The organism is Micromonospora sp. CPCC 206060, from assembly GCF_036906895.1.
Classification (GTDB): Bacteria; Actinomycetota; Actinomycetes; order Mycobacteriales; family Micromonosporaceae; genus Micromonospora.
The window spans coordinates 1-57,671 of record NZ_JBAKHU010000017.1 but is presented as its reverse complement, the minus strand read 5'-3'; the positions used below and the strand labels follow the sequence as shown (position 1 = coordinate 57,671).

Annotated in this window: 47 protein-coding genes, 1 tRNA gene and 1 other RNA gene (1 of these 49 running past the window's edge); 16 read left to right on the top strand and 33 right to left on the bottom strand. The window is 70.4% G+C overall.

Annotated features, from left to right (window positions below; genetic code table 11):
* Positions 1-947, top strand: the 3' portion of a protein-coding gene (locus tag V6U90_RS14025) for a DUF1998 domain-containing protein (RefSeq protein ID WP_334435494.1). 898 nt of this gene lie to the left of the window's left edge; the window shows 947 of its 1,845 coding nt (coding positions 899-1,845); the start codon falls outside the window, past its left edge; its stop codon occupies positions 945-947.
* Between the two features lie 5 nt (positions 948-952).
* Positions 953-1,816 carry a DISARM system phospholipase D-like protein DrmC gene (drmC, locus tag V6U90_RS14020; protein ID WP_334435491.1) on the top strand — a complete coding sequence of 288 codons (864 nt, stop codon included), beginning with the start codon at positions 953-955 and terminating at the stop codon, positions 1,814-1,816.
* Between the two features lie 31 nt (positions 1,817-1,847).
* On the opposite strand, the gene V6U90_RS14015 is transcribed toward drmC, so the two are convergent.
* From V6U90_RS14015 to V6U90_RS13990, 6 genes are all read right to left on the bottom strand, one after another.
* The gene (locus V6U90_RS14015) at positions 1,848-2,876 is read right to left on the bottom strand and encodes a ParA family protein (RefSeq protein WP_334435488.1); all 1,029 of its coding nucleotides are present in this window, start codon (positions 2,874-2,876) and stop codon (positions 1,848-1,850) included.
* Positions 2,873-4,051 (bottom strand): ATP-binding protein, encoded by a 1,179-nt coding sequence (locus V6U90_RS14010; protein WP_334435485.1) that lies wholly within the window; start codon positions 4,049-4,051, stop codon positions 2,873-2,875. Before V6U90_RS14010 ends, V6U90_RS14015 begins: the two co-directional genes overlap by 4 nt.
* Positions 4,052-4,270: 219 nt before the next feature.
* A complete protein-coding gene (locus tag V6U90_RS14005; RefSeq protein WP_334435482.1) occupies positions 4,271-7,873 on the bottom strand; it encodes an AAA domain-containing protein in 3,603 nt (1,200 codons plus the stop codon).
* Positions 7,873-8,250 (bottom strand): hypothetical protein, encoded by a 378-nt coding sequence (locus V6U90_RS14000; RefSeq protein ID WP_334435479.1) that lies wholly within the window; start codon positions 8,248-8,250, stop codon positions 7,873-7,875. The genes V6U90_RS14005 and V6U90_RS14000 overlap by 1 nt, the downstream gene beginning before the upstream one ends.
* Before the next feature lie 233 nt (positions 8,251-8,483).
* A tRNA-Ala gene (locus V6U90_RS13995) sits at positions 8,484-8,559 on the bottom strand.
* A gap of 95 nt (positions 8,560-8,654) precedes the next feature.
* Positions 8,655-9,254, bottom strand: coding sequence for a YqgE/AlgH family protein (locus tag V6U90_RS13990; RefSeq protein WP_334435476.1), 600 nt, complete (start codon positions 9,252-9,254; stop codon positions 8,655-8,657).
* A 327-nt stretch (positions 9,255-9,581) separates the two neighbouring features.
* Here V6U90_RS13990 and mdlC point away from each other — a divergent pair, with 327 nt between their 5' ends.
* Entirely contained in the window at positions 9,582-11,177 is a 1,596-nt protein-coding gene (mdlC, locus tag V6U90_RS13985) for a benzoylformate decarboxylase (RefSeq protein ID WP_334435475.1), read from the top strand.
* Positions 11,178-11,209: 32 nt separating this feature from the next.
* Here mdlC and V6U90_RS13980 read toward each other — a convergent pair whose 3' ends face one another.
* The 9 genes from V6U90_RS13980 to pruA form a co-directional block, all read right to left on the bottom strand.
* Complete coding sequence (locus tag V6U90_RS13980; protein WP_334435473.1) at positions 11,210-12,166, bottom strand: hypothetical protein; 957 nt, start codon at positions 12,164-12,166, stop codon at positions 11,210-11,212.
* Between the two features lie 54 nt (positions 12,167-12,220).
* On the bottom strand, positions 12,221-12,655 hold the full coding sequence (locus V6U90_RS13975; protein WP_334435471.1) for a hypothetical protein: 435 nt from the start codon (positions 12,653-12,655) through the stop codon (positions 12,221-12,223).
* Between the two features lie 167 nt (positions 12,656-12,822).
* Positions 12,823-13,198: a transfer-messenger RNA gene (gene ssrA / locus V6U90_RS13970) on the bottom strand.
* 104 nt (positions 13,199-13,302) lie between these two features.
* Positions 13,303-13,782 (bottom strand): SsrA-binding protein SmpB, encoded by a 480-nt coding sequence (gene smpB / locus V6U90_RS13965; protein ID WP_334435604.1) that lies wholly within the window; start codon positions 13,780-13,782, stop codon positions 13,303-13,305.
* Between the two features lie 117 nt (positions 13,783-13,899).
* Positions 13,900-14,775, bottom strand: coding sequence for a permease-like cell division protein FtsX (ftsX, locus tag V6U90_RS13960; RefSeq protein WP_334435468.1), 876 nt, complete (start codon positions 14,773-14,775; stop codon positions 13,900-13,902).
* A 74-nt stretch (positions 14,776-14,849) separates the two neighbouring features.
* Complete coding sequence (gene ftsE / locus V6U90_RS13955; protein ID WP_208816365.1) at positions 14,850-15,530, bottom strand: cell division ATP-binding protein FtsE; 681 nt, start codon at positions 15,528-15,530, stop codon at positions 14,850-14,852.
* Between the two features lie 119 nt (positions 15,531-15,649).
* Positions 15,650-16,771 (bottom strand): peptide chain release factor 2, encoded by a 1,122-nt coding sequence (gene prfB, locus V6U90_RS13950; RefSeq protein WP_334435462.1) that lies wholly within the window; start codon positions 16,769-16,771, stop codon positions 15,650-15,652.
* Positions 16,772-16,902: 131 nt separating this feature from the next.
* Positions 16,903-17,427 (bottom strand): PadR family transcriptional regulator, encoded by a 525-nt coding sequence (locus V6U90_RS13945; protein ID WP_334435460.1) that lies wholly within the window; start codon positions 17,425-17,427, stop codon positions 16,903-16,905.
* Positions 17,428-17,751: 324 nt separating this feature from the next.
* On the bottom strand, positions 17,752-19,380 hold the full coding sequence (pruA, locus tag V6U90_RS13940; protein ID WP_334435457.1) for an L-glutamate gamma-semialdehyde dehydrogenase: 1,629 nt from the start codon (positions 19,378-19,380) through the stop codon (positions 17,752-17,754).
* 296 nt (positions 19,381-19,676) lie between these two features.
* On the opposite strand from pruA, the gene V6U90_RS13935 reads away from it, so the two are divergent.
* The gene (locus V6U90_RS13935) at positions 19,677-20,732 is read left to right on the top strand and encodes a hypothetical protein (RefSeq protein WP_334435454.1); all 1,056 of its coding nucleotides are present in this window, start codon (positions 19,677-19,679) and stop codon (positions 20,730-20,732) included.
* On the opposite strand, the gene V6U90_RS13930 is transcribed toward V6U90_RS13935, so the two are convergent.
* Positions 20,729-21,241: a DUF6912 family protein gene (locus V6U90_RS13930; RefSeq protein ID WP_334435451.1), complete on the bottom strand. Its 513-nt coding sequence runs from the start codon at positions 21,239-21,241 to the stop codon at positions 20,729-20,731. The genes V6U90_RS13935 and V6U90_RS13930 overlap by 4 nt on opposite strands.
* Before the next feature lie 266 nt (positions 21,242-21,507).
* Here V6U90_RS13930 and V6U90_RS13925 point away from each other — a divergent pair, with 266 nt between their 5' ends.
* Together V6U90_RS13925 and V6U90_RS13920 are read left to right on the top strand one after the other, a co-directional pair.
* Entirely contained in the window at positions 21,508-21,735 is a 228-nt protein-coding gene (locus V6U90_RS13925) for a helix-turn-helix transcriptional regulator (protein ID WP_334435449.1), read from the top strand.
* Between the two features lie 102 nt (positions 21,736-21,837).
* Entirely contained in the window at positions 21,838-22,473 is a 636-nt protein-coding gene (locus V6U90_RS13920) for an Rv3235 family protein (protein ID WP_334435446.1), read from the top strand.
* A 185-nt stretch (positions 22,474-22,658) separates the two neighbouring features.
* Here V6U90_RS13920 and secA read toward each other — a convergent pair whose 3' ends face one another.
* On the bottom strand, positions 22,659-25,502 hold the full coding sequence (secA, locus tag V6U90_RS13915) for a preprotein translocase subunit SecA (RefSeq protein ID WP_334435443.1): 2,844 nt from the start codon (positions 25,500-25,502) through the stop codon (positions 22,659-22,661).
* Positions 25,503-25,671: 169 nt separating this feature from the next.
* Between secA and V6U90_RS13910 the strand changes: the two genes are divergently transcribed.
* Positions 25,672-26,856, top strand: coding sequence for a GNAT family N-acetyltransferase (locus tag V6U90_RS13910; RefSeq protein ID WP_334435441.1), 1,185 nt, complete (start codon positions 25,672-25,674; stop codon positions 26,854-26,856).
* Between the two features lie 37 nt (positions 26,857-26,893).
* Positions 26,894-28,006 (top strand): GNAT family N-acetyltransferase, encoded by a 1,113-nt coding sequence (locus V6U90_RS13905; protein WP_334435438.1) that lies wholly within the window; start codon positions 26,894-26,896, stop codon positions 28,004-28,006.
* A 104-nt stretch (positions 28,007-28,110) separates the two neighbouring features.
* Here V6U90_RS13905 and hpf read toward each other — a convergent pair whose 3' ends face one another.
* The 5 genes from hpf to mtrA all read right to left on the bottom strand — a co-directional run bounded on the left by hpf (position 28,111) and on the right by mtrA (position 34,034).
* Positions 28,111-28,770: a ribosome hibernation-promoting factor, HPF/YfiA family gene (gene hpf, locus V6U90_RS13900; RefSeq protein WP_334435436.1), complete on the bottom strand. Its 660-nt coding sequence runs from the start codon at positions 28,768-28,770 to the stop codon at positions 28,111-28,113.
* Positions 28,771-29,054: 284 nt separating this feature from the next.
* Positions 29,055-29,768 carry a ComF family protein gene (locus tag V6U90_RS13895; RefSeq protein ID WP_334435433.1) on the bottom strand — a complete coding sequence of 238 codons (714 nt, stop codon included), beginning with the start codon at positions 29,766-29,768 and terminating at the stop codon, positions 29,055-29,057.
* A 5-nt stretch (positions 29,769-29,773) separates the two neighbouring features.
* Entirely contained in the window at positions 29,774-31,564 is a 1,791-nt protein-coding gene (locus V6U90_RS13890) for an LpqB family beta-propeller domain-containing protein (protein WP_334435430.1), read from the bottom strand.
* Positions 31,564-33,303 carry an MtrAB system histidine kinase MtrB gene (gene mtrB, locus V6U90_RS13885; RefSeq protein ID WP_334435601.1) on the bottom strand — a complete coding sequence of 580 codons (1,740 nt, stop codon included), beginning with the start codon at positions 33,301-33,303 and terminating at the stop codon, positions 31,564-31,566. The genes V6U90_RS13890 and mtrB overlap by 1 nt, the downstream gene beginning before the upstream one ends.
* Before the next feature lie 41 nt (positions 33,304-33,344).
* Complete coding sequence (mtrA, locus tag V6U90_RS13880; RefSeq protein ID WP_334435427.1) at positions 33,345-34,034, bottom strand: MtrAB system response regulator MtrA; 690 nt, start codon at positions 34,032-34,034, stop codon at positions 33,345-33,347.
* A 253-nt stretch (positions 34,035-34,287) separates the two neighbouring features.
* Between mtrA and V6U90_RS13875 the strand changes: the two genes are divergently transcribed.
* Genes V6U90_RS13875 through V6U90_RS13865 form a run of 3 tightly spaced genes read left to right on the top strand, consistent with a single transcriptional unit; the run spans position 34,288 to position 35,761 of the window.
* The gene (locus tag V6U90_RS13875) at positions 34,288-34,734 is read left to right on the top strand and encodes a hypothetical protein (RefSeq protein ID WP_334435424.1); all 447 of its coding nucleotides are present in this window, start codon (positions 34,288-34,290) and stop codon (positions 34,732-34,734) included.
* Positions 34,722-35,606, top strand: coding sequence for a tetratricopeptide repeat protein (locus V6U90_RS13870; RefSeq protein WP_334435421.1), 885 nt, complete (start codon positions 34,722-34,724; stop codon positions 35,604-35,606). Before V6U90_RS13875 ends, V6U90_RS13870 begins: the two co-directional genes overlap by 13 nt.
* A complete protein-coding gene (locus V6U90_RS13865; protein WP_334435419.1) occupies positions 35,603-35,761 on the top strand; it encodes a hypothetical protein in 159 nt (52 codons plus the stop codon). The genes V6U90_RS13870 and V6U90_RS13865 overlap by 4 nt, the downstream gene beginning before the upstream one ends.
* Positions 35,762-35,902: 141 nt before the next feature.
* Here V6U90_RS13865 and ahcY read toward each other — a convergent pair whose 3' ends face one another.
* From ahcY to nfi, 8 genes are all read right to left on the bottom strand, one after another.
* Positions 35,903-37,402: an adenosylhomocysteinase gene (gene ahcY / locus V6U90_RS13860; protein WP_334435418.1), complete on the bottom strand. Its 1,500-nt coding sequence runs from the start codon at positions 37,400-37,402 to the stop codon at positions 35,903-35,905.
* A gap of 359 nt (positions 37,403-37,761) precedes the next feature.
* Positions 37,762-38,934, bottom strand: coding sequence for a mannose-6-phosphate isomerase, class I (gene manA / locus V6U90_RS13855; RefSeq protein WP_334435415.1), 1,173 nt, complete (start codon positions 38,932-38,934; stop codon positions 37,762-37,764).
* 2 nt (positions 38,935-38,936) lie between these two features.
* A complete protein-coding gene (locus V6U90_RS13850) occupies positions 38,937-39,950 on the bottom strand; it encodes a cation diffusion facilitator family transporter (protein WP_334435413.1) in 1,014 nt (337 codons plus the stop codon).
* A 70-nt stretch (positions 39,951-40,020) separates the two neighbouring features.
* Complete coding sequence (locus tag V6U90_RS13845) at positions 40,021-41,214, bottom strand: SIS domain-containing protein (protein WP_442933585.1); 1,194 nt, start codon at positions 41,212-41,214, stop codon at positions 40,021-40,023.
* Positions 41,214-41,399 (bottom strand): Trm112 family protein, encoded by a 186-nt coding sequence (locus V6U90_RS13840; protein ID WP_334435408.1) that lies wholly within the window; start codon positions 41,397-41,399, stop codon positions 41,214-41,216. Before V6U90_RS13840 ends, V6U90_RS13845 begins: the two co-directional genes overlap by 1 nt.
* A 60-nt stretch (positions 41,400-41,459) precedes the next feature.
* Complete coding sequence (locus V6U90_RS13835; protein WP_334435405.1) at positions 41,460-42,845, bottom strand: phosphomannomutase/phosphoglucomutase; 1,386 nt, start codon at positions 42,843-42,845, stop codon at positions 41,460-41,462.
* A gap of 160 nt (positions 42,846-43,005) precedes the next feature.
* A complete protein-coding gene (locus V6U90_RS13830; RefSeq protein WP_334435403.1) occupies positions 43,006-43,947 on the bottom strand; it encodes a hypothetical protein in 942 nt (313 codons plus the stop codon).
* 271 nt (positions 43,948-44,218) lie between these two features.
* Positions 44,219-44,866, bottom strand: coding sequence for a deoxyribonuclease V (nfi, locus tag V6U90_RS13825; protein ID WP_334435401.1), 648 nt, complete (start codon positions 44,864-44,866; stop codon positions 44,219-44,221).
* A 220-nt stretch (positions 44,867-45,086) separates the two neighbouring features.
* Between nfi and V6U90_RS13820 the strand changes: the two genes are divergently transcribed.
* On the top strand, positions 45,087-45,887 hold the full coding sequence (locus V6U90_RS13820) for a S1 family peptidase (protein WP_334435399.1): 801 nt from the start codon (positions 45,087-45,089) through the stop codon (positions 45,885-45,887).
* A gap of 328 nt (positions 45,888-46,215) precedes the next feature.
* Here the strand turns inward: V6U90_RS13820 and V6U90_RS13815 are convergent, their stop codons facing one another.
* Together V6U90_RS13815 and V6U90_RS13810 are read right to left on the bottom strand one after the other, a co-directional pair.
* A complete protein-coding gene (locus tag V6U90_RS13815) occupies positions 46,216-49,269 on the bottom strand; it encodes a toxin glutamine deamidase domain-containing protein (RefSeq protein WP_334435397.1) in 3,054 nt (1,017 codons plus the stop codon).
* A gap of 339 nt (positions 49,270-49,608) precedes the next feature.
* The gene (locus V6U90_RS13810; protein ID WP_334435394.1) at positions 49,609-50,046 is read right to left on the bottom strand and encodes a YbaB/EbfC family nucleoid-associated protein; all 438 of its coding nucleotides are present in this window, start codon (positions 50,044-50,046) and stop codon (positions 49,609-49,611) included.
* Positions 50,047-50,128: 82 nt separating this feature from the next.
* On the opposite strand from V6U90_RS13810, the gene V6U90_RS13805 reads away from it, so the two are divergent.
* Complete coding sequence (locus V6U90_RS13805; protein WP_334435392.1) at positions 50,129-51,355, top strand: SUKH-3 domain-containing protein; 1,227 nt, start codon at positions 50,129-50,131, stop codon at positions 51,353-51,355.
* Between the two features lie 62 nt (positions 51,356-51,417).
* Here V6U90_RS13805 and V6U90_RS13800 read toward each other — a convergent pair whose 3' ends face one another.
* Positions 51,418-52,857: an aldehyde dehydrogenase family protein gene (locus tag V6U90_RS13800; protein ID WP_334435390.1), complete on the bottom strand. Its 1,440-nt coding sequence runs from the start codon at positions 52,855-52,857 to the stop codon at positions 51,418-51,420.
* Between the two features lie 140 nt (positions 52,858-52,997).
* Here V6U90_RS13800 and V6U90_RS13795 point away from each other — a divergent pair, with 140 nt between their 5' ends.
* The 3 genes from V6U90_RS13795 to V6U90_RS13785 form a co-directional block, all read left to right on the top strand.
* Positions 52,998-54,434: a gamma-aminobutyraldehyde dehydrogenase gene (locus V6U90_RS13795; RefSeq protein ID WP_334435388.1), complete on the top strand. Its 1,437-nt coding sequence runs from the start codon at positions 52,998-53,000 to the stop codon at positions 54,432-54,434.
* A 60-nt stretch (positions 54,435-54,494) separates the two neighbouring features.
* On the top strand, positions 54,495-55,769 hold the full coding sequence (gene gabT / locus V6U90_RS13790; protein ID WP_334435385.1) for a 4-aminobutyrate--2-oxoglutarate transaminase: 1,275 nt from the start codon (positions 54,495-54,497) through the stop codon (positions 55,767-55,769).
* 132 nt (positions 55,770-55,901) lie between these two features.
* The coding region (locus V6U90_RS13785) for a S8 family peptidase (protein WP_334435382.1) at positions 55,902-57,671 on the top strand (1,770 nt) is incomplete at its 3' end.

Sequence of the window (57,671 nt, the reverse complement as noted above, 5' to 3'; positions counted from 1 at the left end):
GCTGGCCGGACCTGGAGCCGTACGGGGTGGAGCGGGTCTGGGCGGCCATCCAACGCCATGCAACGGCAGACGCCCCCGGCAAGGACACCGAGGAGGAGCAGGACGACCTGCTCACCCCGGAGTGGCGGGCGTTCACCGCCGGTACCCGGCTGGACCTGCCCGACTTCACCACCCGGCCCGAACCGGCCCCGGCACCGCACCGCGACTGGCTCCGGCAGGTCGTGCTGGTCCCCCGGCTGCGGGAGGTCGCCGCGCTCTACGGCTTCACCCGGATCGACGCGCCAGAATGGAATGTCCTCGACACTCCCGACCAGCGGCGCGCGCCGCTCGCCAGCAACGACCCGGACTGGGTGCCGTGCGCGGAAATGCGGGGCGAGGGCATCTTCCTGCGCTTCGACGAGGCCCGGCTCACCGCCTGGGAGCACCAGCCGGAGGTGAAGCAGCGCGAGCAGCTCCTCATCCGGGCCCACGAGATGTGGCGGGCCCAGCGCAGAATGCCACCGGACGGGTGGCCGGGCCTGCGCTACCTGCTGCTGCACACCTTCGCCCACGTGCTCATCAGGGAATTCGCCCTGGAGTGCGGATACAGTGCCGCCGGCATCGGGGAACGGATCTACGCCAGCACCGGGGAAGAGCCCACTGCTGGCGTGCTGCTCTACACGGCCGCCCCGGACAGTGAGGGCACCCTCGGCGGGTTGGTGTCGCTGGGCCGTGCCGACCGGCTGGGCTCCCTCATCGACCGGGCTCTGGAGGCCGCCCGGCTGTGCAGCTCGGATCCGCTCTGCGCCGAGCACGACCCGACCGTGCACGCCCGGCTCTCCGCCGCTGCCTGCCACGCCTGCCTCTTCGCTGCGGAAACCTCCTGTCATCGGGGTAACCACTACCTGGACCGGGCGCTGCTGGTGGACACGCTCAACGACAGCGGCTGCGGTTTCTTCCCCGGATGAGCCGGATGAGTCAGGACGGATTCTCAGCGACCGGCCGGGGCGGATCTGCGGCAGCGGGTCGGGACAGCTTCGCGGCAGCGGTCGCCGCCACCGTCGCGGAGCTGCCCGCCGGACATGTGGCCGCCTGGGCGAACCGGTTGATGCGGGTGGCGACGCCGGACGGCTCTGTGGAGGCGGCCCTGATCAACGCCCGACCCGGGCACCTGGTGGCCGCACCCGCCCGGCGGCTGGTCCGCGCGTGGTCGGCCGAGGCACCGGAGTTGACCGGGCCGGCGGTCGCGCTGGCCCTGCGCAGTGCCGCAGTGCTGCACCAGCAGTCCGCCGGGCACCGTACCGAGCTGGTCGTCAGCGGGCCGACCAGTCCCTCGGTACCGGTACGGCTCACCAGCTCGGTGGTCGTGGAGCTGGTCCGGGCGGCCCGGCATTCGCTGCTCGTGGTGAGTTTCGCCGCGTACGGCGTGGCCGAGGTGGTGCGTGAACTGGTCGCCGCGAGCAGTCGGGGGGTACGGATCGATCTCGTCCTGGAGGACTCGGTCGACGCGGGCGGGTCACTGCGCGGCCCTCTCGGGGCATCCGCCGCGTTCGCGGAGCTCCGTGACCGGGCCACGTTTTGGCACTGGCCCGCCCGGCGGCGGCCCGGCACCAGCACCGGCACCTCACGGGTCTCGTTGCACGCGAAGATCATCGCAGCGGACACCCGGGCGGCGCTGGTGAGCAGCGCCAACCTGACCGATCGGGCCCTGTCGAACAACCTCGAAGTCGGCGTCGTGCTCCACGACCCGGAGGTGGTACGCCGGATCGTGGCGCACTTCGCCGCACTCATGGACCCAGAAACGGGGCCACTGCAACCGCTGGCCCGATCCGGGTAGCCGGTTCGAGCTCCTGCCGGATCCAGTGGTGCTAAATCTCGTCCAAGCGGCGCAACAACTCCTCACTCAACACCTTGAAATCCTGATGGCACCGCTGGACCAACGTCTGGGTACTGCCCAACGCGCCATCCGCCGAGCGCAGATCGAACATTGGCTTGCGGGCATCATGAGCCAACGGCATGAGACTCTGATAGTTCCGCAGAGTGGCAATCTCGAACTTGTGCCCGATCTCGATATCAGCCTGGTCCAGCACGGCTGTGGCGAAAACGGTCGGAATCCGCTCCAGCCATCGCTGGTAGGCGCGGACCGGCCGGTCGAGACGCATCGTCGGCTGCATAATCACGTATCCCAACGGCGACATCGCTCCCGGCGGCGCGGCGATTGTCGGTGGGATCCTGGGAAGTACGGTGTTCCGCCAGATCGATCGCCACTCGCGCAGCGTCGGGCCCAGGTTCTTCAAGCCACGTAGTGAGAACAGATCGGCTGCCAACGGCATAAGCACCGCGTCGGCCGCCAGCAGGGCTGCCCGGTTGATCGCACCGAGGTTCGGGCCGACGTCGATGAGGATGATCTGGGCGTCGACCACCGTAGCGGCCCGCTGGATGATCCGATGGAACGCTGTCGTGACACGAAGCGCTGCCTGGTCATTCCCGGTGAAGCCGCGAGGCCACGCATCCGACAGCCTATCCTCGAACCTGCTCAGGTCCAGATCGCCCGGCAGCAGCCAGAGATCCTGCGTGATCGTGACCGGCTGCACGTCCTCGATGTCGCCGACGCCATTCATTATCGGCTGGATCGCCGTCACCACAGTGCCTGTCCCTCGGTCCGCCGGTGACCACAGGCGCGACTGGTGCGGCCCTCCCCAAGCCGGCGTCGCGGTCTCGTTCCAGAGCGCCCCGAGCGCATCCTCGTCGAGGAAGGCCGCAGTCAGATTGGACTGCGGATCGAGATCGACAGCGAGCACCCGATGGCCGAGGCGCTGGAGCATGTGCGCCAGGTGATAGGTGAGAGTCGTCTTACCAACGCCGCCCTTGTTGTTGAACATGGCAACAGAGATCACGCCGTGCTCCTCATCGTCACCGTCCAGGAAGAGTCGTCAATGATGAACTCGGGCTCAGGATTGCCGTTTCGACTCAGGGAGCTCACGATCCGGCCGATTCCCCGGCCGAACCGGTTGACGTAGCCCAGCGACTTCATCGCTGCGGCAAGTGACGGGTTCCGATAGTCGTTGACCCGATCGAAGTTGTCCCGCCGGACCTGTCCGAACGGTCCACCGGGGTTGGTCACCTCGATTCGGTCTTCGAACCACGCGATCCGCACCGGCGCGTTCGACGACTCGTAGTTCCGGTGCATGATGGCGTTCATACACACCTCGCGCAGGGCGTCGAACGGATAGCTCGGCCGATGCTCTTCACGGAATCCGCTGACCTGCACCAGCCGCGTGTGCAGGTGCCCCTTGAGGACCGTCTCCAGGCGTTCGGCGGTGCTGATGACATTCGACCGGATGTCCTGCTCATCCAGGATCGCTCCCCCGACGTCAACGCCTTCGTAGCGCACGAACTGCACGTACGCCCCAGGCAGGCGAGTGGTCGGGTTGAGACCGACGAGGAGGAGGCCAAGCACGGTCGGCGTACCGTCAACATCCGCGAGTCGGAGGGACGCGAGTTGCTGCTCGATCGGCCGATGGTTCTCCTCGATCACCGACTGGTCGACCGCCTGCCGTAGGTACTCCGACCGAAAGAGTCCGAGGTCCAGATCCCCTAGCTCGGCATCAGGAACCACGCGGACATCGAAGGGCGTATCAAAGGAACGCCGGCGTTCGGACAGTACCCGCTCGTCGTCACGTGTCGCCCGCCGCGTCGACGGTCCCGTGCGGACGTAGACCACGTTGTCGTACCGAACCGGAGGCGTCGCTGAGGCGTGAACCGTCACCAGGATCACGTCAAAGCCCTGAAACTTCTCAGCCGTGACGAACATCGAGGGCCGATCGAGGATCAGCCCTTGGTCTCGGTACTCGGTGATCTTCAGCAGCGCGGCGTCGGAGGTATCCACACCTCCGGCTGGCCGCCCCTTGTCGTCCACACCGATGACGAGGTGCCCCACACCAGCGCCAGGCAGATCATTCGCAAGCGCACAGATCGCCTTACGGATGGCGTCGCGTCCCGTCGCGTCCCGCTTGAACTCCAAGCTGGCGGTCTCCTGGGTGCCTAGGCGGAGGGCAAGGTCTGTGCTCATGGCCTGATTCTTCCCCACTGGTCGAGGGGCCCCAGCGCTGGCCCGATGCCCGTCAAGTCGGCAGACAGATCGCACCAATACAACACGGTGAGTAGATCCCCTCGCTCGGGAAATTAGTTCCACGACCAAGGCGCCGCGATCGCCGTTCATCGTTGCGACGCTGGCAGGCCGGCTCGGAGCCAGTTCACGGCGCAAGACATCCCCGAAACCGGCCCGCTACTACCGCTGCCCGGGTCCGGGTAGCCGACTCCGCAGTTCCCTCGCCACGCTCTCCGGCTCTGCCAGGCACCGCCACGCGGCAAGTCTGACGACCGGCATCGGAGCGGGCGCCACATCGAGGCGCGCGAGGACCTTGCGTAGTGCTCTACCGTCGGCTTCCCCCTGCGGGTCGTCCACCAGCACTGCCAGCGAGCCGCCGCCCTCGGTGGAGGTGGCAACGATGTCGTACCGGTACCCGGCGAGCCACACGTCCCGACTGATCTGGAATCCCGCCCGCCGGAGGGCGGCGTGCAGCGCGTCGGCCGCAGGGGCGGCGGGCGCCGGTGCATCGTCGGCGGTGACCGGGGCGGCAATTGCCGGCAACAGGCCCGTCTGGGCCGCCCACCAGGAGCGGTCGCCGACCACCACCAGCTGGGAACGCGCCCGGGTGATGGCGACGTTCCAGAGGTTGGTCTGGTTCACCAGCCAGTTCCGGGTGCTGTCCCGGATGCCGTGGGCGCCCACCGGTGAAACGACCATGATGTCCCGCTCACCGCCCTGGAAGCGGTGGATGGTGCCGCACACCACCTCGTCGTCGCTGGCAGAGAGCCCGGCAAGCGCCGTGACCAGTCGCCGATGCTGGGCGGCGAGTGGGGTGACCACTCCGATCGACGCCTGCGGGTAGGCCGCGCGTAGCCGGGCGACCTCGGCGACCACCTCGATCGTCTCCGGCTCGTTGAATCCGGAGCCCGCCTGTCCGTGGCTGAATTTCCCATCGACGTGGTGCCAGCGCAGTGCGGGATCGATCGGGGCTGCCAACCGGGACTGGTCGGTCAACACGGTCAGCCGCCCCTGGTAGACCTGCTGGTTGGGCCCTCGGACGATGTCCGGATGGCAACGGTAGTGCTCGTCGAGCAGGCGTACGTCCCCGGCCACCGCCGCGAAGGCGTCGAAGGCGGAATGCCGGGTGAAGACCAGGCGGCGGTCGGCCAGCCACTGTCCGTTGAGACCAGCCGCTGCCTGGTGGGCCTCCTCTTCGCCCTGGGGCAGCGTGATCACCGGCGACAACTGTCGCGGATCGCCGATGATCAGGGCACGCTTCGCCCGGTAAAGCATCGGCAGCACCGCTGGCACGCTGCACTGCGCCGCCTCATCGATGATCACCAGGTCGAAGAGTGCGGGTTGAGGCACGAGCGCCCGCGCCGACTGGGTAGTCACCGCCCAGGCCGGCAGGAACCGGAGCAGACTGCGGAATCCCTGCCAGGGCCGTGGCGAGGGTCTGGACATCTCGTCGCTACGCTGTCGCAGCGTGCCGGCGCCCTCGCGGACCCGCCGGGCGAGCTGCACCCGGAGCAGCTTTCGGCTGGTCTCCGCCCGGTCACCGGTCAGGGCCTTGAGCCGCTCCCAGCCCTCCTGCTCGTTCGGTAGCTGCATGACCTGCGCACGGTTGGAGCGCCAGCGCAGCTCGATTGTCACCCGGTAGGCGAAGTCACCGATCGCCTGCCGGTCCCGCAAACCGTACGCCCGTAGCCTTCGGCGGGCCCACCAACCGAGGATCCGGTGTCGCAGCGCCCGCTCCGTCAGCCGGACCAGTCGGCCGAGCGCGTCATCGTCGTCCGGGAGATCAGGCTGGTCCGTTGCCTCCGCGCCACCGGTTCCGAGTCGTTCGATGGCAAGCTCGGCGAGGTCCCGTTCGAGTACCCGCCGCGCGTCCAACCCGGACCGTACCCGGTTGATCTCGTCCCTGATGATCCGTAGTTCGGCAGCCGGGGTCCGTTCGTCGGCAGCCGGGGCACCGGAATGGGCTGCCAGCAGTTCGGTGAGCAGCTTGGGTTCCTGCGCCTGGTAGTCCCGGTTACCGGATCGCACGATCAGTCCGGCTCCGACCGTCGCGCTCGCCCGCTGGCAGACCTCGTCGACGGCCCGGTTGTTCGTGGAACCGACGAGCACCGTGTGCCCCGCTGCCGTCGCGGTGGCAACCAACGCGGTCACCAACTGGCTCTTACCCGTGCCCGGTGGTCCCTGGGCAACGGTGAGACGCCGGGTCATCGCCGCCCGGACAACCTGCTCCTGGGCTTCGTTCAGCCGATCCGGGGTGACGAGAAGCAACTCGGCGTCGACACCTGCGGTGTCCCGCAGGGATTCGTCCCCCGGTTCAGCCAGTGCATGCAGTGCGGTCTCGGCGATCTTCACCGGCTGACCGGCCATCTCCTGCAGGTCCTTGAGCAGGTTCCGTTGGGCGATGTCCCGGTCGTCCGCTCCGTAGAGCACCGCACTGTTCTGCACCCGCCGCATCGGGCCGGCGACCACCGTCCCGGTCAGCTCACGCGGGTCGATCGGGGTCACCGGCACAAGATCCAACACCCGCATGAGCTGACGGACCGTCTCGGTGAGTGCCTCCGGTTGTCCGGGTACGAACGTCTGCTCGATCTGTTGGGTCAGCTCGTCGATCTCGGGTCCGGCGAGACCGAGTTGGCGGGCAAGTGCCACGTTCGGGCGCGGCGGCAGGGTTGCCTGTGGCACACCGTCCGGACCGACGTTGACTCCCGCCACCAGGAGCGGGGTGAACACCGGCTTCGACTGCTGGACAAGGACCACCACCGGATAGCCGTACAACAGCGTCCCACCTGCCGTCATCGTCCGCCGGGCCAGTGCGGCGATGTCGTCGGGCAGCGGAACCGGACGTCCGGAGAACACCGTCTCCGGGCCGCCCGGCATGGGCCGGTAGGAGCTCCGGTCGTTCAGGCTGACGAACGAACCCAACTGGGCTGATCGCTCCATGCAGGAGACGTAGTAACCGAGCAGTCGCCGCCACCGATCGGTGGTGAAGGCATCGTCTTCCGGGGTGGTACGCCTTGCTTGCGGTGCCTGGCGGCCCGTCTCTCGCTGCTGCTCGGCGCGAACGAGCCGGACCGCCTCGGTGACCCCCTCACTGGATTCCACCGGCCGGTGCGCGGGTGCCCGGCGGGCCATCTCGGTCTGCACGTACCGGGACAGGTCCTGCGCGGTGATCCAGCCCTCATCCCCTCTAATCACCGCCTCGCCTCGCAGGCCGTTCAGCACGACCTCGGTGAAGAGCGAGGGCTGATGGGCACCCTGGGCTTTGGCAGCCCGCTGATGGTTGCTGGAGGTGAGGATGAACGTGCCACGTTCCCGCAGACCCCGGCGTGGTTCCTCACGCACGCCGCCACGGAACCTGTTCCGGGCCCCGAAGGCACCGGAGAAGCAGCAGTCCACCAGGACCACCTTGTGGCTGGCCCTGGTGATGTTGAGCAGGTGTCGCAGCACACCGTCGGTGTCGACAGCGGTGGTGTGCAGCTGGTCGGCGCGAGTGTCGATCGCGGCGAGAAAGACGGACTCGCGGTCGCGGTCGTTCATCAGTCCATGACCGGAGTAGTAGAGGAGGGCGAGGTCGCCGCTCTGCCGGGCCCCGAAGAACTGCTCCAGTTCCCGGGTCATCTCGGCGCGGGGCAGATCGACGTGGGCATCGATCGTGTCGAACTCTCCACCGGCCTCGAAGACAGCCTGCATCTGTCCGATGTCCTGCCGGACCCCGGGAAGGTCGGTCAGAGCGCGGTCGGCGTGGAAGGTCGCACTACCGAGTAGGAGGGCGTGTCGGCCCATCAGTCGCGATTCCGCTCGATCGCGGCCCGCACCATACTGATCATCGCTGCCACCTCGTCGTCGTGGGGGCGGTCGATGGTCAGTTCGATGTCCGCTACCCGCAGGTGTGCCCGGCGGCCGGCATTCCGGTTGAGGAAGGCGACCACGGTCTCCACCACAGCCTGCAGGTAGGACGGTTCCGTGGTGGTCAGCACGCTCAGCGCCGCGACCGCGATCTCTGCGGCGCCCTTGCTGTCCGGCTCGGGCGGCAGCTCGACATACTCGACATCGCCGAGTTCCGCCAGATCGGTCGCCAGATCCCGGGTCAACTGCTCCAGAACGAAGTCGTCATCACCGTCGAGCGACGTGAAGGTGACCCCGAAGAGCGCGTGCGCCATCAAACCTCCCCAAACCAGTGTGAACAGCACACTACATTTGGTGATCAAATGCTGATCTGAGTTGTCGGCTACCTGACCGAGCCCCGGCCAGATCTCCGCGGAGAGAGATCACGAGGGTGATACGCATGGATTGGAGAACTCCGAGGGTCAGATCCCGTCGGCGCGACGGCAGCTGACGGCAAATTAATAGCGCCCCGTCGGATTTCCGACGGGGCGCTCAATCTTCCACCATCTGGTGGAGCCGAGGGGACTCGAACCCCTGACCCCCACACTGCCAGTGTGGTGCGCTACCAGCTGCGCCACGGCCCCTTGCTGGTGTTCCTCCCGGTGTCCCGGGCACCTGCGAAATAATACACATGCCGGCGGCGAAGGTCATCTCGCGGGGTCCCCCTTCCGGGCGACGCCTAGTTCAGGGCCACGTCCGAGGGGAAGTGAGCCACGGCGGCCATCATTCCGCCCTGCCGCCGGAGCACCATCGGCCACAGGTCGTCCGGCCGGTCGACGAAGGCGTCCCCGGGCAGCGCGTCCAGCACGAACCACGAACCGCTGGCGATCTCCTCCTCCAGCTGGCCGGCGCCCCACCCCGAGTAGCCAGCGAAGACGCGGATGCCGGTCAGGCTCTCCCGCAGCCGTTCCGGGTCGACCGAGAGGTCGATGGTGCCGACCGCCCCGGAAATCTGGTGGAAACCCTTCATCCGGCGGACCGGGTGCCGCATCCGGGCGAGGCAGATCGCCGAGTCGGGCTGCACGGGCCCACCCTCGAAGAGCACCGCCGGGTCACGGGCCAGCCGGCTCCAGTCCCCGAGCACGTCGGAGACCGGCACCTCGGTAGCCCGGTTGAGTACCACGCCGAGGGCACCGCCCGGTTCGTGGGCGACGAGGAGCACCACCGTCCGGTCGAAGTTGGGGTCCTTCAACGTCGGGGTGGCGACGAGCAGCTGCCCGGTCATCGAGTCCACCGATCGACCCCCGATCGCCTGCCCCTCTCCCTGGATACCGGACATGGTCAGCCGCGCACCGGTACGGAGAGCCCACCGGTCCCGACCCCCGGGACCGCACAGTCCATCGAGATCATGAGTGCAGTCAGTGCCATGCCTGGCACCATAGCCTGCCTCCGGGGTGCTGGTTAAGGTCTGTCGGCTGGGCGGAAGAGACGACGGGGGCCGAGCCGTCCACGGCTGCCGGGGCCTCCCCTTTCTGCGCAGGCCAGAGGGCATCCCGGCCACCCTCTCCGCTTTCCTGACAGGGCCACTTATGCCCGATAGATTCAAAACGCCGGGAAGAGCCCGGGTACCCCACCGCTCCGGGATTCATGACACGGGGGCATTCCGATGGCGACGGTCCGGGACACCACCTACGACCTGCTCCGCGCGCTCGGGCTGACCACCGTCTTCGGCAACCCCGGCTCGACGGAGCAGCCGTTCCTGACCGGGTTCCCGGCCGACTTCCGCTACGTGCTGGCCCTCCAGGAGGCCAGCGCGGTGGCGATGGCCGACGGGTACGCCCAGGCCACCGGTCGGCCCGCGCACGTCAACCTGCACACCGCGCCGGGTACCGGCAACGGCATGGGCAACCTGGTCACCGCCTGGCACAACCGGACGCCGCTGATCGTCACCGCCGGGCAGCAGAGCCGGGAGATGCTGCTGCTCGAACCCCGCCTGGCCAGTCCACGGGCCACCGAGCTGCCCGAGCCGTACGTCAAGTGGAGCCACGAACCGGTCCGGGCGCAGGACATCCCGGCGGCGCTGATGCGGGCGTACGCCACGGCGGTGCAGCCCCCGGCCGGACCGGTCTTCCTCTCCCTGCCCCTGGACGACTGGCAGCAACCCGCCGACGGGCCGGCGGCGGTCCGGGGGGTCAGTACCCGGGTCGCCCCCGACCCGGAGCGGCTGGGCCGGTTCGCGGCGATCCTCGCGGGCAGCCGGAACCCGGTCCTGGTCTTCGGTGCGGCGGTGGACCGGAGCGGGGCCTGGCCGGAGGCGGTCGCCCTCGCCGAGCGGGTCCGGGCGCCCGTCTGGTCCGCCCCGGCGTCGGAGCGGGCCGGGTTCCCCGAGGACCACCCGCTGTTCCAGGGGGTCCTGCCGTACGCCATCGGGCCGCTGGCCGAACGGTTGCGCGGGCACGACGTGGTGCTGGTGGTCGGCGCCCCGGTGTTCCGCTACTACCCGCACGTGCCGGGCGAGCACCTCCCGCCGGGCGCCCGGCTGCTGCACGTCACCGACGACCCCGCCGAAGCGGCCCGGGCGCCGGTCGGGGAGAGCCTGATCGGGGATGCCGGTCTCACCCTCGCCGCGCTGGCCGAGCTGGTGCCGCCCGCCGACCGGACACCACCACCGCCCCGGCCGGGCCCCGACGAGCCGGCCGACGAGCGGCCACTCACCCCCGACGCGCTCTTCGCCGCGCTGGCCCGGGTCCGGCCGGTGGACTGCGTACTCGTACAGGAGTCGCCGTCGAACCTGGCCGCGCTCCGCCGCCGCCTGCCGACCACCCGGCCCGCCTCCTACTTCACCATGGCCAGCGGCGGGCTGGGGTACGGGCTGCCGGCGGCGGTGGGCGTCGCGCTCGCCGAACGGGACACCGGGCGGCACCGGCCGGTGATTGCGGTGATCGGCGACGGTTCGTTCCACTACTCCGTACAGGCGGTCTGGACCGCCGCGCAGTTGCGGCTGCCCCTGCTGGTGGTGGTACCGGCCAATCAGCAGTACGCGATCCTCAAGTCGTTCGCCGCGTTCAAGCAGACCCCGGGGGTGCCCGGACTGGACCTGCCCGGCCTGGACCTGGTGGCGGTCGCCCGGGGCTACGGCGCCACGGCGTACCCGGTCGGGTCGGCGGAGCAGCTCGCCGAGGCGGTACCGGCGGCACTGGCCGGCGACGGCCCGACCGTGCTGGCGGTACCGGTCAGCACGGCCGTCCCGCCGCTGCTGTAGCAGGACGACGAAGCCCGCGAACGGTCCGACGGTCAGCCACCGGTCCGCAGCATCGGCTGGCCGGTGACCGCATCGAGTACCAACCGGTCACCGAGCGGTGCGTCGAGGGTGACGCTGACCGGGGCGAGCACCAACTGCTCGGTGCAGATCCCGGTCGACCGGGTCACCCCGCCACCGATCACCACGATGTCGTCGAACTCGGCCACCAGCGGGGTCGGGGCGCTGTCGCAGGCGCCGATCCCCAGCTTGTAGCTGAGGGTGTTGCCGTCTGCGGCGGTCAGCTGCTGCGTCACGGCGAGGTCGTCGACCGGTGACAGGGCGGGCACCGACGCCGACGGGACCGGTGCGACGGCGGACGCGGCGACCGCCAGCCGGGCCACCGGCGCGGCCAGTTCCTCCACCGTGAAGAGCCAGGCCGGCACGGTCGCCGTACCCCGGCTGGTGGCGACCTGGGCGGTGCCGAGCTTCGCGGCGACCACGGTGAGCGGGATGCAGGCCGTGCCGGCCGGGTTGCTGGTGGTGGCGCTGTCCGGCCCGGAGCTGGTCGCGGGGGGCCGCGCCGGTCGGGCCGCGCAGGGTGGCGGGTCACCCTGGTCGAGCTGCCGGTACGCCTCAGCGGCGCTGATCAACGGTACGTCGAGCGTGCCGTCCGGGAAGCGGACGGTGCCGGGTGCCGGGGTGGTGGCCGGCAGGGCCACCTGGTCCCGGTACCACCCGTTGACGAACGCCTGTTTGGTGTCGCCGGTGAAGCCCGGGTCGCCGATCAGCACGGTGGCGTCGGCCAGCGGGACGTACCCGGTACGCCAGGCGGTCGACGTGGCGGACCGGCGCCAGCTCTCGGCGACCTCGGCCGCCCGCCGGTCGAAGTGTCCCCACCGGTGGTCGGACGGCGCGACCGGGCCACCGGACGGGCCTGCCGTGCCGGCCGGTGCACAGCCGGCCAGGATCATCAGGAGCGGGAGGCCCAGCAGGGCGGTACGTCGGCGCATGTCCACTCTGACGGCCGGCCGGGGCCGGCGGTTCCCGACCCGGTGTCCCCGCGGTCAGGTCTCGCCGCCGAGATCGGTCTGGTACGCCTGGTGGACCAGTTCGGCACCGTGTCGGCGGTGCCGGTGCAGGTCCACGAGGAGGGCGGTCAGCCAGTCGTGCAGTTCGTCGGCGCCCGCCTCCGGCAGGTCGGCCCGGCGACGCAGGGCGTGCAGCGCGGTGTCCACCGCGATGTGCTCCCGGAGCAGGATCTGCACCCGGCGGGCCAGCCGGGGCGCGTCGGCGAGCGGTTCGGCGTAGCGGCCGTCGGGCCCCTCGGTCAGCCGCACATGCACGGCAAAGGCGCGGTGCAGGTCGGCGAGGTGCAGACTGAGCCGTTGCCGCCAGTGCGGGTCGGTCGGCAGGGCGGCCAGCGCGGTCAGGCTCCGGATGGGAAGAGTCGCTGGGCCGGTGGGGGTGGTGGGTGGACGCGGGGTGGGATGGGGGATCACGGCGTACCTCCGTCAGATACGGGACGGTCGCATGAATCCGATGGTTCACCTGCCCCGGCCCGCTGTCCACGTCCGGCCGCAATTTCCGTGCAACCCATGACGCACAGCGGGATGAACGGGCGCATATGACACGGCGCCCCGGTCCGGGTGGACCGGGGCGCCATGCACGGTGGAGGTGCCGGGAATCGAACCCGGGTCCTTCGCCGCCTTGTCAGGGCTTCTCCGAGCGCAGCTCGCTGTGCCTCTACTCGGCCCCTCCGATCACGCGAGCGAGTCGGTGTGACGGGCCCAGTCGCTGATTGATCTCGCCGCACGGACCCCGCGACCGGGTCCGGTTGGCCAGCCTTCTAGCTGATGCCGGCTAGCTGGGTCGAAGGCGCTCCCAGGCCGACAGACTTGCTACTCGCCTCAGGCGGCGAGAGCGAAGTCAGCGCGATTGTTCTTGGCGCTTATTGGTTTCCGACGAACGATTCTCGAGACGACGTCGGCTTCCTCGGCTCGCTTCCCCTGTCGCAACGTACGAAGTCGAAACCAGTCACCCCCTCGACGGGCTGCCGTGTGCAGCCAATCAAGCCTAACGCCTGACGCCAGCGGATTCATCCCGACTCCCCCGGGTGACCCACCACGCGGTCAGGAATCCCGACAAATCAGTCAGACATCCCCTTACCCCGCCGGCCGACCGCCCGGGCGATCTCCCGGTCGGCGTCCCGCTTGGCCAGGTCCTGACGCTTGTCGTACGCCTTCTTACCCTTGGCCAGGGCGATCTCGACCTTGGCCCAGCCGTCCGAGAAGTACACCTGCAACGGCACCATGGTCAGCCCGCCCTCCCGGCTCTTGCCGATCAGCCGGTCGATCTCCAGCCGCTTGAGCAGCAGCTTGCGGGTCCGCCGGGGCTCGTGGTTGGTCCAGGTGCCCTGGGTGTACTCCGGGATGTGCATCTGGTGCAGGTAGAGCTCACCGTTGCGCTCCTGGGCGAACGCGTCGACCAGCGACGCCCGGCCGGCCCGCAGCGACTTGACCTCCGTACCGGTCAGCGCCATGCCCGCCTCGTACGTGTCGAGGATGGCGTAGTCGTGCCGCGCCTTGCGGTTGGAGGCAACGACCTTGCGCCCCTTCTCCCGTGGCATCGAGACCACACTCCCTTCCTCGATCACCGGCAGCGGACAATGCTATCCGAATGCAACGGGCCCGCCGGCACCAGATATTTCCCTGGTGCCGACGGGCCCGTACCCGTGTCGACCCGACTAGACCCGCAGGTAGAAGCGGAGGGTGACCCAGGCGGTGACCGCGCTCACCAGTGCTCCCGCGCCGGCCATCAGCGGCAGCATGACCAGCACGTCGCCCCAGCCGACCGGGGTCAGCAGCTCGGTGAGGTCGCGTAGCGACCCGTCGAAGAGGAAGACCTTGGCCAGCGACAGCGCACCGAACCCGATCAGCGCACCGATCAGACCGGCGACCACGGCCTCCAGCACGAACGGCGCCTGGATGAACCAGTTCGAGGCGCCGACCAGCTTCATCACCGCGACCTCACGGCGCTTGCTGTACGCGGCGACCTGGATGGTGTTCGCGACCAGCAGCAGGGCGGCGATCGCCATCACCATCGCGGCGACCAGGGCGATGTTCTGTACCGCGCCCAGGATGTTGAAGATCTTGTCGAGCAGCCGGCGCTGGTCGACGATCTCCTGGATCCCCTCTTCACTGTTGTACTTGTCGAAGATCTGCTTGTACTGCTCCGGGTCCACCAGCCGCAGCCGGAACGACTCCGGCAACTGGTCCGGCTTGACCGCCTCCACCAGAGCGGGGGCGTCCTGGTACATCTCCTTGAACCGCTCGTACGCCTGTTCCTTGTTCTCGTAGATGACCTCCTTGACCAGAGGGTCGCCCTTGAGCTTGCCCTGCAGGTCGTCGCGCTGCTGCTGGGTGACCTCGGTCTTGAGGAAGATCGAAACTTCGATGTTCTCGTAGTAGCGGTCCTTCATGTTGTCGACCTGGCGGTACATCAGCCCGCTGGCACCCAACATGGTCAGTGACACGGCCATCGTGATGATCATCGCGATGGTCATCGTCACGTTGCGCCACAGTCCGACCATCACCTCGGACAGGACGTATTTCAAACGCATCGGGGGTTCCTTCCGGATCTCCGCAGAGAGTCGTTCGTCGTCTTCATCGGCGGGCGGCGGCGGAGCGCCGGGGATCAGCCGTAGACGCCGCGGGCCTGGTCGCGCACGATGCGGCCGCTCTCAATCTCAACGACGCGGCGGCGCATCTGGTTGACGATGTTGGAGTCGTGCGTGACCATGACGACCGTCGTGCCGGTGCGGTTGATCCGGTCCAGCAGACGCATGATCTCGATCGAGGTGTCCGGGTCCAGGTTTCCGGTGGGCTCGTCGGCGAGCAGGATCAGCGGCCGGTTCACGAACGCCCGGGCCACCGCCACCCGCTGCTGCTCACCACCGGAAAGCTCGTGCGGGTACCGGTGCTCCTTGCCCCCGAGGCCGACCAGCTCCAGCACCTCGGGGACCACCCGCCGGGCGACCGCCTTGGTCTTGCCGATCACCTCGAGGGCGAAGGCCACGTTCTCGTACGCCGTGCGGTTCGGCAGCAGCCGGAAGTCCTGGAAGACGCAGCCGATCGAGCGCCGGAAGTGGGGTCGCTTCCAGGAACGCATCGAGGTGACGTCCTTGCCGTTGACAATGACCCGACCCTTGTTGGGGGTCACCTCGTGCAACAGCAGCTTGATGATTGTGGACTTGCCGGAGCCGGAGGGACCGATGAAGAAGACGAACTCGCCCTTCTCGATCGAGCAGGACACGTCGTCGAGCGACGGCCGGGACGCCTTCGGGTACGTCTTCGTCACTTGCTCAAGCTGAATCACGGGTGGTGAGTCTACGCGGTGTAACCGCAACGCCAAGTCCGACGCCCGCTGAGTGAGGGGTGAGTCATCGATTTCCTGGGGCGCTGCGTCATCGACCGACGCGCAGCGCCCCGACACCGTTACGCGCTGTCGTCGGCCATCTGCTGCTGTTTGCGCCAACGGATCCCGGCCTCGATGAAGCTGTCCAGGTCGCCGTCGAAGACCGAGCTGGGGTTGCCCGTTTCCTGCTCAGTTCGGAGATCCTTCACCATCTGATACGGGTGCAGCACGTACGACCGCATCTGATCACCCCACGAGCCGGCCGCGTCGGTCTTCAGCCCCTGGAGCTTGGCCTGCTCCTCCTGGCGCTTGCGCTCCAGCAGCCGGGCCTGGAGCACCCGCAGCGCGGAGGCCTTGTTCTGTAGCTGGGACTTCTCGTTCTGGCAGGTGACCACGATGCCGGTCGGGAGGTGGGTGATCCGCACCGCCGAGTCGGTGGTGTTGACGCTCTGCCCACCGGGGCCGGAGGACCGGTAGACGTCGATCCGCATCTCGTTCTCGGGGATCTCGATGTGGTCGGTCTGTTCGGTGACCGGCAACACCTCGACCCCGGCGAAGCTGGTCTGCCGCCGGCCCTGGTTGTCGAAGGGGCTGATCCGCACCAACCGGTGGGTACCCGACTCGACGCTGAGCGTGCCGTAGGCGTACGGCACCTTGACCGCGAAGGTGGCGGACTTGAGACCGGCCTCCTCGGCGTACGAGGTCTCGTAGACCTCGGTCGGGTACCCGTGCCGCTCGGCCCAGCGCAGGTACATCCGGAGCAACATCTCGGCGAAGTCGGCGGCGTCCACCCCGCCCGCACCGGCCCGGATCGCGACCAGCGCCTCCCGGGAGTCGTACTCCCCGGAGAGCAGGGTCCGGACCTCCATCTCCTGGACGGCCTTGGTCAGCCCGGTGATCTCGGTCTCCACCTCGCCGAGCACCCCGGAGTCGCTCTCCGCCTCGGCCAGTTCGAGCAGCACCCCGGCGTCGTCTATCCGGGAACGCAGGCTCTCCAGCTTGGCGATCTCGCCGTTGACGTACGACAGCTGGGAGGTCACCTGCTGGGCACGGGCCTGGTCGTCCCAGAGGTCGGGGGCGGAAGCCTGCTCCTCCAGGCGCACCTTGTCCCGGCGGAGCCGGTCGAGATCGAGCACGGCCTCGATGTTGCGCAGGGTGGCGTCAAGATCCTTGAGCTGATCGGCGTAATCGGCAGCGGTCACGACAGTCAAGAGTACTTGCCGGGCCCCGCCGCAGCTCATCTCCTCCGACCGACCCGCCGCCCTCCTGGCGTACGGACCACCGGAGGCGTCCCGCACCGGGCGGAGCGAAGCGGTCAATGGAGGGCAAACCGCTACTTCGCGACCGGGGCCGGGACGCTCTTCAGCCAACTGAGCGCCGCCTTGTGGTAGGCGACGGCGAACTCCAGGGCGCTGGCGTCGAAGGTCTGCCCCTCCTTCTTGGCGTTCTTGACCTGCTCCCGCACCGCGGCCAGCGCCTCGGTGTGGTACTCGTTCGCCGTGGCGTACAGGTTGCGTAGCTGGGTCGCCGAGTGCAGGGGACCGAACGCCACCCGCAGCGCGACCGGGTTACGGATGGTGTCCCGCCCTGGGAACTCGGCCAGCCAGCGGGAGAAAGTCCGCTTGCCGGAGGCGGTGATGGCATAGGGTTGGCTGGAGCGGGGTCCCGGCTTGCCCAGCCGGACGTACCCCTGCTCGGCCAGGACCGGCAACTCGCGGTACACCTGACTGCGTGTCATCGACCAGTACGGCGCCAGCCGTCGTTCGGCGGCGGCCATCAACTGACCGCCGGTCATGGGTCCCTCGTGGAGCAGCCCGAGAAGAGCTGCCGCCGTAGGGTTGATTTCGGATTCCGCCATGCCCATTACGCTGCCACTTTGCCGTCTCGGCGTCCAGGATTTGCCAGAATCACCACCCCATAGGCGTTCCTATGTGCACTGTCGGTGACAGACTGTCTGCCCAGGACGATCAATGTCCCCGGCCGCACCGCCGGGCGGCCCCGACGGCACGCCGGACCGCAGGCCGCGCCGGTTCCCACGGGACACGCCGACCCGGTCGGCAACACCCGTCCCGCCGGTCACAGCAGTGGGTCGTACCGTCGGCACGCGGATAGGCCCCGCCCGCCCACGCGGAAAGGCCCCCACCCGCCGCTGTACCCGGTCGGGCAGGGGCCCTGGTGACGCTCAGTCCATGTGCGGGTACCGGTGGTCGGTGGCCGGTACGAAGGTCTCCTTGATGGTCCGCGGGGACATCCAGCGGACCAGGTTGTGCCACGAACCGGCCTTGTCGTTGGTGCCGCTGGCCCGGGCGCCGCCGAACGGCTGCTGCCCCACCACCGCCCCGGTCGGCTTGTCGTTGATGTAGTAGTTGCCGGCCGCGTACCGCAGCGTCGCCGACACCGAGTCGATCACCCGGCGGTCGGTCGCGAAGAGCGAGCCGGTCAGCGCGTACGGCGCCACCGACTCGGCCTGCGCCACCACCTCGTCGAACCGGTCGTCGTCGAAGACGTGCACGCCGAGGATCGGGCCGAAGTACTCGGTGGTGAACGACTCGTGCGCCGCGTCGGTGCACTCGAACAGGGTCGGCCGGACGAACCAGCCCACCGAGTCGTCGGCCGTACCGCCGGCGACGATCCGGCAGGCATCGTCCGACTTGATCATCTCCAGGGCGGCGGTGTGCCGGGCGAACGCCCGCCTGTCGATCACCGCGCCACCGAAGTTGGTCAGGTCGGTCACGTCGCCGTAGGTCAGCGACTCGGCGGTGGCCGCCAGCCGGTCCCGCAGCCCCGCCTCCCAGAGCGACCGCGGCACGTACGCCCGGGAGGCGGCCGAGCACTTCTGTCCCTGGTACTCGTAGGCGCCCCGGATCAGCGCGGTGTGCAGGGCGTCCACGTCGGCGCTGGGGTGCGCGACGACGAAGTCCTTGCCACCGGTCTCGCCGACCAGCCGGGGGTAGCCCCGGTAGCGCTCGATGTTCTCGCCGACCGTCCGCCAGAGGTACTGGAAGACCCTGGTGGAGCCGGTGAAGTGGATGCCCGCCAGGTCGGGGTCGGCGAGCACCACCTCGGAGACCTCGACGCCGTGCCCGGTGACCATGTTGATCACACCGGGCGGCAGGCCGGCGGCCTCGAAGAGACGCATGGTGAAGTGCGCGGAGAACTGCTGGGTCGGGGCCGGCTTCCAGACCACGGTGTTGCCGAGCAGGGCCGGCGCGGAGGGGAGGTTGGCCGCGATCGCGGTGAAGTTGAACGGCGTGATCGCGTAGACGAAGCCCTCCAGCGGCCGGTGGTCGAACCGGTTCCACACCCCGGGCGAGGAGAGCGGCTGCTCCTCCAGCAGGGCCCGGGCGAAGTGCACGTTGAACCGCAGGAAGTCGATCAGCTCGCAGGCCGCGTCGATCTCGGCCTGGATGGCCGTCTTCGACTGGCCGAGCATGGTCGCGGCGTTGAGGGTGTCCCGCCACGGACCGGCAAGCAGGTCCGCGGCCCGCAGGAAGATCGCTGCCCGCTCCTCGAACGGCAGCGCCCGCCACATCGGGGCAGCCTGCTTGGCGGCCGTCACCGCAGCCTGCGCGTCGGCGTTGGTCGCGTTGTGGGTGACCCCCAGCACATGTGCGTGCCGGTGCGGCTGGACGACGTCGATCGCTTCGCCGCCGGCCATCCGCTGCTCGCCCGCGATGGTCATCGACAGGTCCAGCCGGTCACCGGCCAGCTCGACCAGCCGGCGCTGGAGGCGGTCCCGGTCGGCACCGCCCGGTTCGTAGTTACGGACCGGTTCGTTGCGCGGTTCGGGTACGGAGAAGACAGCGTCCATCTCAGGCTCCTGGCGATCTCGACGGCGGTGGCGAAACCGGCCCCACCCGGGCCGACCGGTCGGCCGGACACCGGCACGACCGCACCCGTGGGGTGGCTCAGGCACGGCGGCGGGACCTGCGCCGATTGTTCCATGCCAGGCCCCGCGTGCCACGCCGGCCGCTGCCGCCGACCGGGCGCACCATGCGCCGCCCGCACCACGCGCGCGTACCCTGGGGAGCCGGCGATCCATCCGCGCCGCACCCCGCCTCGACCGGGACCGACGACGTGCGGGGCTGCACCGCTGAAGGGGAGACGATGACACGAGAGCCCGCCACCACCCCGGCCACCCGGCCGGACGGATCGGCCGGCGACGGGCCGGACCTCGACGCCGTCCGGACGTACGCCCCGGCGGCGGCGACGCTGGCGGTACTCGCGGTCGGCTGGTTCGCGGCGATGCTCTGGTCGGCGCGGGCGGAGATCCAGGCGGCCGAGGTGGGTGCGATCGCCATCACCCTGGCGGCCAACGCGCTACCCGTCGTCGTCGCCGCCGCGCTGGTGACCGGGGCAGCGGCGGCACTGGTCGTGGCCAACCTGCTCACCCGCCGTGGGGTACTCCGGCCGACCCCCCGGTTCACCGCCACCACCGCGACCGGGCTGGTGGTGGGCGTGCTCGGCGCCCTCGTGGTCACGATGAGCTTCAGCGCCGGCTCGGTCAGCATGGTGCTCGCCGGCACGACCGCCGCGGCGGCCACCGTCGGCGGGGCGGTCGCCGGCACCCGGGCCACCGCCGCCGTCGGTGCCCTCGTCAGCGCCGCCCTGGCCGTGTTCGCGGTGGTCCTGGTCCTCAGCCTCTTCAACGGGCAGCTGCTGTCCCTGTTCGGCGCCGGGGAGACCCAGGTCTCCCAGTTCAACGCGGCCCGCTGGGTCTCCCGGCTGGCGTCGCTGACCGCCGGGCTGGTCGCCGGGCTGGTCGCCTTCGGCTACCTGCGCCGCGCCCACCGGCGGGCCGCCGCACCGGATCTCCGGTGGCCGGCGTACCTGCTGGCCGGCGCCGGTCCCGGCCTGGTGCTGCTGGTCACCGAGGTGATCATCCGGGTCGGTGGCGGTTCGGTGCTCAACCTGGCCGGCGCGCTCAGCGAGGCGGACGGCATCGCGCAGCGGGTGCTCAGCGGCTCCCGGATCGACCACGCCATCGGGGTGCTCTTCGTCGGCGCGCTCACCACGCTCATCGTGTTCGGTCGTACGCTCGGTCCCCGCCCCGACGACGAGGACCCGACCGACGACGAGAACCCGGCCGACGACGGGGACGAGGACGCCCCGGTCGACCGGCAGCCGTCCGGGGCGGAACCGGCGGCCGATCTCCCGCGCTAGGGGACGGCCCGCAGCAGCAGGTCGAGTTCGCTGACGTCGTACCACTCCAGCTCGTGGTCCTCCGCGCCGTCGACGGTGAACTGGGCGTCCGGGTCGCCGGCCAGCGCCTCCACGACGACCGCCGCCGCGGCGGCGACGTCCCCGGCCGCCTCGGCACTGTCGACGTGCAGGGCCGCCACCGCGTCCACCGGCACCGGGGCGGTCAGGCGTACCGTGCTGGAGCCCAGCTCGCCGTCACCCCGGCTGACCCCGGACGCCGGCAGGTCGGCGGAGACGACGGCCCGCCGCCGGGGCGCGTCAGGGTCCTCCCGGAGCAGCCGGAGCGCGTCCTGGGCGGCCCGGGTGAAGGCGACGTACTCCAGTTCCTCCTCGTCGCCCTCGGCGTACCACTCCCGGAGCCCCGGGGTGACCACGTGGCCCCCGGGGACGGCCAGCACACCCTTGTCCCGCAACGTGGCCAGGATCGGGACGGTCGCCGGTATGTAGACCCGGACGAGCTGCTCGGTCACGCTTCTCTCCGCTCGACACGGGCGCGGCAGGGCCACCGCACCGGAGACTGAGCGTACCGGCAGGTCGGCCCGGCTCCGGGTGGGCAGGCCAACGACGGCACGGCCGCGCGGGGCGCCGGGGTGGCCGGACAGTCGACCGCGACCGAGGCGCCGGGGTAGCGGGACAGTCGACCGCGACCGGGGCGGCCACCGGAGGATCACCGACCGCCGGTTCCAGGCTGCCGGTGGCAAACTGAGGCAAACGAAACCTAGTGCCGGGAGTCCCCGTGGAGCCCAGATTCCTGCTGCTGTCCGACGTGGCAGCGGAGTTGAACGTGTCGGACTCGCAGGTGTACCACATGGTCCGAAGTGGCGAGCTGCCCGCGATCAAAATCGGTGGTCGCGGGCAGTGGCGGGTGGAACGCGCCCGCCTTGAGGAGTACATCCAACACAAATACACCGAGACCGCTGAATGGGTACAGAACAACCCATTGGCGGAACGCGATACCGAATAGGACGGCCAACCCCCGCAACATTGACCGTGGGCACATCGTTGGCTACAAATGAAAGCTGTCGGAGGCAAACGAAGGCAAACGCAAGGAACATGGAGGACGGCCATGGCCGCACCCGCGAGTCCACCGCTCCGGCCCGCCGTCCGGCTCCGGCCTGCCCCACCGCTTGATCCACCCTTCACCGACGATCCCGCTCCGGCCTGGACGGGCCCGGCCGGCCGGCAACCGCCACTCGATCCGGACGAGCGTCGGCGGCCCCGCCGCAGCCGTCGTGCCCCGGTCCGGCCCCGGCCGGGGCGTCCCACGGTCGCCCCGCCCCCGTCCGGCCAGCCCACCACGATCACGCGTCCCGTCCCCGCGACGCAGCCCGTCCCCGCGACGCAGCCCCTCGTCGGGGCCAGCGCGGCGGCCACCGATGCCGCCCGCCGGTTCGCCACGACCCTGTTGGAGTTCCTCAACGGCTACCGCCCGGTCGCCCAGATCCGCTCGCTCACCAGCCCCGCACAGGCGGGCACCCTCATCGAGCAGCTCAGCCGGACGATGACCCGGTTGGGGCCGCTGGCCCGGCCCGCCGCCCGCCCACGGGTCCGGCTGCGGGCACTCCGCGCCTGCGAACCCCGGTCCGGGGTGGTGGAAGCCGCCGCGATACTGGACGGCCCGGAGAAGCGGGTCTGGGCCATCGCCTTCCGGTTGGAGCAGCAACCCGGTAGGTGGGTGACCACCGTCCTGCAGGCCCTCTGACCCGGCTCGCCCCCTGGTCGACAGTCGATCCACTCGTTTCCCTGGTAGTCGCGGTGTCAGCCCCGACCCGATGGCCCGACTTCCTGAAAACCGAGTTGCTCGAGGGGGCGGGTGTACCCGAACAGGACCGGGCCCCGGCGGGAAGCCGGGGCCCGGTCAGGAGCGTTTCGCGCTTTCTGGGGCGGTTAGCCGCCGTTGGGCGAGCCGTGGCAGCGCTTGTACTTGCGGCCCGAGCCGCAGGGGCAGGGCGCGTTCCGGGACGGGTTGTTGCCCGCGTCCTGCGCCGGGGACGAAGAGGCCCGGAATCCGGCGGGCCGGGGCGAGCGGCGGCCCACGCCGAGGGCCGGCGCCTGCGGCGACTCCTCCCGCTCGACCGCGACGGCACCGGAGCCAGCCTCGCCGTCGATGGTCGGCGCGGTGTACTGCAGCCCCTGCTGGCGGGGAGCCTGGTTGAGCCCCTTGGCCCGGATCTCGACCGGCTGCTCCAGCAGCTTGGGCGCCTCCTCCTCGGCCGGCGCCTCCTGGACCTGGACCTCCAGGTTGTAGAGGAAGCCGACCGTCTCCTCCTTGATGCCGTCCATCATCGTGGCGAACATGTCGAAGCCCTCGCGCTGGTACTCGACCACCGGGTCGCGCTGCGCGTAGGCCCGCAGGCTGATGCCCTCCTGGAGGTAGTCCATCTCGTAGAGGTGCTCACGCCACTTACGGTCGATCACCTGGAGCAGGACCATCCGCTCCAGCTGACGTACCGCCTCCGTACCGAGCTGCTCCTCACGGCGGTCGTACGCGGTGTTCGCGTCCTCCTTGAGCCGGGCGAGCAGGAAGTCGGCGTCGAGCCCAGCCCGGTCACCACCGGACTCCTCCTCCAGGTCCTCGATGGTCACCCCGACCGGGTAGAGCTGCTTGAGGCTGGTCCAGAGCTGTTCGAGGTCCCAGTCCTCGGCGTAGCCGTCCGAGGTGGCACCGGTGACGTACGCACCCACCACGTCGTCGATCATGTTGCGGACCTGGTCGGAGAGGTCCTCACCGTTCAGCACGCGCAGCCGCTCGGCGTAGATCACCTGGCGCTGCTTGTTGAGCACCTCGTCGTACTTGAGGACGTTCTTGCGAATCTCGGCGTTCTGGCCCTCGATCTGGGCCTGGGCGCTCTTGATCTGACGGGTGACCATCTTCGACTCGATGGGCACGTCCTCCGGGATGTTGAAGCGCTCCATCACCGCCTCGACGGCACCGGCCCGGAACCGCTTCATCAGCTCGTCCTGGAGCGACAGGTAGAAGCGGGACTCGCCCGGGTCACCCTGCCGGCCGGAACGACCGCGCAGCTGGTTGTCGATCCGGCGGGACTCGTGCCGCTCGGTGCCCAGGACGTAGAGGCCACCGACCGAGGACACCTCCTCCGCCTCGGCGTCGCAGGCCTGCTTCCACTTGGGCAGGACCTCCTCCATCGCCTTGGCGTACTCCTCGGCGTGCTCCTCCGGGTCGAGCCCGCGCTGCCGCAGCTCGCTCGCGGCGAGGAACTCGGGGTTACCGCCGAGCAGGATGTCCGTGCCCCGGCCGGCCATGTTGGTGGCGACGGTGACCGCGCCCTTCCGGCCGGCCTGCGCGACGATCTCCGCCTCCTTGGCGTGGAACTTCGCGTTCAGCACGGCGTGCGGGATGCCCCGGCGGCGCAGCAGCTGGGAGAGGATCTCGGAGTTCTCCACGGAGACCGTGCCGACCAGCACCGGCTGCCCGACCGCGTGCCGCTCGGCGATGTCCTCGATGACCGCGTTGAACTTGGCCTTCTCGGTCTTGTAGATGACATCGGCGCGGTCGAGCCGGACCATCGGCCGGTGCGTCGGGATGGTCACCACCCCGACCTTGTAGACCTTGTTGAACTCGCCCGCCTCGGTCTGGGCGGTACCGGTCATGCCGGAGAGCTTGTCGTAGAGGCGGAAGTAGTTCTGCAGGGTGATCGTGGCAAGAGTCTGGTTCTCCTGCTTGATCTCCACACCCTCCTTGGCCTCGATGGCCTGGTGCATGCCCTCGTTGTAGCGACGGCCGTGCAGGATGCGGCCGGTGAACTCGTCGACGATCAGGACCTCACCGTCGCTGACGATGTAGTCCTTGTCCCGCTTGTAGAGCTCCTTGGCCTTGATGGCGTTGTTCAGGTAGCCGACCAGCGGGGTGTTCACCGACTCGTAGAGGTTGTCGATGCCGAGCCGGTCCTCGACCTTGGCCACACCGCGCTCGGTGACCGCGATGGTCCGCTTGGCGTAGTCGACCTCGTAGTCGCCCTCGCCGTCCTTGCCGGCCTGCAACCGGGCCACCACCCCGGCGAACTCGCCGTACCAGCGGGCGGAGTGCTCGGCCGGGCCGGAGATGATCAGCGGCGTCCGGGCCTCGTCGATCAGGATCGAGTCGACCTCGTCGACGACCGCGAAGTTGTGCCCGCGCTGCACCAGCTCATCCTTCGACCAGGCCATGTTGTCGCGCAGGTAGTCGAAGCCGAACTCGTTGTTGGTGCCGTAGGTGATGTCGCACTCGTAGGCGGCGCGGTGCTCGGCGGCGGGCCGGTTGGGCAGGACGACGCCGACGGTGAGACCGAGGAACTCGTGCACCCGGCCCATCCACTCGGCGTCCCGCTGGGCCAGGTAGTCGTTGACCGTGACCACGTGCACGCCCTTGCCGGAGAGCGCGTTGAGGTAGACCGCCATGACCGAGGTCAGCGTCTTGCCCTCACCGGTCTTCATCTCGGCGATGTTGCCGAAGTGCAGGGCCGCACCGCCCATCACCTGGACGTCGTACGGACGCTGGCCGAGCACCCGGGCTGCCGCCTCCCGCACCGTGGCGAACGCCTCCGGCAGCAGGTCGTCGAGGGACTCACCGTCGGCGAGCCGTTGCCGGTACTGATCGGTCAGCCCGCGCAGCTCGGCATCGGTGAGGTCGACGTAGTCGTCCTCCAGCGAGTTGACGGCGGCGGCGATGGCCTTGAGCCGGCGCAGCATTCGGCCTTCGCCAGCGCGGAGGACCTTTTCCAGAATCGACACGGATCAACGCTCCCCTAGACAGTCTGCAAACCATCGTAGGCGTTCGGACCGGCCGTTGGTCAGTGGTGGCGGCTGCCCGGGCCAGTGAAACCGACATAACGTGCGGTCGCGCCCTGCCGGGGGATAATCCCGTTACGCTGAGCGCGAACGTTCCGGCACGATGGGCCACATGGAGCCTCCCCAGATCACATCCGGTGACCTGCTACTCCGCGCCTGGCGGGCCGAGGATGCCGATGCCGTCGAACGGGCCTGCCAGGACCCGGACATCCAGCGCTGGACCATGGTCCCCCGCCCCTACCGGCACTCCGACGCGGTCGGGTTCGTCACCCGGACCTCCCCGGCCGCCTGGGCAAACGGGACCGGTGCCCCGTTCGCGGTCTGCGACGCCACCACCGGCGAGCTGCTCGGCTCCTGCGGCCTGGTCGCGATGACCCCCACACTCGGTACCGGCGAGGTCGGCTACTGGACCGCGCCCTGGGCGCGCGGCCGGGGAATCACCGCCCGGGCCGTCCGGGCCCTCGCCCGCTGGGCGTTCGACCAGCTCGGACTGCGCCGGCTGCTCTGGCAGGCCGAGCTGGGCAACCACGCCTCCCGGCTGGTGGCGCTGCGCGCGGGATTCCGGATCGAGGGCCGGCTCCGGCTCGCCGACCCGTCTGCGCAGGGCCGGGCCGACGGCTGGATCGGATCACTGCTCCCCGGTGAGGTACCCGCCGACGACGAGCCCGGTCCGGCCGGCCCGGGCACGCTGGAGGCCCGCCGCGCCGCCGTCTTCGGCCGGCCGCAACCGGTCCTGTTCGCCGAGGCCGACCAGCGCGAGATCCGGCTGCGTGCCCTGGCGGAGCGTGACCTGGACGCGGTGGTCCGTACCTGCCGGGACCCGGAGACGATCCGGTGGTCCACCGTCCCCCAGCCGTACCAACGCGCCGACGCGGAGTCGTTCCTGGAGTTCACCGCCGGTTCCTGGGCCGGGGGTACCGCCGGCTGCTTCGCCATCACCGACCAGGACGACGCCTACGTCGGCTCGATCGACCTGCGGATCTCGCCGGCCGACCCGTTGGTGGCCGACATCGGATTCATGACCGCCCCGCACGCCCGGGGGCGGGGTTACCAGTCAGCCGCGCTGGCCGCGCTGAGCGCCTGGGGCTTCACCTCGCTCGGGCTGGCCCGCATCGAGTGGCGGGCCAACGTCGGCAACACGGCGTCGCGGCGGGTCGCCGCGAAGGCCGGCTTCGTGTTCGAGGGCACCGCCCGGGGCGCACTGAACCACCGGGGCGTCCGAAGCGACGCCTGGACCGCCGCCCTGGTCGCCGACGACCTGTCCGGTGCGCCGAGGGCCGGGGGCCCGGACCGGTGAGATCCGAACCGACCACACAGGGAACGGAGGAGGACGGATGAGACCGGAACCCCTCGACCGGGACGGCGTACGGCTGCGACTGTTCCACACCGGCGACGCGGTCGACCTCACCACCGCCTGCAACGATCCGCTCATCCAACGGTTCGTCGGCACCATGCCCGCTCCGTACACCGACGCCGACGCCCGCTGGTGGATCACCGAGGGCGCACCTGCCGTCTGGGCCGGTGGCGGGGCGGCGTACGCGGTGGTCGACCCGGCGACCGACCGGCTGCTCGGTGGCGTCGGTATCGACCGGGTGGTGCCGTTCCGGGCGCAGGCCGAGATCGGCTACTGGGTGGCGCCCTGGGCCCGTGGACGGGGGGTGGCGACCGCGGCCACCCGGGCGCTGACCGGGCACGCGTTCGCCGCCGGGCTGGCCCGGATCGAGCTGCTCACCCACCCGGAGAACGTGTCCAGCCAGCGGGTCGCGCTCGCGGCCGGTTTCCGCCGGGAGGGGGTACGCGAGGCGGCGAACCCGACGCGCGACGGTGGCCGGCACGACCTGGTCGCCTGGATCAGGCTGGCCGGCGACCCGGTGGGTCCCACCCCTCGGCTCCTGCCCGACCTGCCGGCGGGCCGGCTCACCGACGGGGTGGTCACGCTCCGTCCGCTGGCCCCGGCCGACGTCGAGTTCCTGCACGCCCTGTACACCCGGCCCGAGGTGGTGGCCGTCCGGGTTCCGCCGGTAGCGCCCGACCTGGCCGCGACGCAGCGACGCTGTGCCCTCGCGGCAGCCAAATGGCTGGCCGGTCAGGGCGCCGATCTGGTGATCGAGGATGCGGTGACCGCTGTCCCGGCGGGCAACTGCGCCCTGGTCTACGAGGATCAGCGCGGCCGGCAGGCGATGGTCGGCTACAGCCTGCTGCCGGACTGGCGCGGACGGGGCTTCGCCAGCCGCGCGGTACGCCTCCTCGCCAACTGGGCGTTCTCCTCGGCCGGGATAGCCCGCCTCTCCGCCGGCACGAGCGGCGAGAACATCGCCTCCCAGCGGGTGCTGGAGCGGGTCGGCTTCCGCCGGGAAGGGCTGCTGCACAAGCGGTTCATCGGCTTCGGTCTCGACCGGGGCGACAATGTGCTGTTCGGGCTGCTGCCCGACGAGCTGACCGGGTGACGGACACCGGGACCGGAGGTCGGGTCTCACCGGGCGGGCCGGGAACGGCACCGGGCCGGCCGCCATGGGAGGCGGGCCGGCCCGGGACGGGGGCGGTCAGTGGATTAGGTGCCCAGGGCGATGATGCCGTAGTCGTAGCCGCGCCGCCGGTAGACGACGCTCGGGCGGCCGGACTCCTTGTCCTGGAACAGATAGAAGTCGTGCCCGACGAGTTCCATGTGGAAGAGCGCCTCGTCGACCGTCATCGGCTCGGCCGGGTGGACCTTCTCCCGGGCGATGTGCCAGGGCTGGTCATCCGGATACTCGTCGTACGACGACTCGGTCTCGGCGGGGGCGGGGGCGGGGGCGACGGCGGTGGCCGTACCACCGGACGTCAGACCGGTCAGCGGGGACGAGCCGAGATCGGCGACCGGCAGGCCGGCCGTGGCAGCGGCGACCGAGATCGGAACGTGCCGCCCACGGTGTACCCGTCGGCGGTCGGCCGCCCGCCGAAACCGCGTGTCCAGCTTGGCGATCGCGGCGTCCAGCGCGCTGTAGAAGTCCTTGGCGCAGGCCTCGGCCCGGATCACCGGCCCACGGGACACGCAGGTGATCTCGACGCGCTGGCAGTGGTCGGACTGGCGAGGGTTGCGTTCGTGGAACAACTCGACGTCGACCCGCATGAGCTTGTGGTCGTAACGCTCGATCTTCGCGAGCTTCTCGGCTACGTGGACCCGGTAGTGATCCGGCACTTCGACATTGCGGCCCTTGACCACGATATCCATGTGACCTCCCTTAATCGGACGGTCGTGGGTTACTGGCTTCCGGCCGCTCGCCCGCAGGGCATCCCCGTCGTCGGCGGCCAGGTACGTACGGCTACGCCTCCTTCCAGGCGCCGGGAGGATGGTGGACCACCCATTACCCCGGTCAGGCAAACGCTAACTCTTCTTTGGCGTACCGTCACCTGCCGTTGTAGAAACAGCGTGAAAAATTTCCGCAGCTCCCCCGCGATCGGGTGAAATAGGAATCACGAAGCGTAACCAGAAGGGGCTTGCTTCGTTTACCGGATTCACGGTCGCCGTCTTTCGGTTGCGGCGAGTACCGCCGCGATATCAACCCGTGATCCGGCGGCAGCGAGCACCCCGGTCACCGCCGACAGGGTCGCGCCGGTGGTGACGATGTCGTCCAGCAGCACCACCGTACGACCGTGACCGGCCCGGGCCAGCGCCGACAGGCGACCGGGTCGGGGCCGGAACGCCGCCAGCGCCGCAGCGGCCCGCCCGGCCTGGTCCAGGGTGGTCGAATCGGCCCGGGGCAGCGCCCGCAACGGCCGCGCCACCGCCACCGGCCAGCCGGAACACGCCAACCTGCCGGCGGCGTACCCGCAGAGCCGGCGCAGATGGTCGCCGTGCCGGGCGCGGACCGCCTGCGCGGTGGCCGGCACCGGAATCAGCAGCAACGGTCGGGGCGTACCCACCGCCGTGGCCACCACCTCGGCGAGCAGCCCACCGAGCGGACGGGCCAGTCCGTGCCGGCCCCGTTCCTTGTACGACAGCAGCGCCTCGCGCAGCACCCCGGCGTACGGGCCGAGGGCGAAGCAGGGCGGCAGCCCGGGCGGTGCCGGGTCGGGGCGTACCGACCGGGGGCGGGTCTGCTGCAAGGTGCCGGCACAGGACGGGCAGAAGCCGTACCGCAGCGGCACCCGCTCGGCCCGGCAACCGGCGCAGGCAGCCGGCAGCACCAGATCCACCAGGTCCGCCCAGAGCCCCGCCACGGTCGGCACCGGAATCAGAACCGGTAGAACGGCGCGACCGGGTTGAGCCGCGGGGCGGGCGGCTCCACCCCCACCATGTTGTCCGGTCCGATCCCGTCGGACGAGGTGAGGTCACCGAAGGCCACCCCGTTCGTCTCGTACATCACCGGGGCGCTGCTGCCGGGCAGCACCGGGTTGTCCGGGTAGGCGGCGAGGCTGCTCACCGCGACCTCACCCACGTCGGTCTTGCGTTGGGTCTCCCAGGTGCTGTCCACGGTGATCTCGTAGATCTCCGGCTGGCTGGTCGATCCCGCCACGATCAGGTCGTGCTCCCCGATCCAGTCGACCGCGGAGAGCGAGGTGCGCGAGGTGTGCACCCGCCGGGGCGGGTGGACGGTCACCGTCCCCTCCTCCACCGTCACCGCCGCGACGTAGAGCTTCCCGCCGGCGATGAAGGCGATCCGGTGGCCGTCCAGCGCCACCGCCACCGCGGTGACCTTTCCGGCCACGTTCGTGTCCACCGGGTCCAGTTGGGCGTCGGCCCCGAACCGGTAGAGGACGCCATCCGCCACCACCAGCCCGACCGGCCGGTCCGGATCGGCCGTACGCAGCCAGACCGGCCTCCTGATGGTGGTGAAGGTGTTCTTGCTCTGGTTGTCCCTGGCGATCGAGGGCGGACCGACGAAGGTCTTCAGCACCTGCCGCCGGCCCGCCGGGCTCACCACCGCCACCAGGGCGTTCTGGTCCGTCCCGCCGATCGCCGCCGAGATGATGTTCCGGTTGTGCGCGGGGACGATCGGCACCCGGGCGCCCGGTGCGGCGGGGTCGAGCAGATGCACCGCACCGTTGTAGACGCAGTACCGCTGCGGACTGCCGGTGAGCTGGTAGACCGGGTGTTCCTTGAGATAGACGTCGGTGTCGTCGATCATTTTCCGGGTCTGGCTGCGGATCTTGAGTTCGAGTTGGCCGTCCACGTCCGGCAGCGACCAGGCGAGCTGGGTGGCCAGCCGTTCCAGTTGAGCGGGATCCTCGGTGGGACCGCTGAGGTTGATCTCCAGCCGCCCGTCGGTCTTGGGCACCGTGCCGATCAGCTCGGTCGGATCCGGCAGCCGGGCCACGGTGGGCGCCAGCCACTCCGACGGACCGTCGATCAGCCAGCCCACCACCTCGGTCGCCCGCCGGCTGGCCGGCACCACGACCGGCAGGTACCGCTGGTCGGGCACCAGCGCGGTCTGTTGGGTGTTCCAGAAGTAGATGGTGTGCGCCTGGTAGTAGGTACGAAGCGCATCGACGCTGAGCAACAGCCCCTTCGGCGCGTTCAGCACGAAGAGATCGTCCAGCCGGCCCGATTCGACCGGCCCGACCACGAATTCGTACCTCGACTCGGTGGCCACCGGCGGGCCGAGCGTGCCGTCCGCCCGGAGCACCCCGACCTGGTCGACCTCGATGTTGAACCGCTTCGCCTCGCCGCCCTGGACCGGGGTCGGGTTCGGCTCCTTCTTCAGCCGGACCACGTTGATCACGACCTCGCTGCCCTGTTTCTCCGGCAACTGGCCCCGGACGTTTTCCGCGAGGTACTCCTTGACCCGGGCGTACGCCTGGTCCGGCTCACCGGCCGCCGCCGCCAGGAAGTTCGTCATGAGCTGGGTGGCGTCGACCGCAGTGGCCCGTTTGGGCGGCTCACGGCCCTGACCGTTGACCGAGCCGGCCTCGGCGACCGGACCCGGCCCGTCGACCTGCACCTCGGTGGCCTCGGGGATACCGCAGCCGGTCACCGCGGCGGCGGCCAGCAACGCGGCGGCCAGAAGTGCGATCCGTCGACGCATCACAACGACCTCTCGCGGGCACCGGCCGGTGCCGGCCCGCTCCCGGCCGCACCGGGGCCGATGGCGAGCACGCCACCGTCGGCCGGGCCGATCGCCAACGGCCCGCCGTCACGCGGCCCGGTGAAGGACACCGTCGCGTCGGCCGGGACCAGGCGCAGCGGGGAGGTGGTCAGCCGGTCGCCGGCCCGGGCGGGCAGGGTGAGCCGGAACTGGGCACCCTGCCCCGGCGCGCCCCACGCCTCCAGCCAGCCACCGTGCAGTCGGGCGTCCTCCAGGCTGATCGACAGGCCGAGACCGGTGCCGCCGGTCTGCCGGGCCCGGGACGGGTCGGCCCGCCAGAACCGGTTGAAGACCAGCTTCTCCTCGCCGGGCTTCAATCCGATGCCGTGGTCCCGGACGGTGATCGCCACCGCCGTGTCGTCCAGGCCGAGGCTGACCCGGACCGGCCGGCCCTCGCCGTGCTCGACCGCGTTGCCGACCAGGTTGCGCAGGATCCGCTCGACCCGGCGCGGATCCACCTCGGCGATCACCGGGGCGTCCGGCAGGTCCAGCTCCAGCGGCACCCCGACCCGGTCGGCCAGGCTGCGCAGCCGGTCCGCCACCCGGTGCACCACCGGCACCAGGTCGGTGGGTTCGGCATCGAGCATGGCGAAACCGGCATCGAACCGGCTGATCTCCAGCAGGTCGGTGAGGAGTTCCTCGAACCGGTCCAGCTCGGCCTGGAGCAGCTCGGCGCTGCGGGCCACCGCCGGTTCGAAGCTGTCCCGTTCGGTGAAGATCAGGTCGGCTGCCATCCGGACCGTGGTGAGCGGGGTACGCAGCTCGTGCGAGACGTCCGAGGTGAACCGGCGTTGCAGCCGGGACATCTCCTCCAGCCGGAGGATCTGCCGTTGCAGGTTCGTCGCCATCTGGTTGAAGGAGGCGGCCAGCAGCGCCAGGTCGTCCTCGCCGTTGACGGTCATCCGCTGGTCCAGCAGGCCGGCGGAGAGCCGCTGGGCGGTCCGCGCGGCGACCCGGACCGGGCTGACCACCAGCCGGGTCACCAGCGCGGCGAGCAGGCCGAGCAGGAGCACCAGGGCGACACCGGTGGCGAGCACGGTGGCCCGGGCCTCGGCGGCGGTCTGGTCCTGCCGGGTCAGGGGTACCAGGTAGTAGAGCTCGACCTGACCGACCCGGGTGGGCACCGGAGAGCCGTAGACCAGGTACTTGGTCCGGCCGGCGCCGACATCCCCGGTCCGGATCTGCCGGGCGATCTTGCCGCTGCTCACCTGGGCCCGCAGTTCCGGGGTGAGTACCGCACCGACGTTCCGATCCGGCGAGGTCTGCGGCTCGATGACCCCCGAGGACCTGTCCGCTCGCAGCTCGACCACCACGCCACTGATCTGGGCCGGGTCCCCGCCGGCCAGGTAGTCCACCGTGTTGAGCAGGGTGTCGTCCAGACCGGCCTCCTGCGGCTCGGTGTAGACCGCCATCAGCTTCGCGGTGTAGTCCCGCCCGCTGTCCAGTCGGAGCCGCACGTCGGTCTGAGCGTTGGTCAGCAGGATGTTGGTGATCTTGTCAGCGACCAGGTAGGCGAACCCGCCGACCAGCAGGCTCGACGCGACGAGGGTGATGGTGACCACCCGGACCTGGAGCGACCGCCGCCAGGTGTGGTGCAGGGCGGCGGCGAAGCCCTGGAGCCGCCCGACGACGGCACGCGCGAGCTCCCGCGCGACGGCGCGGGAGCGGTCGGCGATCATGCCGGAGGCGGGCGGGTCGGGGCTGGTCACAGTCCCCCAGGCTATCCCGTGCCCGCCTTGTAACCCACGCCCCGCACGGTGAGGATGATTTCGGGTCGCTCCGGATCCGGCTCGATCTTGGCGCGCAGCCGCTGGACGTGCACGTTCACCAACCGGGTGTCCGCGGCGTGCCGGTACCCCCAGACCTGCTCCAGCAGTACCTCGCGGGTGAAGACCTGACGCGGCTTGCGGGCCAGCGCCACCAGGAGGTCGAACTCCAGGGGGGTCAGCTTGACCTCTTCACCGTTCCGGCTGACCGTGTGCGCCGGCACGTCGATGGTGATCTGGTTGCCGGGCGGGCCGATGGTCAGCATCTCGGGAGCCGCGTCCTCACCCCGCCGCAGCCGGGCCCGCATCCGCGCGACCAGTTCCTTCGGCTTGAACGGCTTGACCACATAGTCGTCCGCGCCCGATTCCAGGCCGAGTACGACGTCGACGGTGTCGCTCTTCGCGGTCAACATGACGATCGGTACACCGGACTCCGCCCGGATCGCCCGGGCCACGTCGATCCCACTCATGCCGGGCAGCATCAGGTCGAGCAGCACGATGTCGGGCCGGATGTCCCGGAACGCCGCCAGCGCCCGCTCCCCGTCAGCGACGAAGGAGGGCAGGAAACCCTCGCTCCGCAGCACGATGCCGAGCATCTCCGCCAGCGCGGGATCGTCGTCAACCACCAGTACCCGGGCTCTCATGCGTTCAATATTCCATCCCCGGATCCGATGCGTGGGACCCGCTCCCACCCGGTTTGCCCCGGCCGACCGGTCACACCCGACATGTCGGCCAAAGATGGACGATGCCCGGACGTCCCCGGCGTCCCGTTCGCCGGCCAACCCGACGGACCTGCCACCTCCTCGGGCCCGGCGGCGACCACCGGGAGGTGTCCGGCCGGCCCGCGCTGTGGCACTATCCCGCTCAGGCCCCGTAGCGGACAGGACGACCACCCACGTGCCCGACCCCCTGCTCACCCCCACCATCACCGCCACCCCACAGGTCGGCGCGCCTCCGTGGCGCCCGCAGTCGCTGCTGGTCCCCGCAGTGCTGGGCGGCGCGCTGGCGGTCACCGCCCTCGGTCTGATCAACGCCGCCCGGCTCGGCCGGCCACCATCGGCCCGGCTCGCCGTGCTCGGTACCGGACTACTCGCCCTCGGTGCGCGGATCGTGGCCACCCTGATCCTGGCGCCGTCCACGGGCGGCCCGGCCCGGGCCATCGGGACGGTTGCCGGCGTCCTGGCCTGGCTCGTGGTACGCGGCACCCAGAACCGGCCGTTCCGGGCGTACGAGCTGCGCGGCGGTGAACCGGCGCGGCTGTTCTGGCCCGGGCTCGCCGCCATCGCCGCCTGCGGGCTCACCGAGGCCGTCCTGCTCGCCATCCTGCTCGGGTGGGCCGGCTGATGACCGCCCCGGAGCACCGGCAACTGGACCGGGTGTCCGCCCTGCTCGACCTGAACCGCCCCGAGCAGGCACTGGAGGAGTTGGGCCGGCTGCCGGCCGGACAGGTCGGCACCGTACGGGCCTTCCAGCTGAGGGCCGCCGCGTTGACCGAACTGGACCGCTGGGCCGAGGTGGCCACCACCGCCCGGCACGGGCTCGGCCAGGGGCCGGACGCCGAGTTGCTCGGTCGGCTCGGGCTGGCCCTGCGCCACCTCGGGCAGTACCCCTCGGCCGAACGGGCGCTGCTGGACGCGCTCGCCCTCGCACCGCACAGCGCCTGGCTGCTCGCCCAGTACGCCGATCTCTGCCTGCTGGTGGGGCAGACCGCCAAGGCCGAGGCGCTGATCGCCCGCGCCGCCGCAGTGGATCCGGTCTCCCCTACCGTCTACGCCTCCCGGTACCAGCTCGCGTACGCCAGAGATGACACGCGGGGCGCCGAACAGGTGGCCCGGGAGTTCCTCGGCCGGTACCCCGAGCATCCCTCGGCGCTGGCGCTGCACGGCCTGGCTGCCGCCGGACGGGGCCGGATGGGGGTCGCCTCCCGGTCGCTGGGTCAGGCGGTCGCCCAGGACCCGACCGCCGCCGCAGCCGCCGAGGCCGCCCGGGAGGCCCGGGTGTACGCCCACCCACTGCTGCTGCCGTTGCGCCCGCTCTACCGGCTCGGGGTGTTCCCGACCTGGCTGATCGCGGTCGGCACGCTGCTCACCCTGAACCTGCTCGGCTGGGCGCCGGCAGCCCTGGCGGTCGGCCTGTGCTGGGCCGTCTACTGTGTCTACTCCTGGGTCGCCCCACCGATCGTCCGACGGCTGGTACTCGGGCGGTGGCGCGGATGAGGGTACTGCTGCCCTGGCTGGCCGTGCTGGCGCTGGTGTTCGCCCTCAACGCGCTGCGCCTGCGCCCGCTGGCCGCCCTGGTCTCGCTCGCCTGGCTCGCCTGGTGTGTCTGGACCTGGGTACGCCCGCGACGCGGCCCCGACCGGACCGGCTGACCGGACCGACCGCCCTGAGGTGGACCTGGCCGGTTTCCTGGCCGCCGGGAGCCGTCGAGGGCTGCGTACCCGCCAAGCCGGCGAAGGCCGGACAGCCGCCGGGCCGGCTGGATCGCCCAGCCGGCCCGGCGCGGTACGGAATCAGTAGCGGTAGTGGTCCGGCTTGAACGGACCCTCGATCGGAACGCCGAGGTACGCCGCCTGCTCCTTGGTCAGCTCGGTGAGCTTGGCACCGAGCGCGGCCAGGTGCAGCCGGGCGACCTTCTCGTCGAGGTGCTTGGGCAGGGTGTAGACCCCGACCGGGTACTCCTCGGTCTTGGTGAACAGCTCGATCTGGGCGATCGTCTGGTTGGCGAACGAGTTCGACATCACGAAGCTCGGGTGACCGGTGGCGTTGCCCAGGTTCAGCAGGCGGCCCTCGGAGAGCACGATGATCGCGTGGCCGTCGTCGAACCGCCAGAGGTCGACCTGCGGCTTGATGTTGACCCGGTTGACGTCGGACCGCTTCGCCAGACCGGCCATGTCGATCTCGTTGTCGAAGTGGCCGATGTTGCCGACGATGGCCTGGTGCTTCATCCGGGCCATGTGCTCGTTGGTGATGACGTCGAAGCAGCCGGTCGCGGTGATGAAGATGTCCGCGGTCTCGACCACGTCTTCGAGCGTGGCGACCTGGTAGCCGTCCATCGCCGCCTGGAGGGCGCAGATCGGGTCGACCTCGGTCACGACCACCCGCGCGCCCTGGCCACGCAGCGACTCCGCGCAGCCCTTGCCCACGTCGCCGTAGCCGAGCACGACCGCCACCTTGCCGCCGATCAGCACGTCGGTGGCCCGGTTGATGCCGTCGATCAGCGAGTGCCGGCAACCGTACTTGTTGTCGAACTTGCTCTTGGTGACCGAGTCGTTGACGTTGATCGCCGGGAAGAGCAGCGTGCCGGCCCGGTGCATCTCGTAGAGCCGGTGCACACCGGTGGTGGTCTCCTCGGTCACGCCCTTGATGCCGGCCGCGATCCGCGTCCAGCGCTGACCGTCCTCGGCGAGGGTGCGGTGCAGCAGCTGGAGGATGACGGCGAACTCCTCCGAGTCGGCGGACTCCACCGGCGGTACCGCCCCGGCGGCCTCGAACTCGGCGCCCTTGTGCACCAGCAGGGTGGCGTCCCCACCGTCGTCGAGGATCATGTTGGGGCCCTGCCCGTCCGGCCAGGTCAGCACCTGCTCGGTGCACCACCAGTACTCTTCGAGGGTCTCACCCTTCCAGGCGTAGACCGGCACGCCGGCCGGCGCCTCGGCGGTCCCCTCCGGGCCGACGACGATGGCCGCCGCCGCGTGGTCCTGGGTGGAGAAGATGTTGCACGACGCCCACCGGACCTCGGCACCGAGTGCCACCAGGGTCTCGATGAGCACGGCGGTCTGGATGGTCATGTGCAGCGAGCCGGTGATCCGGGCGCCGTTGAGCGGCTGGGCCTCAGCGAACTCGCGGCGAATCGCCATCAGGCCGGGCATCTCGTGCTCGGCGAGCTGGATCTCCTTGCGGCCGAACGCGGCGAGCGACAGATCCGCCACCTTGTAATCGCCCTCGGCGAGCGTGTGCGGCCGATTCTCGGTCGACGCGCCACCGGAGGGTGCCGGGAGGGTGCTGGTCATGGAAGCTCCTGTCGTACGGTCTGCTGCGCGACCCTCCACCTTACCGGCGGGCGCAGCGCGCGGGGCGGTCGGTCATGGACGGACTTTCCGTCCACCAGCCGGCCGCCCCGCGCATCCCCCCGGTTTGGATCCCCGCGCGTGTCTCGGACTCTCGTCGCGATAACGCTGCGTGCCCTCAGCGTCACACTGCGCCCACAGAGTGTCAAGCCGTTCCGGAGATTTCGGATATGTCGGGGGTGGTGCCGACCGGCAGCCGGACCGCAGCGGGGTCGCCAGCGCCACCCGCCGGGAGAACCCGTGACCATGTCAGCCACCTGACAGAGCCGGCACGCTCGACCACCGGCGGAAGGAGCGGCAGCTCAGCCCAGCCCGGCGGTCGCGACGTACGCCTCACCGTCGCCGGTGACCGTCAACGGGCCCGGTACCGCCGCACCGACCGCCGACTGCCCCGGGCCGAGCGTCACCGCGCCTGCCCCGTCGTCCAGCACGAGCTTGCCGGCCCGGCAGAAGACCACCCGGGGGCCCGGCACCGCCAGCCGGACCGGTTCCGTGGCATCGGCCGGGGTGACCCGGTGCAGCGCGAAGTCCTCGATCGGCACCGGCCAGGTCACCACCCCGGGAACCACCGGCACCGCCCGTACCACCGGATCGTCGAGCACCTCGAAACGCAGCACCCGCAGCAGCTCCGGCACGTCCACGTGCTTCGGGGTCAGACCGCCGCGCAGCACGTTGTCACTCGCCGCCATGATCTCCACCCCGGCGCCGTGCAGGTAGGCGTGCAGGTTGCCGGCCGGCATCCAGATCGCCTCCCCCTCGGCGAGCCGGACGTGGTTGAGCAGCAGGGCGACCAGCACCCCGGGATCACCCGGATACCGGTCGGCCAGGTCCCGGGCGAGGGCCGCGTCCGGGGCGTACCGCTCCGGGAGGTGGGCGGCCAGCACGGCGTCCAGCAGACCCGCGCGTTCCGTCGACGGCCAGCTCAGCAGGGTCCGTACCGCGTCGGAGAGGCCGGACACGCCGCCCCGCAGCGCGTCGACCACCGGGGCCAGGGCGGGCACGCCGAAGGCGTCGAACACCTCCGCCGAGCGCACCGGGTCACGGAAGCCGCAGAGCGCGTCGAACGGGGAGAGCGCGACCAGCAGCTCCGGCTTGTGGTACGGGTCGGCATAGTTGCGGTGGGCGACCGCCCCGTGCTGCTCGGCCGCGTACCCGGCCCGCGCCTGGTCGGCGTCCGGGTGGGCCTGCAACGACAGCGGGGCCTCCGCCGCCAGCACCTTGAGCAGGAACGGCAGCCGCGGGCCGAACCGCTCGACGACCCGCTCCCCCAGCCAGTGCCCCGGCTCGGCGGTCAGCACCTCCAGCAGGCTCCGGCGCCCGTCCTCGACAACCAGGGTGGCCGGGGCGCCCGGATGGGCACCCAGCCACAACTCCGCCTCCGGGCCGTCGCTGGGGGTGGGACGCCCCTGGAGCTCCGCGATCACCGACCGGGAGCCCCAGGCGTAACCCCGGATGGGGCCGTCGAGCAGGTGCACCGTCAACTCCCGTGCGTCCGGGCCGCCGCATCCGTCGTACCCGCGTCCCCGGTCGACGGCGTCGCGGCCGGTGCCGCCGCCCCGCCACCGGCTGCGGCGGCCTGCACGCGGTAGATGTCCGGCTCCAGGTAGATGACCCGGGCGACCGGGACGGCAGCGCGGATCCGGGACTCCACCACGTTGATGTTGCGGGCCAGCTCCTCGGCGGTCTCCCCCGGCTCCACCGCGACCTTCGCGGCCACCAGCAGCTCCTCCGGACCCAGGTAGAGGGTCTTCATGTGGATGATCCCCTCGACCTCCGGCCCCTCGGTGATGGCCCGCTCGATCACCGCCACGTCCTGCGCCTCGGCACCCTCACCGAGCAGCAGGCTCTTGGTCTCGATCGCCAGCACGATGGCGATGGTCACCAGCAGAATGCCGATCATCGCGGTGCCGGCGGCGTCCCAGAGCCCGTTGCCGGTGATCAGGGTCATCCCCACACCGATCAGAGCCAGCACCAGACCGACCAGGGCACCCAGGTCCTCCAGTAGCACCACCGGCAGCTCCGGTGCCTTGGCCCGCCGGACGAACTGCACCCAGGACGCCTTGCCCCGGACGTGGTTCGACTCCTTGATGGCGGTCCAGAAGGAGAAGCTCTCCATCACGATGGCGACCACCAGCACGGTGACCGGTACCCACTGCCAGGCGGTGATCGGCTCCGGGTGCGACCACTTGTGGTACGCCTCGTAGAGCGCGAACAGGCCACCGACACTGAACAGCACAATCGACACGATGAACGCGTAGACGTACCGCTCCCGGCCGTACCCGAAGGGGTGCTGTGGCGTGGCGGCCCGCTTGGCCCGCTTGCCACCGAGCAGCAGCAGGCCCTGGTTGCCGGAGTCGGCCACCGAGTGGATCGACTCGGCCAGCATCGACGACGAGCCGGTCAGGATCCAGGCGACGAACTTGGTGACCGCGATACCGACGTTGGCCAGCAGGGCCGCGACGATCGCCTTCGTACCGCCGTTGGCGCTCACGCGGTAGCCCCGCTCCGCCGGCCGGCGGCCCGCGGCGCCGCTGTGGCACCGCCGGAGATGGTGCACGTGCTCACTGGTTCGCCAGCTCCTTCATCTCGGTGATGGCCGGTACGGCCATCGGGTCCAGCCCGTGGGCCAGGGCGAGGTAGACCGAGGCGAAGTCGGGTACCGCGACGAGCGACGCGAGCCGCTCCAGTGCCGAACCGCCCTCGGCGGTGACCACGTCGCAGCGCACGCCGCGCCGCTCGGCGAGGGTCTGCACCGCGTCCGCCCGACGCTCCTCGACGGCGAGCGGCTCGTCCGTGTCGTCCTCGGCGTTCAGCCCGCCGTCGCGGAGCAGCACCAGCCGCAACCGGGTCGCCGGCGAGACGTCGTCGTCCGGGTCGGCGAAAATGTCCCGGGTCGACTCGACCAGACCGCCGAAGACGCCGTCGAGCAGACCGACCCGGCCCCGCCCGGCTTCACCGAGTGCACCCGCCACCACCGGGTAGCGGGCGTTCGCCGACAGGGTGTCGCCGAAGCGCCGGGCGGCGACCGTCGCCAGCGGGGACGAACCCCAGACGATCGGCACCGAACCGGCCAGCCCGAGCGCGAGCGACTTCGCCGGGTTCACGAACGACTCGGCGGTGGGTCGGCACCGGTCCGCGTCCGCGTCCAGCCGGGCCGCGGTCTCCGCCAGGTCCGCCTCATTGACCTTCACCAGGCCGAGGGTACGGGCGGCGAGCAGAACCGGCACGGTGAGCGCCCAGAGACTGGCCCGGGCCGGCGCCCGGCGGGGTACCGGGATGAACGGTGCCCGTACCCGGTCGGCGACCGACTGAAGCTGCGAGTCGGGGGCGCCGATCGCCACCAGCCGGGCACCCCGGCGGGCTGCCGCCTCGGCCGCACCGAGCGCCTCCGGGCTGCGACCCGAGGCGCTGATCGCGATGACCACGTCCGCCGCACCCACCCAGCCGGGAACCCCGGCGCTGCGGTGCGGGATCACCGGGACCGGGCAGCGCGGCCCGGCGACCGTGGCCAGCACGTCACCGGTACGCCCGGCGGTGCCGATACCGGCGATCACCACCGCCCTCGGGCGGCCCTCGTCGGCGAGCACCCCGAGGTTGGCCTCCGCCGCCAGTGCGGCCGACTCACGCACCTGGGCGCCCGCCGAGGCGGTGAACCGCAGCATGCCGCCCGGGTCCAGCTCGGCCAGGGCGTCCGGGTCGTCGAGCAGGGACTCCTCGGCCTCACGCCGACCGCTGACCCCGGCCACCGGCTCCATCACACCTGCCCCCCGGATCCGCCGCGCGCCTCGTCCAGCAGGAGCACCGGCACGTCGTCCCGGACCTCGAAGATCCGACCGCACTCGGTACAGGTCAGGGTCTGCGCGTCCGGGTCGTAGTTCAGCGGGGCGTGGTGTGTGTCGGGACAGGCGAGGATCTCGAGCAACTGCGGGTCCAGGGCCACGGCGCGGCTCCTTCCACGTATGCGGTCGGCCGGTCGTCGGTGGCGACCGGCGCACGGATCTTATCGGCGAACCAGGCCGAGCACGTCGTCGCGTAGCGAGATCATCCGCTCCCTGGACGGCGCCTCGACGTTGAGCCGCAGCAAAGGCTCGGTGTTGGACGGGCGGAGGTTGAGCCAGGCGCCGTCGGCGAAGCGGAGCGTCAAGCCGTCCAGTTCGTCGGCCGTCGCCTCCGGGTAGGCGGCCCTGACCTCGGCGATCTTCGCCGCCTGGTCGGCGACCGTGGAGTTGATCTCACCGGAGGCGACGTACCGCTCGTAGGCGCTGGCCAGCTCGGAGAGCGGCCGGTCCTGCCCGCCGAGCGCGGCGAGCAGGTGCATCGCGGCCAGCATGCCGGTGTCGGCGAACCAGAAGTCACGGAAGTAGTAGTGCGCCGAGTGCTCACCGCCGAAGACCGCACCGGTACGGGCCATCTCCGCCTTGATGAAGGAGTGCCCGACCCGGGTGCAGACCGGTTCACCGCCGTGCTCGCGGACGATCTCCGGCACAGCGCTGGAGGTGATGAGGTTGTGGATGACCGTCGAACCGGGGTGCTTTGCCAGCTCGCGGACCGCCACCAGGGCGGTGATCGCCGACGGGGAGACCGGCTCGCCCCGCTCGTCGACCACGAAGCACCGGTCGGCGTCGCCGTCGAACGCCAACCCCAGGTCGGCGCCGTGCTCGCGGACCGCGTGCTGAAGGTCGACCAGGTTGGCCGGGTCGAGCGGGTTGGCCTCGTGGTTGGGGAAGGAGCCGTCCAGCTCGAAGTAGAGCGGCACGATGGTCAACGGCAGGGCCGGCAGGACCGCGTCACCGAGCACGCTCGGTACGGTGTGGCCGCCCATCCCGTTGCCGGCGTCGACCACCACCTTCAGCGGCCGGATCCCGCGCAGGTCGACGAGGTTGCGTAGGTGCGCCGCGTAGTCGGCGAGCAGGTCGCGGCGCTCGATCGGCGCCACCGGCTCGCCCGCCGGGTGCGGCTCACCCTTGTCCAGCAACGCCTGGGCCCGATCCCGGATCTCGGCCAGGCCGGTGTCCTGACCGATCGGCCGGGCACCGGGGTAGCACATCTTGATCCCGTTGTAGCGGGCCGGATTGTGGCTGGCGGTGAACATCGCGCCGGGCAGGTCGAGGATGCCGGAGGCATAGTAGAGCAGGTCGGTGGAGCCGAGTCCGACATCGATCACCCCGACGCCCTCGGCGCGTACCCCGGCGGCGAAGGCGGCGGCCAGCCCGGGCGAGGTCTGCCGCATGTCGTACGCCACGACGACCGTGTCCCGGCGCTCGGCGGAACCGTTGAGGAGCTGGGCAAAGGCCGCCCCGAGAGCCTCTGCGGCGCGCTCGTCCCACTGCTGGGGAACCGTCCCTCGGACGTCGTACGCCTTGACGATCTGGGACAGCTCAGACACTGATCTCGCTCCTTACCGCAGTACGGCCACACCGTCAGCCGCTCGTCTTCGTCAACGCACCCGAGCGTATCGGAGCCCACCCGCCCAACCCGGGCCAAGGCGGACGACTGCACACCCGGCAACCGTCACCGGACGCCGCGACCGGGTGGGGCCAGCGGGCTCAGTTCGGCAGTCGGGGCAGGACCGCGGTCGCGTCGCCGGTGCCGGTGCCGGTGCCGGTGCCGGTGCCAGCGTGCGGCGGCGGACCCGCCGATGGCAGAACGGTGCCGGCCCGGTAGGTCGTACCGCCGGGATTGCCCGCGCCGGCCGGGACACCGGCTCCCGCACCTGCTCCGGGATGCCGCTCGGCCCGTGACCGGCGCAGCAGGAAGACCAGGAGAGCCACCCCGATAGCGACCATCACGGCGCCGAAGATCATGACGAAGGTACCGATCCCGAAGCCGCCACCCGAGGTCGTCGAGGCCTGCGCCGCAGCCGGCACCTCGGCGGCCGCCGGGGATGACTCGTTCGTCGGGCCGGCCGCCGCCACGGTCGGCGTCGCCTCGGCGGTCACCGACGGGGTCGGCGACGGGCTCGGCTTCCGGCTGGGGGTGGGCGTCGGGACGGCGCGGCCCCCCGCGACCTTCGAGGTGGTGGCGCCGTACCCGATGGTCCGCCCGGTACCGGCGATCGCCTGCCCGATGATGTTCAGCCGGCCGGACGGCGCCCCGGCCAGGAAGGTCACCCGGTACCGGACGGACAGGCTCTTGCCCTTGCACAGCGTCGGGTTGGTCGGGGCGGTACGGGCGGTGGTCAACGTGCCGGTCCCGGAGACCGGGATCGCCCGCCACTGTCCCGCCAACGCGACCTCGACCCGCACCTGCCGGGCGGTGACCCCGGGCAGTTGCAGCGCCAGGCCGGTACGCACCAGCACACAGCCGTCCGTCTTCTTGGTCACGCCCAGGTTCACCGCGCCGGGGCTGCCCCCGGCGGTGAAACTGCTGGCCGCCCGGACCCGCACGGAATCCCCCTCAGCCAGGGCCGGTGCCGCGCCGGTGGCCAGCAGTCCGGCCACGAGCGCGGCACCGGCCGCGAACCGTACCGCACCGCCACGTACCGACATGTCCACCTCACTGCGTCTATCCGGGTAGGTCGGCGGACAGGCTACTACCATCTCCGGTTCCCGTCCGGCCACGTGACGCACCGGCTGTCCGACGACCACGTCCCGAGGCCGGACGTGGACAGCGCGAACCCACCGGGTCCGGGCGGCTGTCGCCCACCCCGACGTACCCTCCGGCCGTTACCTCTTGATCGTCCCCAGCCGGAGTCCACCCGCACCTGCGCCCGCCGGCCCATGACCGGACCCTCTCCCAACCGGCTGCCACCGGCTGGAGTCACCGGCCGGCGAGCGCGGCCCGGCACATCCGGTCCGCCTGCCGGGTGGTCTCCGGCAGCCGGTACGTCGGGGCCAGCCGGAGCACCAGGGACGACGCGTTGTCCAGGCTGATCCGGTGACCGACCGAGACGAAGACCGGCTTCACCCCCGTCTGGGTCCGCAGCACCCGGCCGACGGTCTCCGGGCCGTCCCGCAGCTCGGTCCACGATCCCCGGTCCGGTGCCGGGGGCTCCCAGGTGCCGACCAGCGGGGTCTTCCCCACCCCCAGCGCCGGCAGCCCGGTGACCACGCCCAGATGACAGGCAAGCCCGAAGCGCCGCGGGTGGGCCAACCCGTGCCCGTCACAGACCAGCACCTCGGGCCGGACGGTCAGCCGGTCCAGCGCCGCCTCCAGCGCCGGCAACTCCCGGAACGCGAACAGCCCCGGGACGTACGGGAACGCCGGGCGGCCGGTGACCACCGCCGAGTCGACCACCGCGAGGGTACGGGCGTCCAGCACGGTCACCGCCGCCGCGAGGCGCTCACCGTCCTCGGCGTACGCCACGTCCAGGCCGGCCACCGTGGCGGGCTCGGCCGGTCCCGGCCCGGTCAGGTCGACCTCGGCCCGTAGCCGCTCCTGGATCGCCTCCGCCTCCTCAACATGCATGTAAGGAAGGGCCCCTTCTTATCGTTTTCGGTAGAGGAAGGGCCCCTTATTAACACGTTGCACCACAGCACCCGGGGCACGGCCCTCCAGACCGTTTACATCCGACGGTATGACACAAACAGGATGCAGCCGGACACTCCATAGGAACTCATCGATGGATAGGCTCCCGTCATCGTGATCGGTGGGCGGAATTCCGCCCACCCTCCAGTCGGGAGGCCCGATGAATCGCTGGCGCAAGATGCTCGGCCTGATGGCCACCGCGCTGACCGCGGTAACCGTCAGCAGCTTCACCCTGACCGCACCGGCCGCCGCCGAACCCACCGGCGACGTCAGCCCGTACGTCGTCGGTGGCACCCGTGCCGCCCTCGGCGAGTTCCCGTTCATGGTCCGGCTCTCCATGGGCTGCGGCGGCTCGCTCTACAGCCCGACCCTGGTGCTGACCGCCGCGCACTGCGTGGGCAGCACGGGCACCAACACCAGCATCACCGCGACCCTGGGCGTCGTCGACCTCCAGTCGACGACCGGTCGGATCACCGTCCGGTCCAACTACGTGTACCGGGCGCCCGGCTACAACGGGTCGGGCAAGGACTGGGCGCTGATCCGCCTCGCCACCCCGGTCACCAGCCTGGCCACCCTGCCGATCACCACCAGCACCGCGTACGACAGCGGCACCTTCACCGTCGCCGGTTGGGGAGCCACCCGCGAGGGCGGTGCCCAGTCCCGGTACCTGATGAAGGCGAACGTGCCGTTCGTCAGCGACAGCAGCTGCAACGCCTCGTACGGCGGCGACCTGATCCCCGCTGAGGAGATCTGCGCCGGCTACAGCAGCGGTGGTGTGGACACCTGCCAGGGCGACTCGGGTGGTCCGATGTTCCGGCGGAACTCGGCCGGCGCCTGGGTCCAGGTCGGCATCGTGAGCTGGGGTTACGGCTGCGCCCGCGCCGGCTACCCGGGTGTCTACACCCAGGTCAGCTACTTCGCCCCGGCGATCGCCTCGGCCGCCGCGAGCCTCGGCGGCTGAGCCCGCACCGCGTCGTAACCGATAGCGGCAGAACCGGGGACCGGTACCGGCGGGCAGCGTCCCGTCCCACCGGTCCCCGGACCGCGTCAACCATGTCGAGTCGCCAGAAAACAGAATCCCAGGTCCCCACCCGGCACATTTCCCGAGGCCGCCCTGCTGTTGTCGGCCAGCACGGTCGACGGACTCCCACCGTAAAAATCTGGACGAGGTTACTGAGCTGCTCGGGAAACTCGGCGGGCGTGATGCGACGCGGCCGACCGCCTCCTCCGGTTCGGCACGGCGGTCCGTGCTCAGCCCCGCGAGAATCCGCCGCTCCGCCTCCCACGGATCACGTGCCGTCGCGGCCCGGCACGCCCGGCAAACGGGAGGGGAGCGTCCCACCGACGGTACGGCCGGAAACCGGACCGTCAAGTAGGTCGATCCGGTTGACGTACGTTTCGTCGTACCCGTCGGTTGTCTCTTCGGTCTGCTCCCGGCGGGCGCTGAAGCCGCCCGGAGGCCGGTCCGCCAACGGCGCCGGCCGCCCGTCCGCACCGAGCACCAAGGCGTCGATGGAGGTGACGTTCCCGCCGTGCGGCACGCCGCGGTGACCGTAGAGTGGCAGGTCCGCCCGCACCTGGCCGCTCTGCGGGTCGAGATAGAGCACCGTGCCACCCTGGTTGAGCGCCACCCAGGCATGCGAGCCGCCCTGCTCCCAGGTGGTCACCAGGAAGGCGTACGAACCGTGTCCCTCGGCGAGCAGCTTGTCCCGGAGATCGGCGAACCCCCGGCCGACCGCCTGCCGTGCAGCCACCGCCGACAGGTTATCGTCAAGCGGACAGAGCTGCTGGAACACGCCACCGGTGATCTCCTCCACCCGTGCCGGCCCGCCAGCCTCACCGTCGACCGGCTGCCGGACATCGCCGTTCCAGTAGCCGTCGAAGGTGCGTGGCGCGGAAACCCGGGGCCGACCGTGCACCCAGGTCTCGTAGAGCGACAACGTGCAGTCCAGGCAGTTGATCGAGCGGGCCGGATCGGCCCGCGGGCCACCGTCGTTGGCCAACCGGAACCAGCTCCCCTGCCGGGGATCCGGGGTGCGGACCGGGTTCCCGTCCGGATCGAGCGGGATATGCCGCTCCAGGTCGGTCTGATGCAGCGCCAACGGACGGCGCAGGCCACCCCGCTCGCCGTACCGCCGACTGCGCTCGATCGGCGGTGGATCGTCGGATCCGGTCAGCGCCGAACGGTTGCCGGTACGGACCGGACCGTCGACCAGGTCACCCGCGTCGTCGTTGATCCGCGCGAAGTCACCGTCGTCGTCGATCTCGACCACGTCGGGCACGACCGATCCCGCGAGCACCGCCTCAGCAAGATCCTGCAACGCGTACGCCGTCCGCAACTCCCGACGACTGATCTGAAACCAACGGTCGGCAAGATCGGTCTCGCCATCTGCATCAAGCACACGTCCGCGAATGATGGCTTCTCGACCGCGTTGTTCGCCTTGTTCAGCAAGCACTCTTAGCCGCTCGGCCTCGTCCGCCCTTCGATTTACCTCATAGCGCTGCCGCTCTGCACGGAGATATCCGCGGTAGCGTCTACGGTCAACACCCTCCCGATTCGCTACTCGCCTGATGTCGTACCACTCAGGGGTGCGTGGTGCCGGAGGACCGACCTGATCCGGGCCGGTCGCATCGGCTGTAGCGGGCTGCGGGTTAGGCGTAGGGGTGCCGTTTCCCAAGGCCTCAAGCAGAGGAAAACGAGGATTCGGCGGCGGGAGTGGTGCCCCCGGCAGGGCACTACCGGTGCCAGTGAGAGAAACCGTGCGGGTGTCAGGTTGGCTACCGACTGCTGGCACGGATGGATCAGACGGCACGGGCGTAACGGGAAGGACGGCGCTACCCGATATCGGGGACGTGAGGCTGGTAGGTGCGGCAGACAGACCGATTCCGGACGAGCCCCTGGCAGTTGGCTCGGGCGACCCTCCCGTGTCGGTTGCCGGTGTCACCGAATCCACGTCAGCGGGGCCCAGGCCATTCAACGACAGCGTCGGAGCAGGTACGGCGTCTGGATGCTCCGCCGAAGCTGGGTGGTTCACGACGGACGCTGGTGCGGTGGCCGGCAGATCCGCAGGGCCACCCCGGCCCGGATGAGGTGAAGCTTCCGGCGAGTTCTCGGGTACCAGCGCGGAGCGGTCCGCCGCCCACTCCGGCTGAACCGGCCTGGTCCGCTCACCAGATGGCTCTTCACCGATCAGTCGAGCCTCGTCGGCGCTTTCGGCCACTGATGGGGTTCCCGCCACCACAGGCGAGGAAGGGCCCACCGGGGTACCCGCCTCCGCCGGTGCCCGACCTGGCAGATCTGCCGGCACTGAGGGCGTACCGGCAAGGGCGTCAAGCCGTCCGTCGAGCTTGGTATGCAGCGCGGCGTCGCTCTGGCTGACGGCCGAGGCGCTGAGACCGGACGTCGCGGCCCGGGCGCTGTCCTCGAACGAAGTCAGGCCGCCACCTGTTGCCAGACTCGCCAGGTTGTCGGCGAGTACCTCACCAGCCATGCTGCGGCCGAGGCCCTCGGCGATCTGGGCCCGGCGTCCCATCGCGTGTGGCCCCAGCCCGGCGAGAGAGGCCCCAGCTCCACCCACGAAGCCACCCAACGCCGATCTGCCAACTGAGTCGAGGTCCAGGCCGTCACGACGACCCGTGCTGTTCTGGTAGCCCTGGATTGCGAGATCGATACCGACCTCCTCGCCCGCTTCCTTCAGTCCTTCGACACCGGCCCGGGCCGCCAGTCCTTTCATCCCTCCCTCGGCGAGTTGGCGGGCCGCCTTCTCGCCAGCTTCCTTGAGCCCGTGGCGGAGGGATTTCCGGGCGAGCTGACCGATCAGTCGTTTGAAGATCTGCTGGATGACGGCTCGGGTGGCTGCCATAGCCGCCGCAGCAGCAGGCGATGCCGCACCGGCGGTCAACGCGACCGCGACCGCCAAAGCGAGTAGTTCCACGACGAGGATGCCCAGCTGGATCCAGACCTCGATCTTCGCTGCCTCGATGTCACAGCCACACTCCTGGACCAGCCTGCCCATCTCATGGCTGATCGTGGCCAACGCGTACAGCGGCGCCTCATCGCCCTCGGCGACCTTGCGCCAAGCGGTTTCGAAGGCGGTGTACACCACACCGGTGTGACCGTATGCCGCACGCACCTCATTGGCAGCGGCGATGACGTCGTCACGCGGACCAGCAAACGTGGCAGCGACCGAGAACCACTGGTCAGCGAGGTCCCACACCGCCTTCTCGTTACCCTCGGGCCACTCGACGCCGATGACCCACTCGAGCGCTTCGTAGATCCAACCAGGCAGGTCCCAGGGCGAGTAGTCCAAGGGATGCGGGATGGGACTGGGCAGGATGGTCATGGAAGCCGTACCGATCAGCGGGGACGAGCGGTCCGTTGAATCCGCCCCGCATTGGCGGCATCGGTCTCGGTGCTGGCCCGTACCGCCTGGACCACATCGTTTCCAAGCCGATCGACGTAGCTACCCAGGCGCTGCCACCCCTGTAGAAATGTCGTTTCAAACTCGCGGTACTTCTGGTCGAAGGCCGATCCGATGTCGTCCCTGCCCCACGGACGTTGGGCGCTCGCTGCCGCAATCTCTTCGCCCAGTTTCCTGCGTCCGGCACCTATAGCTCGGCCGCCTGACGCCAACTCCGATCCTGCACGATGGGCACGAGCCCGGTCGAGCCACAACTCGCCGTCAGCCATTTCGCTCCGTATCTCCGTCCGTGTCTCCGCCCAGTACGGCGTCGCTGCGCCGGAGCAGGGAACCGAAGTTGCCGTCCCTCAGGTAGTCGAGTGCACCCGAGCCGGCTGGAAGGTAGGCGGCCACCAGCCGCTGCGTAGCTTCTGTCGCGGCCGTCGTGGCGCCGTGGATCGTCTCGGTGATGGTCCGGCCAAGTCGATCCACATCACGTTCGCGCTGCACCGCCGCATCGAGCGTCACACTGATGACCTGCCCCCGGGGCCCGACAACGACGGTCACCAGACCGTCAGCGGACCTTTCGGTGAGACGGAGCGCGGCGAGTTTCTCCTGCAACTCGTCCAATCCGGACCGGAGCTGCCGGTATTGGCTATGCACCTCCGCGAATCGCTCCCGCAGACGCTGGTTGACATCTCGGTCGGCGCTTTCCGTCACCGCCGCCTCCCCGCCGTCACTTTCGGTACGGCAGACCATACCGGGCGCCACCGACGCGTGGGGGTCAGGTAGCTTCCGGTAGGTGATCAGCCGACAGGAAGCTGAGGAAATCGCGACCGTCTGGGCTCGACGTGACTCATTGCGCCTCGGTCGCCCGTGCACGCCGGTGGTGCACGAGTTCGACCTCGGCTATCTCATTACCTCCACCGTGCCCCCGACGATGACCACGACGCCGGGCGACCTACCCCATGCGGTCGTCGACAAGGAGACCGGGGAGGTCTCCAACTGGCCACGGCTACCCGCCCCGGTGGTCGAGCGCCTCTACCGGGAGGATCGCACCGCCCGCCCGGTGTTCCCGCGGACCGTGGACCCGGCCGAACAACTGCTCCGCAGCGTACGGAGGGCAGCCACCCCCGGCACCGCCGCGCATCTGACTGTCGAAGGCCGTCTACACATTGCCAACGGCGCCAAGGGTGAGGTGGAGCTACGGCATCACCCTCTCGTCCGGGCCTATCTGGACGAGTTACCACCCGGCAGGCTGGTACGCGGCGGCGAACGACACGCCGAACTGATCGTGGTTTCCGATGCACTACATGCCGAGGACCAGCAGCGAGCCGCCGACGGTCAACCGCCTGCGGACATGGTCGATGTGGTGGGCCTGTTCGAAGAGGCCCGTCTGGAGATCTTCCGGATCCGCGAGCCCGGAGATCCGGCGGGTGGTCGGGCAGAGCGGCCCTGCGACTCGTGCCTCAACGCTTTGGTCCACTTCGGGCTGCTCCCCTGGTCAGAGTTGGCGTTCACCCGGGAATGGCGGCCCGATCCGCAGCCATCGCCGCAACCTGGCCGGTTCCCACCCGAGGTCAGCAACGCACTAGTAGCAGCAGGCTGGCAACCAGACTCATTCACTGATGAGGTTTATGCCCATGCAGCCATCAGAAGAGCTAATGAAGTCTTGCCCACCCTCACACCCTTCCCAGCAGCGGAACTGGCACTGACAAAGTTCCCCGGGCTAGCCGGCGGTCGGCGGGGGCCGGGCGAGGAGGTATGGATCTCCCGCTTCGACATCAGGCCGGCTTCGGCTGCGCACAGCGCTGACACCCTTGCCGACTTCGGCAGGCTGCTGGGTGTACGGCTCTTCCCGATCGGCTCGGAGCAACAGGAGAGCATCCTCGCTGTCGACGAGCACGGGCGGGTCTTCGCCCTCGACCAGGCCGGTGAGTGGTTCCTCGGCGCCGACATCGACGCCGCGCTGACCACTCTCCTACTCGGCAGGGCGCCCGCCCGGGTACGCGACGACGGCACCTGGTGACCGCCGAAGGGCGTTAACAAGGGGCCCTTCCTCTACCGAAAACGTTAATAGGGGGCCCTTCCTTACAACTCCAGGGCGGTGAACACCATGACTCTCGGGTCGGTGTAGTCGTCCATGGCGCTGCGTAGGCCCTCCCGGCCGACACCGCTGCCCTTGACGCCGCCGTACGGCATCTGGTCGGCCCGGTACGACGGCACGTCGCCGATGATCACGCCGCCGACGTCGAGGACCCGGTGGGCGGCGAAGGCGACGTCCACCCGGTGGGTGAACACCCCGGCCTGGAGGCCGTACGCGGAGTCGTTGATCGCGGCGAACCCGGCCCGGTCGTCGGTGACCGGGGCGACCACCAGCACCGGCCCGAAGACCTCCTCGGCGCAGACCTTCGCGTCGGCCGGTACCCCGGTGAGCACGGTCGGCGGGTAGCTGGTGCCGTCCCGCCGGCCGCCGACGTTCAGCGTGGCGCCGGCAACGACCGCCTCGTCGACCCACTGCTCGACCCGCTGGGCAGCCGCCTCACTGATCAGTGGGCCGACGTCGGTGTGCTCGTCGGTCGGGTCACCGGTCCGCAGCGCCCCGACCGCCGCGACCAGCCGGGGCAGGAACCCGTCGTAGAGCCATTCGTGCACGTACACCCGCTGCACGGCGATGCAGCTCTGCCCGGCCTGGTAGTTGGCGAAGGTGGCGATCCGGTGCGCGGCGAAGGTCAGGTCCTCGTCCGACGACCAGTCCTCGCAGATCAGTGCGGCGGCGTTGCCGCCCAGTTCCAGGGTGACGTGTTTCTCGGGTACGGCGCGCCGGATGGCGGCGCCGACCGGGCCGCTGCCGGTGAAGGAGACGACCGGCAGCCGGGGGTCGGCGACCAGTTCGGCGGCGCGCTCGTTGGGTAGCGGCAGCACGGAGAACATCCCGGCCGGCAGGGCCGTCTCAGCGAGCAGTTCGCCGAGGAGCAGCGCGGAGAGCGGGGTGGCCGGGGCCGGCTTGACGATGATCGGGGCGCCGACGGCGATGGCCGGGGCGACCTTGTGGGCGACCAGGTTGAGCGGGAAGTTGAACGGGGCGATGCCGAGCACCGGGCCCTTGGGCGCCCGGCGGACCAGGGCGGTCCGCCCGGTGGCGGTCGGGTCGGTGTCGAGGCGTTGCAGCTCGCCGGAGAAGCGGCGGGCCTCCTCGGCGGCCCAGCGGAACGTGGAGACGGCCCGGCTGACCTCGGCCCGCGCCCACTTGACCGGTTTGCCGTTCTCGGCGGTGATCAGTCGGGCGATCTCCTCGGCGCGTTCGGCGAGCCGGCGGGAGACGTGGTCGAGGGCGGCGGCCCGCGCGTGGGCGGGCAGGGCCGCGGCCTCCGCCGCCACCCCGGCCGCTGCCGCGACGGCGGCTTCGACCTGGTCGGGCGTGGCATGGCTGGTACGTCCGACCGGGTGCCCGTCGTACGGGTGGTGCACGGTCAGCTCACCCTCGCCGTGCTCGGGTCGGCCGGCGACAAAGAACGCTCTGGGCTCCACTCGGGCAGCCTAAACGACCAGGCCATCTCACGGAAACAGTCGCCTCAACCCTTGTCTGCCGCGAATTCAGTGGCCAAGATGGCAGCAAGACTGCGATTACCGCCGCACACGTCACCCTCGGCCACTCTCGGAGATCAGTCATGAGCGACCAGCAGAAGCTGCGCAACTTCGTCAACGGCGAGTATGTCGACCCGGTCGATGGCGGTTACGCGGATCTCGTTGACCCGTGCACGGGTGAGGTGTTCGCCCAGGCGCCGGTCTCCGGGGCGGCCGATGTGGATGCGGCCATGCGGGCTGCCGCGACCGCCTTCGAGACGTGGCGGGACGCCACCCCGGCGGAGCGGCAGCGGGCACTGCTGAAGTTCGCCGACGCGGTGGAGGCACGCGCGGCCGAACTGGTCGACGCGGAGGTACGTAACACCGGCAAGCCTCGGCAGCTCACCGCCGAGGAGGAGCTGCCGCCGGCCGTGGACGAGCTGCGGTTCTTCGCGGGTGCGGCGCGGGTGCTGGAGGGGCGCTCGGCCGGGGAGTACCTGGCCGGGCACACGTCGTACGTGCGGCGCGAGCCGATCGGGGTGTGCGCCCAGGTCACCCCGTGGAACTACCCGCTGATGATGGCGGTCTGGAAGATCGCCCCGGCGCTGGCGGCCGGCAACACGGTGGTGCTCAAGCCGTCGGACACCACCCCGGTCTCGACGCTGCTGCTGGCCGAGATCGCCGCCGAGTTCTTCCCGCCGGGCGTGTTCAACGTGGTCTGCGGTGACCGGGACACCGGTCGTGCCCTGGTCGCCCACCGGACCCCGCAGCTGGTGTCGATCACCGGCTCGACCCGGGCGGGCATGGAGGTCGCGGCGGCTGCCGCGCCCGACCTGAAGCGGACGCACCTGGAGTTGGGCGGCAAGGCCCCGGTGGTGATCTTCGACGACGCGGACATCGCAAAGGCCGCCGAGGCGATCGCCGTGGGTGGCTACTTCAATGCCGGGCAGGACTGCACGGCGGCGACCCGGGTGCTGACCGGGCCGGGCGTGTACGACGACTTCGTCGCGGCCCTGACCGAGCAGGCGCGGAACACGAGGACCGGCGCCCCGGACGACGCGGACGTGCTCTACGGCCCGCTGAACAACGCCAACCAGCTCGCCCGGGTACGCGGGTTCGTGGACCGGCTGCCGGACCACGCAAACGTGCACACCGGCGGTTCGCGGGTCGGTGAGCGTGGTTTCTTCTACGCCCCGACGGTGGTCTCCGGGGTGCGTCAGGCCGACGAGATCATCCAGGACGAGGTGTTCGGACCGGTCATCACGGTCCAGCGGTTCTCCGACGAGGACGAGGCGGTGCGCTGGGCCAACGGCGTGGAGTACGGCCTGTCCGCGTCGGTCTGGACCTCCGACCACGGTCGGGCGATGCGGATGACCCGGCGGTTGGACTTCGGCTGCGTCTGGGTGAACACCCACATCCCGTTCGTCTCGGAGATGCCGCACGGCGGGTTCAAGCACTCCGGGCACGGCAAGGACCTGTCGATGTACAGCCTGGAGGACTACACCCGGGTCAAGCACGTCATGCACAACATCGAGGGCTGAACCACCGTGAGCGCGAGGAGTGAGCTTGCGAGCCCCGCAGTCGCGAACCAGGGAGTTGCCGTGATGTCTTCGGAGGAGCTGCACAAGCGGCGTGGGGCTGCGGTGGCCCGGGGTGTCGGGAGTGTCATCAACTCCTACGTCGACCACGCCTCGGGTGGGACGGTCACCGACGTCGAGGGGCGGGAGTGGATCGACTTCGCCGCCGGTATCGCGGTGACCAACGTCGGCAACTCGGCCCCGAGGGTGGTCGAGGCGGTCCGCGCCCAGGTCGAACGGTTCACCCACACCTGTTTCATGGTCGCCCCGTACGAGTCGTACGTGGCGGTCTGCGAGCGGTTGAACGCGCTCACCCCGGGTGGCTTCGAGAAGCGCTCCGCGTTGTTCAACTCCGGTGCCGAGGCGGTGGAGAACGCGGTCAAGATCGCCCGGCACGCGACCGGCCGCCCGGCGGTGGTGGTCTTCGACCACGCGTACCACGGCCGAACGAACCTGACCATGGCGTTGACCGCGAAGAACATGCCGTACAAGCACCGGTTCGGGCCGTTCGCCGGTGAGGTCTACCGGGTGCCGATGTCGTACCCGCTGCGCGACGGCGGCCTGTCGGGCGCGGAGGCGGCGGCCCGGGCGGTCGAGACGGTGGAGAAGCAGGTCGGCGCGGAGAACGTGGCCGCGCTGCTGATCGAGCCGATCCAGGGCGAGGGCGGTTTCGTGGTACCCGCGCCCGGCTTCCTGCCGGCGCTGCGCGAGTGGGCGACGGCGGCCGATGTGGTGTTCATCGCCGACGAGATCCAGACCGGGTTCTGTCGGACCGGGGACTGGTTCGCCTGTGACCACGAGCGGGTCGAGCCAGATCTGGTCGCCCTGGCCAAGGGGATCGCCGGTGGTCTGCCGCTGGCTGCGGTGACCGGGCGGGCCGAGTTGATGGACGCGGTGCACGCCGGCGGCCTCGGCGGCACGTACGGCGGTAACCCGATCGCCTGCGCGGCGGCGTTGGCGAGCATCGAGACGATGCACGAGCTGGACCTGGTCGCCGCCGCCCGGCGGATCGAGTCGGTGCTGGTGCCCCGGCTGCGGGCCATCGCCGAACGGTCCGGTGGCCGGGTCGCCGAGGTACGGGGGCGGGGCGCGATGCTCGCGGTGGAGCTGGTGCAGCCGGGCACAGTGACCCCGGATCCGGTGGGTACGGCGGCGGTGTCGGCGGCCTGTCACAGCGCCGGTCTGCTCACCCTGACCTGCGGGACGTACGGCAACGTGCTGCGCTTCCTGCCGCCGTTGGTGATCTCGGACGACGAGCTGGAGCGTGGCCTGGACATCCTGGCCGCCGCCTTCGACTGACTGCCCAGTCAACAACTTGATAGATACATCTCTACATTTGAATAATGTTCATCTAGCATCTCCTCATCGATCAGCGTTTGTCGATCGGCCCGCCATGAGCGGGCCGATCGCGCATCGGAAGGGGACGCTCGAATGGCATCTTCACCCTCCCACAGACGTCGCTGGCGCCTCGGCGTGGCGACGACCGCGGTGGCCGCGGCGGTGGCTTTCGGTTCACCAGCGACGGCAGCCCCCGCCGAGGGGCAGATCCTCCAGGCCGGCGGTGCCACCGCCGTCACCGAGTCGTACATCGTCGTGTTCAAGGACACCGTGGGCCGGACCGGCGTCGCCGGCAAGGCCCGCGACCTCGCCGGGCGGCACGGTGGGTCGGTGGCCCGGACCTACTCCAACGCCCTGCTCGGCTTCGAGGCGAAGCTCAGCGAGGCCCAGGCCCGGCGGCTCGCCGCCGACCCGTCGGTCCGGTACGTCCAGCAGAACCACACGGTCAGCATCAGCGGCACCCAGTCCCCCACCCCCTCGTGGGGCCTGGACCGCAGTGACCAGCGTGCCCTGCCGCTGAACAACTCCTACACGTACCCGAACACCGGCTCCGGTGTCCGGGCGTACATCATCGACACCGGTGTCCGGTTCAGCCACAGTGACTTCGGTGGCCGGGCGGTGAGCGGCTTCGACGCCATCGACGGCGGCACCGCGGACGACTGCAACGGCCACGGCACCCACGTCGCCGGCACCGTCGGCGGCACCGCGTACGGCATCGCCAAGGGTGTCACCCTGGTCGGTGTCCGGGTCCTGGACTGCGGCGGCAGCGGCACCTACGCCCAGGTCATCGCGGGCATCGACTGGGTCACCGGGGACCACGACCCGGGTGAGCCGGCGGTCGCCAACATGAGCCTCGGCGGCGGCTTCGACCAGGCCACCAACGACGCCGTCACCCGCTCGATCGCCGACGGCGTCAGCTACGGCGTCGCGGCCGGCAACGAGACCGGCACGGACGCCTGCACCAAGTCCCCGGCCAGCACCCCGAACGCGATCACCGTCGGCTCGACCACCAACACCGACGCCCGGTCGTCCTTCTCCAACATCGGTACCTGCCTGGACATCTTCGCCCCGGGCTCGTCGATCACCTCGGCGTGGAACACCAACGACACCGCGACCAACACCATCAGCGGTACGTCGATGGCGACCCCGCACGTGGTCGGCGCGGCGGCCCTGGTCCTCGCGGCCAGCCCGTCGTACACCCCGCAGCAGGTCCGCGACAAGCTGGTCAACGACGCCACCAGCGGCGTGGTCACCAGCCCCGGCACCGGCTCGCCGAACAAGCTGCTCTACGTCGGCAACATCACCCCGCCGACCCAGGACTTCTCGATCGCGGTCGCCCCGACCTCCGGTTCGGTGAACCCGGGCAGCTCGGTCACCGCCACGGTCAGCACCGCTACCACGGTCGGCAGCCCGCAGACCGTCGCGCTCTCCGCCAGCGGCCTGCCCAGCGGGGCGACCGCCAGCTTCAGCCCGTCCTCGGTCAGCTCCGGCGCCTCGTCGGCGCTGACCATCGCCACCACCTCGGCGACCGCCCCGGGCACGTACCAGGTGACGATCACCGGCGTCGGCGGCGTGACCACCCAGACCACGTCGTACACGCTGACCGTCAACGGGCCGCCCGGCTGCTCGCAGACCAACGGCACCGACGCGACCATCGCCGACAACAGCACGGTGCAGAGCTCGATCACCATCTCCGGCTGCGCCGGTAACGCCGGTACGGGCAGCACCGTCGCGGTGGACATCGTGCACACCTACATCGGTGACCTGGTGGTCAGCCTGATCGCCCCGGACGGCACGGCGTACGCGCTGCACAACCGGACCGGCGGCTCGGCCGACAACATCAACCAGACGTACACGGTCAAC

What these genes read in the sequence shown, in the direction of transcription:
- mtrA (WP_334435427.1), bottom strand. Translation starts at nt 34,034, where the DNA reads ATGAGAGCCCGGGTACTGGTGGTTGACGACGATCCCGCGCTGGCGGAG.
- V6U90_RS14010 (WP_334435485.1), bottom strand. Translation starts at nt 4,051, where the DNA reads ATGAGCACAGACCTTGCCCTCCGCCTAGGCACCCAGGAGACCGCCAGC.
- V6U90_RS13910 (WP_334435441.1), top strand. Translation starts at nt 25,672, where the DNA reads ATGGAGCCTCCCCAGATCACATCCGGTGACCTGCTACTCCGCGCCTGG.
- V6U90_RS14000 (WP_334435479.1), bottom strand. Translation starts at nt 8,250, where the DNA reads ATGGCGCACGCGCTCTTCGGGGTCACCTTCACGTCGCTCGACGGTGAT.
- ahcY (WP_334435418.1), bottom strand. Translation starts at nt 37,402, where the DNA reads ATGACCAGCACCCTCCCGGCACCCTCCGGTGGCGCGTCGACCGAGAAT.
- hpf (WP_334435436.1), bottom strand. Translation starts at nt 28,770, where the DNA reads ATGGATATCGTGGTCAAGGGCCGCAATGTCGAAGTGCCGGATCACTAC.
- V6U90_RS14005 (WP_334435482.1), bottom strand. Translation starts at nt 7,873, where the DNA reads ATGGGCCGACACGCCCTCCTACTCGGTAGTGCGACCTTCCACGCCGAC.
- V6U90_RS13935 (WP_334435454.1), top strand. Translation starts at nt 19,677, where the DNA reads ATGACACGAGAGCCCGCCACCACCCCGGCCACCCGGCCGGACGGATCG.
- pruA (WP_334435457.1), bottom strand. Translation starts at nt 19,380, where the DNA reads ATGGACGCTGTCTTCTCCGTACCCGAACCGCGCAACGAACCGGTCCGT.
- V6U90_RS13820 (WP_334435399.1), top strand. Translation starts at nt 45,087, where the DNA reads ATGAATCGCTGGCGCAAGATGCTCGGCCTGATGGCCACCGCGCTGACC.
- nfi (WP_334435401.1), bottom strand. Translation starts at nt 44,866, where the DNA reads ATGCATGTTGAGGAGGCGGAGGCGATCCAGGAGCGGCTACGGGCCGAG.
- V6U90_RS13945 (WP_334435460.1), bottom strand. Translation starts at nt 17,427, where the DNA reads ATGGCGGAATCCGAAATCAACCCTACGGCGGCAGCTCTTCTCGGGCTG.
- ftsX (WP_334435468.1), bottom strand. Translation starts at nt 14,775, where the DNA reads ATGCGTTTGAAATACGTCCTGTCCGAGGTGATGGTCGGACTGTGGCGC.
- V6U90_RS13905 (WP_334435438.1), top strand. Translation starts at nt 26,894, where the DNA reads ATGAGACCGGAACCCCTCGACCGGGACGGCGTACGGCTGCGACTGTTC.
- V6U90_RS13795 (WP_334435388.1), top strand. Translation starts at nt 52,998, where the DNA reads ATGAGCGACCAGCAGAAGCTGCGCAACTTCGTCAACGGCGAGTATGTC.
- V6U90_RS13890 (WP_334435430.1), bottom strand. Translation starts at nt 31,564, where the DNA reads ATGCGTCGACGGATCGCACTTCTGGCCGCCGCGTTGCTGGCCGCCGCC.
- mtrB (WP_334435601.1), bottom strand. Translation starts at nt 33,303, where the DNA reads ATGATCGCCGACCGCTCCCGCGCCGTCGCGCGGGAGCTCGCGCGTGCC.
- drmC (WP_334435491.1), top strand. Translation starts at nt 953, where the DNA reads ATGAGTCAGGACGGATTCTCAGCGACCGGCCGGGGCGGATCTGCGGCA.
- V6U90_RS13815 (WP_334435397.1), bottom strand. Translation starts at nt 49,269, where the DNA reads ATGACCATCCTGCCCAGTCCCATCCCGCATCCCTTGGACTACTCGCCC.
- V6U90_RS13865 (WP_334435419.1), top strand. Translation starts at nt 35,603, where the DNA reads ATGAGGGTACTGCTGCCCTGGCTGGCCGTGCTGGCGCTGGTGTTCGCC.
- mdlC (WP_334435475.1), top strand. Translation starts at nt 9,582, where the DNA reads ATGGCGACGGTCCGGGACACCACCTACGACCTGCTCCGCGCGCTCGGG.
- V6U90_RS13845 (WP_442933585.1), bottom strand. Translation starts at nt 41,214, where the DNA reads ATGGAGCCGGTGGCCGGGGTCAGCGGTCGGCGTGAGGCCGAGGAGTCC.
- smpB (WP_334435604.1), bottom strand. Translation starts at nt 13,782, where the DNA reads ATGCCACGGGAGAAGGGGCGCAAGGTCGTTGCCTCCAACCGCAAGGCG.
- V6U90_RS13980 (WP_334435473.1), bottom strand. Translation starts at nt 12,166, where the DNA reads ATGCGCCGACGTACCGCCCTGCTGGGCCTCCCGCTCCTGATGATCCTG.
- V6U90_RS13830 (WP_334435403.1), bottom strand. Translation starts at nt 43,947, where the DNA reads ATGTCGGTACGTGGCGGTGCGGTACGGTTCGCGGCCGGTGCCGCGCTC.
- V6U90_RS13990 (WP_334435476.1), bottom strand. Translation starts at nt 9,254, where the DNA reads ATGTCCGGTATCCAGGGAGAGGGGCAGGCGATCGGGGGTCGATCGGTG.
- V6U90_RS13920 (WP_334435446.1), top strand. Translation starts at nt 21,838, where the DNA reads ATGGCCGCACCCGCGAGTCCACCGCTCCGGCCCGCCGTCCGGCTCCGG.